This is a genomic window from Croceitalea vernalis (assembly GCF_031846405.1).
Taxonomy (GTDB): Bacteria; Bacteroidota; Bacteroidia; order Flavobacteriales; family Flavobacteriaceae; genus Croceitalea; species Croceitalea vernalis.
Genome location: NZ_JAVRHU010000002.1, coordinates 1 through 57,671, shown reverse-complemented (window position 1 = coordinate 57,671; position 57,671 = coordinate 1). Strand labels below are relative to the sequence as shown.

Here is a 57,671-nt window from a genome sequence, read left to right as displayed (position 1 = left end):
AATCTCCAGTTTTTACTGCCGATTGTAACGTAGAAATATAATAGGGTAAACTATTATTAATAAAGTTAGCATACAAAGAATCTGTTACTTGGTATTCACCACCTCTAAATTCAATCGGTGAAATCCACTTATTATTCTCATCGTTTAATAATGGAAAAATCTTAACTATTTGTCCGCTTAGTGCCAAATCAAGTAAGTTCAATCGTTCATTTACTTTTTTAAAGTCTTTTTGAAAATTGTTAGGATTATTAGTAGAAGTGGCATCCTCCATATAAGGTTTTAATTTATACATACCAGTGGCGTCAAAAAAGTCAGTAGCCTTAACCAATTTTTGACCCTTTGGTACACCAACTATTTCTCTAATACTGTCATTCTCACGTTTACCTAAAGCAATAAATTCAGTATTGTACCAAACTGCAGGCGGATTTATCATCATAGATAAAAACACCTGATCTGGATTCATGCCCTCAAATTCATTTTTTCCACTGAGCTTACGAAGTAATTCAGAAGAAAAAGTATGTATTGGTTTCATGCGGCCACCTTCATCTTGAATTACCAATTCACCAAATTTATCAGCGTGTTCTTTGGATATTGTTGTAATTTTTAAAATAGAATCTATTTGCGCTTTTGCAGGCATTCTATTTTCATGTCCATGATTTTCTTGACTTGTTAAGCCAGTTACCCCTAAAAATGCCAAACCTAATGTTAGCGCAGCTTTCTTCTTTTTTAATTTTTCTAAAGATTTGGCCAATTCTTTAAAACGCGTTTTACCAAAAAACATAATACCCATTAGACCAATATATAATAGAAAATACCCAACATAAGTTATCCAGGTTCCCCAAATATCGTGGTTCACTGAAAGTACGGTCCCCTTTTCATCAGGCATGAAACTAGCTTGAAAAAAACGATAACCTTTATGATCCAAAACATGATTCATAAAAATGTCATAGTCAAAAGGACGCTCATCTTCTACCGTTATTTTACTCATAAAAGATTTGTAACTGCTTTCTGTTCCTGGGTACTTTTCAGCTATAAAATCATTTAGTTTTACTTTAAATGGTAATTCATAAACCTTGGATCCAAAAGATAAAGCAAACTCAAGTCCACCTACATTAAACTTGTCTGAAAATTCTGCTGTTCCTTTACTACCTAATAATTTTTTCTCGACAGTTTGCCCATTAGCGGTCACTGAAACCACCAAAGCATCTTGTGTCTGCTCAGTTATTTGCTCATCAGCAACTTTCACAATACCATAACTGCCTTTTACAATAGGTTCAGGTATTACAAATTGCATATTAGCCATATTGTAAAGCGAACGAAGTTGTAATTGTTGCAAACTATCCTTTACAACCTCCCCCTGAAATTGATCTGCCATACGCATAAAACCACCAGAAAACGGAGCTTTTATTGTATATATGCTGTCCGTAGTAAATAGATTTATTGCACCCTGTGTATTTTTATTTAAAGCAAATAGCACATTATGTATGCTAGCAACTTTTCCACTCTCCAAATAGTGCTCATGACGCTGACCATCACCTGCCTCAACAATTTTCAAATACTCTTTACCCTTATCATCAGGAATTAATCCTTCTGCGGCACCGTCAATAAAATCCACATAATCAATAACAAACGGTTGCCCATTAAAATCTTCTTTCCATGGTAAATTACTGCGCTTACCCTCAGCTGTTACCAAAATTGGATGCTGGAGCGTTTTACGCATCTTTCCACCATTCATATCACCGTCTATGAAAGCTGTTAAGTAGGTTTTATCAGAATAAAATACTTTTTCAGAATTACCCTCACGAATAGGCATCATACCCTCATAACTAATATACCTAGTTACAAAAGCACCTACGATAATTAGAATCCAAGAAAGGTGCAAAACTAAAACAGGCCATTTTTTCCATTGCAACAAATTGTATCTAAAAATATTACCAAAGAAATTGATAACAAAAAAAACCATAATCACTTCAAACCATGTAGCATTATATATGTAAATACGGGCTGTTTCAGTACTATACCAACTTTCTATAAATGTGCCAAAGGCCATGGCAGTTGCAAAAGCCAAAAAAAGTACGGCCATTAATTTAGTTGAGAATAGTGTTTTCTTTAGTAAACTGAACATATATAGTACTTTGGCATGCAAAAATACGTTGTTTTTCTATTTTGAAATTAAACTGCATCATTTAATTAGTTCAACAAAACTGTTAATTGTTTCTCAAAAGGAAACAGTGCTAAATTCGTACTTTTGATTATGCTTAAGTTAATACTTATCGGAACTGGTAATGTTGCCTCTCACCTGTTCAATACTTTTTTAAATTCTAAGGAAGTTTCAATTGAACAAGTGTTTGGGCGAAATCAAGAAAAGCTTAAAAAATTTTCGAAATATGTTCCAGTTACATCACTAAGTTCTGAAATCAAAGAAGCAGATATTTACATTATCGCTGTTAGTGATGATGTTATCATTTCAGTAGCTCAATTATTAGGGAATAAGCAGGGAATTATTGCGCATACTTCGGGTAGCGTTTCTATTAAAGCTTTAAATCACAAAAAAGCCGCCGTTTTCTATCCATTACAAACCTTTACAAAAAATAAAAAAATAGATTTTTCATCTATTCCAATCTGTCTCGAAGCTAGCAATAAAGAGGATTTAATAGTTTTAAATAAACTAGCTAAAAACTTATCAAATTCCATTTTTGAAGTTTCGTCATCACAACGAAAGAAATTACACCTAGCGGCTGTATTTGCTAATAATTTCACTAATCATTTATTTCAAATTTCAAAGGACCTGTGTGACTCTGAGAAGCTACCTTTTGACATTTTAAAGCCTTTAATTTATGAAACTGCAAAAAAACTAGAAGATTTAAACCCATCAGAAGCACAAACTGGACCAGCTAAGCGCAATGATGTAGAAACCATGCAACAACATCTAGAGCAATTAAAAGATCCTATCCATAAAAAATTATACCAACTTATAAGCGAATCGATTATAGACAGTAATGAAAAAAAATTATAAAGAATATCTTAAAGACATCACCACTTTTATTTTTGACGTAGATGGCGTATTTACCGACGGATCGGTGGTAATAACTTCTTCCGGCGAAATGTTACGTACCATGAATGTTAAAGATGGTTATGCTTTAAAAACTGCGTTAATGAAAGGATATAATGTTTGTATTATTTCTGGTGGTAACAATGAAGGTGTTCGTAAAAGATTAAAAGGTTTAGGTGTAACCGATATTTTCCTGGGGGCTCACCATAAACAAGAACCCCTAGAAGAGTACTTAGATATTTACGACATCAAGTCAGAAAATACTTTGTACATGGGAGACGATTTACCAGATATTCCACCAATGCAAATGGTACAATTAGCGACTTGTCCTCAAAACGCAGTCCCAGAAGTGAAGTCAGTCAGTGATTATGTTTCTCATAAAAACGGAGGTGAAGGCTGCGTTCGTGATATTATTGAACAAGTCTTAAAAGTTCGTGGAGATTGGAACTCAAACTTTAGCTCTGCAAATGATTGAAAATCCCTTAGTTAAAAAGCTTAAAGACTATAAACTAATTCTTGCATCAGGGTCTCCAAGAAGAAAGCGTTTTTTTGAAGATTTAGGCATGACTTTTGAAATTCGGTTAAAGCCGATTGATGAAATTTATCCTGAAGAACTCAAAGGCAGTGAAATTTCGGAATACTTGTCAGAATTAAAAGCCTCAGCATTCAAAGGATTATTAAAGTCAAAGGAAATTTTGGTAACCTCTGATACCGTTGTCTGGCATAATAATGAATCATTAGCCAAAGCTTCGAATAAAGACGAAGCTGCAGAGATGCTTCATAAACTATCAAATAGCTGGCATGAAGTTATTACTTCTGTAAGTTTGACAACCCTTAGTGCACAAAAAACTATAAGTTCAAGTACCAAGGTAAAATTTAGTGAACTCAGTGATAACGAAATTGACTTTTATATTAAACAAAACCAACCCTTTGATAAGGCAGGAGGGTATGGAATTCAAGAATGGTTAGGTGCTATAGCTATTGAAAGTATTGAAGGCTCCTACAACAATGTGGTTGGGCTTCCTACTCATTTAGTTTATAAAACGTTAATGGATATGGTCGACTGATACTTCTTCATTAATTTTATTAAAATTTTTGCTATTATGAAAAACTGGATTCGTTTTGAGTTAATCGTTGTTTTATTAGCAGTTCTAATAACTATGATTGAAGGTTGTAAAGACCAGACAACTTCAACAAATAATGAAATGGCAATTAATACAGCTACTTCAATAGCAGAATCTTTACCTCCTCGACAGCCGCTAACGCAGGAATTTAAAAAATATTGGTACGAAGGGAATGCAGAAATAACCTCTTACAAGTTAGAACAAGCTCGTTATGGTGAAGTAAGAGAAGGTAGCTCCGTTTTAATATATGTAACGGAACCATTTTTACCAGAAGTTCAAGTAAAAGCAGATAGAAATAGTTCAGAAAATATTCCCGTATTAAAATTAAATACCACTAAAAATTATTTAACTGGTATCTACCCCTACTCTATTATGAGCAGTACTTTCTATCCTGTTTATGATAATCAACACGCCATAAAATCTAGTCTTTCGATTCAAGAATGGTGTGGTCATGTATATTCACAAATTAATAATCGAAATCAATTTGAATTCACTTCACATTCTTATTTTGAAGGAGAAGCCGATAAAAAATTAACATTAGATAAAGCTTTCTTAGAAAATGAAGTTTGGACTAAAATCAGAATTAACCCCAACAATCTTCCAATCGGAGAGATTCAGATGATTCCCTCTTTAGAATTTTTTAGAATTAAACATCAAGAGTTAAAGGCTTTTAAAGCCACAGCATCTTTAGAAACCAAAAATGGTATAAGTTCATATATTATTAATTATGAAGATGGATTAAGAAAACTTAGCATTAATTTTACTACGGCTTTTCCTTATAGTATTGAAAGCTGGACTGAAGAGTTTACAGGTGGCTATGGCTCAAATAAAAAGGTAATGACTTCAAAAGGAACTAAATTGAAAAGTTTAAAAACCCCATATTGGAGACAAAACTCAAACAAAGATTTATTTCTTAGAGATAGCTTAGGCCTTTAGCCATATGAACGAAATTTTACAAGATTATCAAAGTGAATTAACCTACACTGCCATTGCCTTAGCAGTTTTTATTATAGTTAGATTCGTAGCGGTTCAAACTATTCGAAAAGTTGGACGTCGAAGTGATATCAACCAAGTAAGAACCGTTTTAGTAGGTAGGTATATCACCTTTGGCCTGTTCTTTATTTTAATCATTTCATTCATTTTCATCTGGGGTGTCGATTTTAAAGAGCTTGGACTAATCGTTTCATCAATATTCGCCGTAATTGGTGTTGCACTTTTTGCTACCTGGTCTATCTTGAGCAATATAACATCTGGAATTATTCTGTTCTTTTATTTCCCATTTAAAATTGGAGATAGAATAAGAATATTAGATAAAGATTTTCCAGAAGAGGCAATTATAATTGATATTCAAACTTTTACCATCAATTTAAAAAAAGATAATGGTGAATTTCTAACCTACCCTAATAATTTATTACTTCAAAAAGGGGTAGTCTTAATTCAAAAACAAGTTGCAACCGAAGAAGATTTAGAATCACACTTTTAGCATGTTAAAGAAGTTCTAAATGTAATCTTCTAGCATGTTAATCTTTCTATATTTGATGTTAAATAAAATAGCCAATTATGCAAAAAATCAAGGCTTTAGCATTAAGCTCAATCCTCTTTTGCTCATTCATTCAAGCACAAGCACCAAAACAACTTTCATCTTCGGAAATTCATCATGAGCTTCAAAAGCTTAATTTTTTGGGTACAGCCTTGTACGTCGCGGCTCATCCTGATGATGAAAATACGCGTCTAATTGCTTATTTATCAAATGAGGTAAAGGCAAGAACAGCCTATTTGTCTTTAACAAGGGGGGATGGAGGTCAAAACCTTATAGGTCCTGAATTAAGAGAGCTTTTAGGACTATTGAGAACTCAAGAGCTATTGGCCGCCCGTAGAATTGATGGGGGTGAGCAACGATTTAGTAGGGCAAATGATTTTGGCTATTCAAAACACCCGGATGAAACACTAGAGATTTGGAATCAAGAAGAAGTTTTAGGTGATGTTATTTGGACTATAAGAAACTTAAAACCTGATGTCATAATAAATCGGTTTGATCATAGAAGAGCTGGTCAAACACACGGACATCACACATCTTCTGCTATGTTAAGCTTGAAGGCTTTTGATTTAGCTGCGAGTGAAGATTCATATCCTGAACATTTGGAAACTACAGAAGTTTGGCAACCTAAACGCTTATTTTACAACACTTCATGGTGGCGGTATGGTAGTCAAGAAGCTTTTGCTAAAATTGACAAAACCAATATGCTAAAAATGGATGTTGGCGTTTTTTTTAAAGAATTGGGTAAATCAAATAATGAAATTGCATCATTAGCGAGTAGTCAACATCTTTGTCAAGGTTTTGGTCGCTTGTCAACAAGAGGCTCCCAAGATGAATATATAGAACTGTTAAGAGGTGATATACCAGCAGATAAAAACAACATTTTTGATGGTATTAATACAACATGGTCGAGAATAGAAGGTGGAAATGCCATTGGAAACATTTTAAACGAGGTTGAAAATGATTTTAATTTTACAAACCCTTCAGAACATGTTCCTCAGCTAGTTGAAGCATTAAAATTACTACAAGAAAGTACTGATGAGCACTGGAAAAACCTAAAATCAAATCATTTAAAAGAGATTATTCTAGCCTGTTCAGGCATGTATTTGGAGGCTAATGCATCATCAGCTTCTGCAGTACAAAATGAAACTTTAAAAGTGAATTTTGAAATATTAAATAGAAGTAATATTCAGGTAAAGTTAAATTCTGTGGTTATTAATAGAACAAATCATAGAATAGAACCTAATCTTACCCTAACAGAAAATAAAAAAGAGAACCTCGAGCTAGAATTTACCATTCCAGAAGACAATGCGTTTACATCTCCATATTGGCTTAGTGAAAAAGGAACTTTAGGCATGTATGAGGTAGCAGACAAAAAATTAATTGGTAAACCTGAAACTCCTGTAGCTTTCGAAGCCACTTTTCAATTCGATTTTTCAGGTTCTCCTATGACATTCACAAAACCTGTTTACAGACGCTACTCTAAACCAGCCAAAGGTGAAATATTTGAGCCTTTTGTAATTTTACCTGAGGTGACCGCAAGTTTTACTAACGATGTCATGATTTTTGCTGATGCTCAACCAAAACAAGTTGCTTTGGCTATCAGAGCGGGGAAAAATACAATTTCTGGTATTGCTTCAATTAATCATCCTGTAGGATGGAAAGTTTCGCCTTCAACTATAGATTTTTCAATTGCTCAAAAGGACGAGGTTCGAACAATTTATTTTGAAGTTACCCCTCCAATTAATGAAAGTGAAGGGTATATTGCGCCTAAAATCACCATAGGTAATAGCGACTACAACAAAGCTTTAGTAGAAATAGCATATGACCACATTCCAAAACAATCTGTATTACTTCCTTCGGAGGCTAAAGTCGTTCGTTTGAACATTCAAAAGAGTGGCGAGAACATTGGCTATATAGTTGGGGCTGGTGATAAAGTACCCGAAAGTCTTGAGCAAATAGGATATAATGTTCAAATAATAAATGTATCAGAAATTGAAAAAGGTACTTTAAAAAAATATGATGGTATCGTAGTCGGAATTAGAGCATACAACGTAATTGAAGAACTTAAGTTTAAGCAAAACTATATATTAGATTATGTAAAAGAAGGAGGTAATCTAATTATACAATATAACACAGCAAACCGTTGGCGTAATCAATTTGAAAATTTAGCTCCTTACCCATTGACAATTTCTCGAGATAGAGTAACTAATGAAAATGCACCTGTACAAATTATAGCTAAAGACCACGAATTAGTTAATTTCCCAAACGCCATAACTCAAAAAGATTTTGATGGTTGGGTACAAGAGCGTGGTTTATATTTTCCAAGTGAGTGGGGTGAAGAATTTACACCGATACTTTCAATGAGTGATAAAGGTGAATCACCGAAACAAGGAAGTTTATTGGTAGCACCTTTTGGCGAAGGTCATTATATTTATACAGGTCTAAGTTTTTTTAGAGAATTACCAGCAGGTGTCTCTGGTGCCTATAAGCTTTTCGCAAACATGTTATCTTTAGGAAAAGAAAATCTTAAAAAAGGAGATGAAATCAAAGGATAATCTTGAGGACAAGTTTACATGGAAAAGAGAATACACCATGGTTCTTGTTTTGAATACGCTCTATATTTTGATATTCTTATATATCATGAAATCTAACATTTAATTTATGGCGCTTTTAGATTGGATTGTTTTAGGTGGAACCCTATTTTTTATTGTAGGTTTTGGGGTTTGGAAAACTAAAGGCAGTAATAGTGTTGATGATTATGTTAGAGGAGGTAGTGATGCTAAATGGTGGACAATTGGTCTATCAGTAATGGCAACTCAAGCCAGTGCAATTACTTTCTTATCTACTCCCGGACAAGCATTTCATGACGGAATGGGATTTGTGCAATTCTATTTTGGTTTGCCACTAGCCATGATTGTTATCTGTGCTGTATTTATTCCTATTTATCATAGGTTAAAAGTTTTTACAGCCTACGAGCTTTTAGAAAAACGATTTGATTTAAAAACTAGAACACTAACAGCTATTCTTTTTTTAATACAAAGAGGGCTAGCTGCAGGTATAACAATCTTTGCCCCATCAATTATTCTTTCTGCGGTTTTAGGGTGGGATTTACGCACGCTCAACATTATCATTGGTACGCTAGTAATTGCGTATACTGTATCGGGCGGTACAAAGGCCGTTAGCGTAACTCAAAAACAACAGATGTTTATCATTATGGTAGGCATGTTTTTTGCTTTTTTCTTCATTTTAGGCAGTTTACCAGCAGACATTTCTTTTGGGGAAGCTCTAAAAATTGCAGGAGCTAATGAAAAACTTGATATTTTAAATTTTGATTTTGATACTAAAAATCGATATACTTTTTGGAGTGGTATTACCGGTGGATTTTTTCTCGCCTTAGCTTATTTTGGTACAGACCAAAGTCAAGTACAACGCTACCTCTCAGGTAAATCTGTTCGTGAAAGTCAATTAGGATTAATATTTAATGGAATCTTAAAAATACCAATGCAGTTTTTTATCCTTTTAGTTGGTGTGATGGTTTTTGTTTTTTACCAGTATAATTCTTCTCCATTAAACTTTAACCCAGCTGCAACCGAGGCAGTTCTAACCTCTGAGTATGCTGATAATTACAAAATACTTGAGGAAGAACATTTAGAACTGGAACAGCAAAAGCGAATGGCGCAAAACGATTACTCTGCAGCTTTAAAATTGAAAGACTATAATGCAATCGAACAGGCTAAGTTAAATGTTGTTCAAGTCAATAAAGAAGAACGTATTAATCGCGATGCAGCAAAAACACTCATAAGTGAAGCTAGTCCTAACGCAGAAACGAATGATAAAGATTATGTGTTTATCCATTTCATTTTAAATAATCTACCTCGCGGTCTTATCGGGTTATTATTAGCAGTTATTTTATCAGCGGCAATGTCATCCACCGCATCTGAACTAAATGCTTTAGGAACAATCACTGCATTAGACTTATATAAGCGAAACAAGAGCATGGAATTTTCTCAAAAACACTATGTTACGGCTACCAAATGGTTTACCCTGATATGGGGAATTATTGCAATTTTAATTGCATGCGTTGCTAATCTTTTCGATAATTTAATTCAGTTAGTCAATATTATTGGTTCTATTTTCTATGGTAATGTTTTAGGTATCTTTTTACTTGCTTTCTTTTTAAAGTTTGTTAAAGGTAATGCAGTATTTATTGCTGCCTTAGTAACACAAGCCATTGTAATACTAGGTTGGAGTCAAGATTGGATGTCTTATTTATGGTTAAACGCTTTTGGTTGTGGCTTAGTAATTATTTTAGCAATTTTACTTGAAGGCCTTGATAGAACTTTAAGAAACCCTCCCATTAAAGCATAAAAAAACCCGACGTAAACGTCAGGTTTAAATTTTATATTTTTTATTGAATTACATTGCTCCCCATTCTTTCAAGGAGTCTTGGTTCATTTTAACATAGTCCATGTTACCAGCCTCCTTAGCACCTGCTAAAGATTTTTTAGCAGTTGCAATTGCTCCTGCCTTATCACCTGACTTAGCTAAAATTAAAGACTGTTGTCTCAATTGCCAAAAAGCTGGTTTCTCAGTCATTGACATAGCTTTATTCATCCAGTCTTTAGCTTTATTTATGTCTTTGTCTTCACTAGCATAATAAACGGCAGCTGCATAATAATCACCAGCGCTCGGCCCTGCCATAACATTTTCAATACTCTTTACAACCTCAGCATCAGTTGAAACACCAAAAGGAATACCCACATATGTATTTTCCCATAGGATTCCAATATGTGCACCTGAACTTGTTACATCATCAATAGTGATTGTAAAAGTCTCTACAGGCATTTCTATTGGCATAACTGGAACAGTAGTTTTAGCAACAACTTTAGCATCATCCCATTCAGCCGGAGTTCCACCCCCCTGTGTATCTGTATAAAAGAAAACTTCCCATGTAGTTTTACCTGGCTTCGTAAATATAGAATATGTACCAGCTTCAACTGCTTGATTAGCAATGGTAACATCTTTATTAAAACTCACTTTTGTGTAGGCATTAGCACCTGTTCTCCATAAAGCATTAAAAGGTACTAAATCTCCGAAAATTGTTCTACCTCTCATTGAAGGTCTAGAATAATCAACTGTAACTTCTGTTAAACCTACTGTTTGCCACATTTTTGCAGCTGGACTAGGTTGTGGTGTTTGTATTTGAGCGCCTAAGGTGCAGCTTAATAAAACTACCATTGTAAATAAAGCTAATTTTTTCATTGTAAGTGTTTTTATAAAATTTATAAGTCACGCAAAACTACTTATAAAGGAAAGTTTCAAATGTTAATAAATACCTAAAGAAATGACTTAATCACGAAAAAAAGGAACCGAAATAGCATCATCAATGAGAAAGAAAGTTAAATAATAAATCGATTGATTAAAACTTGATATATCAATAGGGTCGGTGCTTATTCTTTCTAAAGGTATATATGTCACCATTCTCCCAGTAACATCAAAAACTCCCATTCCTGTAACAGCACGATTCGTAATCAAACTATAATTGAGACTTTGAGAACCGAAGGTTTTATAAACTACAAGTTCTTCATCTGGTGTATTTTCTCCTTCAGGGTTCTCTTCTCCTGGCGGATTTTCTTCCTCTTCGCTATCAAGTGAAAAAGTAAAAAGCCTAGAGAGGGAATTCACTAGAGGTGGATTAGAAAAATCTTCGGAACTAATATAGAATTGCTCTGCCCCTACTAATGTAATTGCTTCCACTTGTGCTTGACCAATATTTAAATTAGTTTTCGTTTTTTCACCTTCAAAAATTGCATTTTCTTGAACATCGTCAACTAAAACATAAAAAGGAAATAGAAATTGCGAGTAACCCACAATTGATAGCTGATTTGTATTTTGGTTATAAGTCGCCCCAGTAACCAATCCATTGACTTGATAAGAATCTAATCGTTCAGCCAAGAAAGCACCCGAAAGTTTAGGTACTTTATAAGCAACTGTTCCGTTTTGTTGCCACTGCTTTGTTAAAATAATTAGATTATCTCCTAAGCTAAAAAAGCCTTCAGCATCAAAGTCGCTATCTTCAGATGAAGTAAAATCTGTTTGGTCTTCATAAAGAAAATTAATAATCTCTGCAGTGACACTATCCGAATTATCATAATCAGATTTTAAAATTTTAAGGATATTCAAATCTTGCCTATCACCAGTATTATTGCCAAAATCCCCTATATAAATGTAATTCTCATCTTGAGCTAAGTCTTCCCAATCAATATTTACTACATTGGCAATGCTTACCGTTCTTGTTATTTGTAAGGTAGTTATATCAAGCTCATATAACTCAGGAGCATTACCAGAATCATTGTGCGTAATTAATTTACCATTGTAAGACAATAAACCAGAGGTTTCAAAAATTTGTTGAGGTAAATTACCAACTTCAACAATATCGGCTTGTGACCAAATTTGAACGGAACAAAAAAGTAATATTACGTAAACAAGTTTCTTCAAAAAGTAAGATTATGGTGTAAAAGTAAGAATGAATCTTAAAGTCTCTCTAAATTCTAGATAAGTTCAGCATTTAAACGATGTAATTAAATTTATAAAATTTGAAGAGTACAATATTTTTAATTTGTTTAACCTTTATAATTTTACATTAAACAAAATAGGTTTTATATTTGTGTAAATTTTTTTATGAAGTTATATCAACTTAGAGCTAAACAGGGTTTTCCCACAAGTAAAAAAGAAGCTTGGAATTTTCTTTCTGACCCTAAAAACTTGAAAGTTATTACCCCTGAGCATATGGGATTCCATATTTTATCAGGGACCGATAGACCTATGTTTGAAGGCCAAATAATACAATATTTGGTTAAGCCTTTCCCAGGTTATACAACCAAATGGGTTACCGAAATCACCCATGTTAAAAAAGAAGAGTATTTTGTTGATGAGCAGCGTTTTGGACCTTATGCTTTATGGCATCACAAGCACTTTATAAAGGAAGTTGAAGGTGGTATTGAAATGGAAGATGTAATTGACTATAAAATTCCGTTTGGCTTGTTTGGTCAAATTGCGCAGCCTCTAATAGTAAAGAAACAACTGAAACAAATTTTTGAATTTCGTGAGGCTAAATTAAATGAGCTTTTTGGAGTATTAAAAGGATATAAAAACAACTTAGAAATAATAGCAATTTAAATGTCAAAAAATATTTTACTTATAGGTGGTTCACATGGTATTGGTTTTGAAATGGCTAAAGCACTTCATTCCAACTATACTGTGTACATTGCCTCTAGAACAAATGAAGAACTTTATAGTCTTGATGTAAACTATATCTCATTTGATGCTACCACTGAAACTTTAGATGAATCACAACTACCAGAGGAATTACACGGTTTTGCTTATTGCCCTGGCAGTATTAATCTCAAGCCCTTAAAGATGCTTTCTATTGATGTCTTTAAAGAAGAAATGGAGCTAAATTTTTTCTCCTTGGTCAAGGTCGTCAAGACGATAATGCCAAGAATGGCGCAAGATTCAAGCATGGTTTTTTTCAGTACCGTTGCAGTAAGCACTGGAATGCCATTTCATACCAGTGTGGCAGCTGCTAAAGGAGCTATAGAAGGTTTTGCTAAGTCATTAGCAGCTGAGTTTGCACCTAAAGTACGAGTTAATTGTATCGCACCTTCTTTAGTCGACACACCATTAGCCGGCAGATTATTAAATAATGATAAAAAACGAGAGATGATGTCTCAGCGACACCCGCTCAAGAGAGTTGGTAATGCTGAGGATATTGCCAACATTGCCGTATTTCTTTTAAGTGAAAAAAGTACCTGGATGACTGGTCAAATTGTTGGTGTTGATGGAGGAATGTCAACTTTAAACGTTTCTTAATGACTGAACAAATTACCGTTTTTTGGTTTAGAAGAGATTTACGCCTTGATGATAATGTAGGTCTTTATCATGCCTTAAAGGGTCAATATTCAGTACTTCCAATATTCATTTTTGATTCTGAAATTCTTGATAAATTACCGAAAGATGATGCGCGACTTACTTTCTTGTATGAGAACATACAACGAATCAAAAATGATTTAAAATTAAAATCTGAAGGCGATATTTCAGTCTTTCATGGAAAACCTATAGAAGTATTTAAAAGACTAATTGATAGTCATAACATAGCTCAAGTAATTACTAATCATGATTATGAACCCTATGCGATACGACGAGATAAGGAGATAAACGAATTATTATCAAAAAATAAGATTGGTTTTAAGAGTTTTAAAGATCAAGTGATTTTTGAAAAAGATGAAATTGTTAAGGGTGATGGAAAACCTTATGTTGTTTATACTCCCTTTAAGAACAAATGGAAAGAGAATTTTAATCCGTCTTTACATTTAGTGGATTATAAAATCGATTTTTCAAAGTTTGGTACAAATTCAAATGCTCCAAATTTATCAATTAATGATTTAGGTTTTGTAGAATCTTCAGTAAAAGCAGCACCCTATGTGGTTACTAAAGAATTAATTCAGAACTACGAAGCAACACGAAATTTTCCTTCCAAAGAAAATGGAACTTCGAAACTAGGACCTCATTTACGTTTTGGCACCGTCTCTCCACGAAAAATGCTTAGAAAGGCAATCGAAGAAGAAAATGAGGTTTTTTGGAATGAACTAATTTGGAGGGAATTCTTTATGCAAATTCTATGGCATTTTCCACATACCAAAGAAAAGTCTTTCAAACCAAAATATGATAGGATTGAATGGAGAAATAACGAAGCTGAATTTGAAAAATGGAAAAATGGAAAAACCGGTTACGCCCTCGTTGATGCAGGTATGCGAGAATTAAATGCTACCGGTTACATGCATAATCGTGTGAGAATGTTAGTAGCTAGTTTCTTATGCAAGCATCTTCTCATAGATTGGCGCTGGGGTGAAGCTTATTTTGCCGAAAAACTACTTGATTTTGAATTATCTAGTAATGTCGGCAATTGGCAGTGGGCTGCCGGCAGCGGAGTTGATGCGGCACCATATTTTCGAATTTTTAATCCGATGACGCAGGTTGAAAAATTTGATAAACAAAAAGAATACATTAACAAGTGGGTTCCTGAATTACAAGAACTCACCTACCCAACAAAAATAGTTGACCATAAAATGGCTCGAGAACGTTGTCTAAGAGTTTATAAAGAAGCTGTCAGCTAATTCTTTTTCGTTATTTTAGAGACTCTAATTAAAGAACGAATTCAATCTTTTTGAAAATGAAAAATCAAATTCTAACAGTCCTTTGCATTTTTACGGCATTTGGGGTTACCGCACAAAAAATAAGTTCAAACAAAAAAGCTGTAATCGCTTCAGTAGAAAAGCATAAAACCGAACTTATTAAGATTAGTGATTCTATTTGGGCATTAGCCGAAACAGCTTTTAACGAGAGTGAATCTTCTCGTATTTTGGCTGATTATGCTGAAAAAAACGGAATGAATGTAACTAGAGGGGTTGCAGAAATCCCAACGGCATTTACCGCTACTTATGGTTCTGGTAGTCCTGTAATTAGTATTCTGGGGGAATTTGATGCCCTACCTGGTCTTTCACAAAAAACAAGCCCCATAAAAGAACCCCTCACACCAGATGCTCCTGGGCATGGTTGTGGTCATAATATGTTTGGTACTTCAAGCTTGGGCTCAGCAATTGCAATTAAAGAACTAATGGATGCTGGTAAAATAAAAGGAACTGTAAAGTTTTTAGGTACACCGGCTGAAGAAAAATATTTTGCTAAGGTTTGGATGGTTAAGGCAGGCCTTTGGGATGATGTAGATGTAAATATAAGTTGGCACCCTGGTGCTAACATTGAGGCCGATGTTCAAAGTGGTCTCTCTTTGATTGATTTTATAGTAGAATTTTATGGTCAGGCAGCGCATGCTTCTGCTGACCCTTGGAATGGACGAAGCGCTTCTGATGCCTTGGAATTATATACTACAGGTATCAATTACTATCGTGAGCATGTTCTCCCTAGTTCAAGAATACATTACCATATTCAAGACGGCGGCCAAGTCGTGAACGTTGTGCCAGATTATGCAAAACTTTGGGTACGAGTTCGTGATCCAAAACGTAAGGTAATGTTACCAACGTATGAACGTGTAAAAGCCATGGCTGAAGGAGCCGCTATTATGGCCAACGTAGATTATAAAATTTCATTAGTTTCTGGCATCTATGAAACTCTAGTTAATCGTTCTGGTGGTGAGATTATGCAAAGCAACTTAGAGTTATTAGGCCCAATAACCTACACGGATGAAGAAACTACTTTTGGTAAAGCCATTCAAAAAGCAACTGGTAAAGAAGAGGTTGGAATGGATAGTAGTATTAGACCCCTTAGAGCAACTTTAGAGAACCCTGGAGGTGGCTCGACAGATGTCGGGGATGTAAGTTGGAATGTTCCGAATATTAATCTAAGTGCTACCGTTGCTCCAAAAGATACGCCCTGGCATTCATGGGCGGTTGTTGCTTGTGGCGGTATGAGCATTGGCCATAAGGGAATGGTCTATGCTTCAAAAGCCATGGCGATGACTATGGTTGATTTATTTGAAAATCAAAAGTTAATTGATAAGGTTACTGAAGAATTTAAAACTCGTAAAGGTGACGAGGTATATGAACCAATGATTGACGGACCTCCACCGATTGGAGAAAACTAAAATATAAGAATTGCTATGTTCGGATTATTTAAAAAGAAAACAGAAGTAGAAAAACTCCAAGAAAAGTATCAAAAGTTAATGAAAGAAGCATTTGACCTTTCGAAAATTAATAGAAGTGAGAGTGATAACAAATATGCGGAGGCAGATGAAGTTCAAAAACAGATTGAGAAACTCAATGAAAAATAGTAATTGACAATGAGTAATCCTATTATTCAGACTTTTCCATTAGGTTTTCCTTGGAAAACGCAGGACCCATTTCTTTTTGCAGTATACCATTTGGACCATTATCCAAAAGGAAATGGGGCAATGGGGCCTGACTCAAAATTATTAAATGGTCGAAATATAGGTAATGATTTTACCATTAAAGACGGTTGGCGTATGTACCATGGTTCAACTATACCAGGTTTTCCATACCATCCACATCGTGGCTTTGAGACCATTACTATAGTTAATAAAGGGTATTGTGATCATTCTGATTCCTTAGGAGCCGCTGGTCGTTTTGGCGAAGGTGATGTACAATGGATGACAGCGGGACGAGGGGTTCAGCACTCAGAAATGTTTCCGCTCTTAAATGATGATGCTGAAAACCCGTTAGAGCTCTTTCAAATTTGGTTAAACTTGCCCAAAGCTGATAAATTTGTTGACCCTCATTTCAAAATGCTCTGGCATGAAGATATCCCAATTGTTCAAGAAAAAAATGCAACAATAAAAGTTATTGCCGGTGATTACAAAAAAGCTATAGCTAATAACCCTGCCCCAAATTCATGGGCTGCCAACAACGATAATGAAGTTGCAGTTTGGAATATTCATGTAGATGCAGAAACTGAGTTTACGATACCTAAAGCAACTACCGAAGTCACGCGTACACTTTATTTTTATGAAGGCTCAGAAATTTATTTCGGAGATAAGAAAGTGAACCCCAATTTTGGAATTAGTCTAGATGCTTCACAAGTTGCCAGTTTTAAAGTAGGCGCGAAAAAAGGACATTTTCTTCTTTTACAAGGAAAACCCATTGCAGAACCTGTAGCAAAATACGGCCCATTTGTTATGAATACGGATGAAGAAATTCAACAAGCCATGGATGAATATCGGGTTACCCAATTTGGTGGGTGGCCATGGCCCTACCCCGATAATGTGCATGAAAAAGAAAAAGGGCGTTTTGCAACATACCCAGACGGCAAAGTTGTTGAAAAAGGCTAACAATTTTAAAAGCTATTAGCTTTAATACAATTGGTGCAAAAAATTCCTCAACAAAAAAGTATGTCAATTTCCCTTTTGTTTGATACCGCCACTCTTATTCTTATTTGGATAGTACAGTTAATTATTTACCCAGGGTTTAATTACTACTCCAAAAAAGAACTTAACACCTGGCACCCGATCTATACAAGGCGCATTTCGATAGTTGTAATACCATTAATGTTTGGTCAATTAATATCTTCAATAATAGTAGCTACTCAAGAGGGTTTATTTTTTCATATTTTAAAATTATCACTAATTGTTGTTGTTTGGGTTTTGACCTTCAGCATATTTGTTCCTTTACATAATAAAATTGAAAAGACTGATAATTATAAATTAATTACAGAGCAATTAGTTCGTAAAAATTGGTTAAGAACTATAGGTTGGACTCTAATCTTTGTTTTTAGTTTACTCAGCCAATTTTATTCTTTATAATTCAACCAGTAATATAGCTAAAACCGTAATTTTAGGTTGTATTATTTTCTAACTCAAGAAAAAATACTACTTAGTTTAATTACTCATTGTTGCTTTCTCCCTAACTTTAAATCATCGCATTATAATAGCGTAAAAAAATAAATAAATCTCGAATTCAAATAAAATAGGGCTCTTATCATCGACAGCATTAGTTGTGGGCAATATGATTGGATCAGGAATTTTTTTACTTCCAGCATCACTTGCTTTATATGGAGGTATTGGCATGATTGGATGGGTTTTCGCTGCTTTGGGAGCATTGCTTATTGCTTATGTCTATGGAGCCCTAGGTAAAATAGCTCCTAATACCATTGGTGGTCCATATATTTATACACGAATAAGTTTTGGTAATTTTTCTGCATTTTTGGTTGCTTGGGGGTATTGGGTAGCAATTTGGGCTACCAACGCCGCTATAGCCGTTGCACTAGTAGGATATTTAGAAGTCTTCTTTCCTATACTCGGGAGCTCTCCTCTTATCTCAATACTAACGGGGTTGTTATTTATATGGCTATTTACTTATATCAACTCAAAGCCCCTTAAGACTATTGCTAGTATTCAAATAATTACAACCATACTAAAAGTTCTACCAATTTTGGCAATAGGTTTTTTTGGAGTTTTTTTTATTAACTGGGATAATTTCATACCCTTCAATAGAAGTGAATTGTCATCTTTTGGGGCTATTACCACCACCACTACACTTACGTTATTTGCTTTTTTAGGAATGGAAAGTGCTGGGATTATTAGTGGTGAAACTAAAAACGCTTCCAAAACCGTCAATAAAGCAACACTTATAGGTACGGTAATAACAATTCTAGTTTATCTCAGTAGTTCTCTGGCAATTATGGGAGTTATTCCTCCGGAGACTCTCCAAAGTTCCACTGCCCCTTTTGCAGATGCTGCAAATATTTTTTGGGGAGATTCAGCAAAGTTTATTATTGCAGGTTGCGCTATTATTGCGACCATTGGTGCCTTAAATGGTTGGATATTATTACAAGGTCGAATTCCAATGGCTGCAGCATTAGACGGGCTTTTTCCAAAAGTTTTTAAAAAACAAAATGACAATAAATCACCTGTTATAGGTATAGTGATATCAAGTATTCTTGCTTCACTTCTAATGATGTTCAATTTTTCGAAAAGTTTAGTTGAAGCATTTACATTTATGATGACACTTTCTACACTCTCTTGTGTAATACCCTATCTATTTTCTGCTGCCAGCTTAGCCTTAATTCTTTTCAATAAACATAAAAGACTAAATCACCCTTCAATAAGGGTTTCATTTTTAGCTTTTTGTTTTTGTATTTGGATTATTATTGGATGTGGTTATGAAATTGTATTTTATGGTACCATATTATTGTTAGTTGGTATTCCATTTTACCTCTACTTAAAAAAGAAAAATAATGAGTAAACTCTATATCAACCCTGATATCACCCAGGCTGAAACCTTACCGGCTTCTTTCTATCGTAGCCAAGAAATTTTTGAGCAAATGAAGGAAGCTATTTTTGTTAAATCGTGGCAATTTATTGGTGATAGTTCGTCACTTGTTCCGTTAGATAATTTTGCATATCCATTTTCTTTCATGGAGAACTACTTACATGAACCAATGGTTTTGGTGCGAAATAAGCAAAGTAGTATTCGTTGCATGAGTAATGTTTGCACCCATCGTGGAAATCTTATTGCACAAAATCCCGGTAATTTAAATCGTGAACTTAGTTGTATGTATCATGGTCGACGTTGGAATTTGAATGGCAAGTTCAAACATATGCCAGAGTTTAATGAAGCAAAAGATTTTCCAAGGCCTTGTGATCATCTACACCAATTTAAACTTGAAGAATGGGGACCGTTTTTGTTCACAGGTTTAAACCCTGAAGTTGATTTTTTAGTGATTAGAAATTTCTTGGATAAATACGTTGGGTTTCTTCCATTAAATGAATTCAAAATTGACCCAATCAGTAGTAAAGATTATTTGGTAAACTGCCATTGGTCTTTATATTGTGACAACTATTTGGAAGGATTTCATATTCCTTTTGTTCATCCAGATTTAAATGCTGTTTTAGATTATGACTCATACGCAACAGAATTGTTTGATTATGGCACTTTACAAATTGGGTATGCAGACGGTGCAGAAGAAACTTATAAATTACCTGAAGCCCACCCATTGTATGGAAAAGAAGTTGCCGCTTTTTATTTCTGGATTTTTCCAAATATCATGCTCAACTTTTATCCTTGGGGACTTTCTGTAAATGTGGTTAAACCAATCTCATCTACAAAAACCAAAGTATCATTTATCACCTATTTACATGGTGAAAACAGGTTTGAAGGAGCAGCCAGCAAGCTAATGGACAAGGTAGAACGTGAAGATGAATTTGTTGTAGAAGGAGTACACCAAGGTTTACAATCACGTTTTTATAAGGCCGGCAGGTTTTCACCAACAAGAGAACAGGGTGTACACCATTTTCATAGAATGTTAGCGGAAAGGCTCTAGAATGAACTAAACTCTATCTATTTTAGCTCCAATTGCTCGTAATCGTTCATCAATATTTTCATAACCACGATCAATCTGCTCAATATTATGGATTGTTGAGGTTCCTTTTGCTGAAAGCGCAGCAATTAATAAAGACACTCCTGCTCTAATATCTGGTGAAGTCATAGTAGTAGCCTTCAAAGTTGATTGAAAATTATGGCCAATTACGGTTGCTCTATGGGGGTCACAAAGAATAATCTTGGCCCCCATATCTAAGAGTTTATCAACGAAAAACAATCTACTTTCAAACATTTTTTGATGTATGACAACTTCTCCTTTAGCTTGTATCGCAACCACTAATAAAATACTCAATAAATCAGGTGTTAAACCAGGCCATGGAGCATCAGCAATGGTTAAAATAGAACCATCAATATAGTTTTGAACTTGATATCCATCTTTATGGCTAGGAATGTGAATATCATCACCTTGTTTTTCAACAGTAATTCCTAGTTTTTGAAATGCATTTGGTATTTGACCTAAATCATCCCAGCTTACGTTTTTTATGGTGAGCTCACTTTTAGTCATTGCCGCCAAACCAATCCAGCTACCTATTTCAATCATATCTGGTAGCATAGTATGTTCCGTGCCACCTAAGCTATCAACCCCATCGATATGCAATAGATTTGACCCAATACCAGTTATCTTCGCGCCCATCCGAACCAACATTTTACACAACTGTTGCAAATATGGCTCACAAGCGGCATTATAAATGGTTGTTCTGCCTTCAGCAAGAACTGCAGCCATTAAGATGTTAGCGGTACCTGTGACGGAAGCTTCATCTAAAAGCATGTATGTACCTTGAAGCTTATCAGCTTCAACACCATAAAAATATTCTTCGCGATTATATCTAAACTTTGCTCCTAAATTTATAAAACCTTCAAAATGGGTGTCAAGTCTTCTTCTTCCAATCTTATCACCACCTGGTTTTGGTATATAACCTTTACCAAATCTAGCAAGTAAAGGACCAACCAACATAATAGAACCTCTTAAACCCCGACCATCTTGTTTGAATTGATCAGATTGTAAGTAATCAAGGTTGACGTCATCAGCTTTAAAGGTATAAGAGCCTTTACCTTTTTTCTGAATCTTAACACCTAAATCTTCCAATAAAGCTATCAACTTATTGACATCAACGATATCAGGAATATTATGAATTGTGACCTTCTCTGGTGTTAATAAAACAGCACAAAGAATCTGTAATGCTTCATTCTTTGCACCTTGCGGGGTGATTTCACCTTGTAATTGATGTCCACCTTCAATTCTAAATGTTCCCATGAAACTATTTAACTAAGAAGTTAATATCTTTTTTTCCCGCGATTATGATTACGCTGGTTCTTCTTATTATTGGAATTTGACCTGTTTGACTTTTGAATTCTATTCTTTAAGAACTGGCTACTTTCGGTTAGTGCTTCACCATTAGGTGCTAAGTCAATTTCTCCATCACTCAATTCCTTCAAATGAGAAAAGATAGCCGAATCTTCAACAGTGTCTTTGTTCCAATTAAGATAACATTTCTTCATATGATTGGCTATCGCATACTCCAACCCAGATCTTAAATCTCCTTTTTCCCATTTTACGGCAACATCAATCATTCTTTTGATATTATTTCCGTAAAATCGATACTTAGGAAAATTCTGGGGGTATTCTAAAGCGTCTGGCCTTTGTTGTAAAATTTCTTTAGATGTGATTGGAAAAGGAGAATCAACATCTAATTTAAAATCAGACATTATAAATAGTTGATCCCACAATTTATGCTGAAAATCAGGTACATCACGTAAATGTGGTTGTAAATTACCCATCACACTAATAATTGATTGGGCCACCTTATTACGTTCTTCTTTATCTTCAATAGATACCGCATGGTCTACCATTTTTTGAAAATGACGACCGTATTCCGGGATTATTAAATGAGGTCTTTCGGTATTATATTCTAAGTTTTCTACTAAATTCAATCTGGAAAGTTTATGATTACAATAAACAGGAAGTATCTGTTTAACATCTGCAAATTAAGAAAATTATGGCATTATAGCTACTTAAAGCGAAATTACCCCTTCAATTTTGGTCACTTCTTTATATTTTTCAATCACGGCATCGGGGTTTTTAAGATTAACCGTTATCGAAACACTTGTGTAAGTACCCTTTTTTGATTGTTTAGAAGTTATAACGGCACCGGTATTATCAAAAATTTTAGTGATGGTATCAATTTTTCCTTTATCCGTTGGCACAATAAACTTATAAAGGTAGTCTGAAGGCCAAGTACCACTTTCCAGTAACTGTTCTTTTAAACGATTATAAAATTCTTCTGATTTTTTCTCTTCCATACTGTATTTTCTACAAAGATAATGGGTTGTACAACAATTTTTATCCCTTGTTTCAATTTCATTTCTTTGTACCATCAAACACAATCATTTGAATTCAAAAAAAATTGTAATAACTGGTGCGCCCGGCACAGGAAAAACCGTAGTTATTAATCAGTTAGAGGAAAAAGGATTTCATTGTTTTCATGAGATCATTCGAAGTATGACCGCAGATGCTAAAAATGACGAAAGTTCAAAAGACTTAGTTTCTAACCCTTTAGCATTTGTAAACGACCCTTACCAATTTAATATTAGTCTATTAAATGGAAGAATAGAACATTTCAAATCGTCAAAAAATCTTGATAAAGAGGTTATATTTTTTGATAGGGGTGTACCTGACGTTTTAGCCTATATGGACTACTTCAACCAAAAGTATAATGATAAATTCATCATGGCTTGTCAGCAATACAAATATGATTTTTTATTTATAATGCCGCCTTGGAAAGAAATTTATGTTTCGGACAATGAAAGACTTGAGACTTTTGATGAGGCTTTAGCATTACATGAATGCTTGATGAGTACCTATCTTCAATTTGGATATAAACCCATTATTGTTCCAAAAAGTACTATCGAAGAACGTAGTACCTTTATCCTAAATGAATTAAATCTTGCTTAGTGCAATTGAGTCCAAAAGAAATTTTAAATAAATATTGGGGTCATTCATCTTTCAAAGGTTCACAAGAAAAGATAATATCGTCAATTCTTAAGCAGAAAGATGTCCTTGCCTTAATGCCTACGGGCGGTGGAAAATCGGTTTGTTTTCAAGTACCGGCTATAGCCATGGACGGACTTTGTATTGTTGTATCGCCTTTACTCGCCTTAATTCATGACCAAGTTCAAGGTTTAAAAGAAATGGGAATAAAAGCCATTTCAATAACTGGCGGGGTTTCTTTTGAAGAATTAAATAACATCCTTGATAATTGTCAATTTGGAAACTATAAATTCTTATACCTATCTCCTGAAAGGCTCCAACAAAGCCTCGTACAAGAACGTATTCAACAAATGAATATCAATCTAATCGCGATAGATGAAGCCCATTGTATTTCTCAATGGGGTCATGATTTTAGGCCGTCCTATTTAGATTGTAATGTTTTAAGAGAAGTTCATCCTAACATTCCAATAATTGCCCTTACTGCAACAGCCACAAAAGTTGTTGCTAATGAGATTATCACTAATCTTCAACTCAAAGAACCTCTTTTTGTTAAAGATAGTTTTTTAAGAAAAAATATAAGCTTTAGTGTTATTAAAAAAGAAGATAAACAACACTATTTAAAAGATTTAATAAAAGCAAATGGTAAGAGCGCAATTGTTTACGTGAGAACTAGGAGAAAGACTTTTGAAGTGGCCAATTTTTTAAAAGACAATGGAATTAGTGCTACTTATTATCATGGAGGTCTTAGTATGGCGGAAAAACAATCTAAGCTTAAAGACTGGCTTACAAATAAGACCGATGTAATGGTTGCCACAAATGCTTTTGGAATGGGGGTAGATAAACCTGACGTCAGACAGGTAATTCACTATCAAATTCCTGACAGTATTGAAAATTATTATCAAGAAGCTGGAAGAGCCGGAAGAGATGGATTGTTTTCTAGAGCAACAATCATAACAAATACTAATGATCAAGAGCAAGTCAAAAGTCAATTTTTATCTACGTTGCCAACTATAGCTTTTGTAAAGGCATGCTATCAAAAACTCAATACTTATTTTCAAATAGCATATGGAGAAGGAAGCGGAGAAACCTTTAGCCTTAATTTCAATGCATTTTGTCATCGTTACGAATTAAATAGTTTTCTAGTTTATAACACCCTAAGACTACTAGACCAAAATGGTGTTATTTCACTTTCTGATTCATTTAATAGAAAAACTATAGTACAATTCACGATTTCAAAAGATAGCACATTTAATTATCTCGAAAATCATAAAACAATTTCTTCCTTGGTATTGGTAATACTAAGAACTTATGGTGGCATTTTTGATTTTGAAACTAAAATTAACACCTATTTATTGGCAAAAAAATGTAATTTAAATGAAAATGAAATTCATGCTGGTTTACTTCAATTACATGAAGATGATGTCATTAGTTATAACCCTAGCAAGGATGATTTAGAAATCACTTTTTTAATACCACGGGAAGATGACAAAAGCATAAACCCATTTACAAAAAAAATAAGCCATTTAAATAAAGTAAAAACAGATAATTTAAAACAGATCTTACTTTATGTTAATCAATCTGAATTATGCAAAAGCAAATTCTTGTTAAACTATTTTGGGGAAATTCAAAAAGAAGATTGTGGAATATGTGATTTTTGTAATGATAAAAAACCAATTGAAGTGTCCTTAAAGCAAATTATATCTGAAATTAAGCTTGAATTGAAGCATGGGCCAAAGACTTCAAGGGTGCTCCATACGTTATTGAATTATAGTGAAGAAACAATTTTAAAAGCTTTAAGGGTAATGATAGAAGACGAACTCATATCTGTAAATCATAAAAATCAATATGACCTTAGATAAAACGAAAAGAGAATTAAGAATTGTTTTTATGGGCACCCCAGATTTTGCTGTGGCAGGATTGGCTAAACTCATTGATCATAACTATATTGTTGTTGGTGTAATTACTGCGCCGGACAGACCTGCTGGTAGAGGTCGTAAAATTCAAGAATCCGCAGTAAAAAAATATGCCGTTGAACAGGGGATTAAAGTTTTGCAACCTACTAATTTGAAAAACGAAGATTTTCTAAACACTTTAAAGGGGTTTAATGCCAATTTACAAATTGTTGTGGCATTCAGAATGTTGCCAATAGTAGTTTGGCAAATGCCCGAATACGGAACTTTTAATTTACATGCATCTTTGCTTCCACAATATCGCGGGGCAGCACCAATCAATTGGGCAATTATTAATGGTGAAACAAAAACCGGAGTGACTACCTTCTTCATAGACGAAAAAATAGACACTGGCGAGATTATACTTCAAGCATCTATTGATATATCAGAGAACGAAACAGCCGGTCAACTTCATGATAAATTAATGAATTTAGGAGCAAACCTTATTTTGAATACAGTAAATCTTATTGAAAATGATAAGGTGCTACTGTCAAAACAAAAAGAAAGTAAAGAATTAAAACCTGCTCATAAGATTTTTAAAGAAACTTGTGAGATTGATTGGAACAAATCTTTAAAAACCATTCATAATCACATTAGAGGTTTAAGCCCCTACCCCACTGCTTGGACAACACTTTACAACAATGGGGATGAATTAACCTTAAAAATTTATGATGTTAGTTTTAGTCAAGAGGAACATTCCTTTGATGTTGGAAAGGTGTTTGCGAATAAAAAAATAATAAGAGTTGCAGTCAAAACTGGGTTTATTCATTTGTTGGAAATTCAATTACCCGGGAAGAGAAAAATGAAATCTCATGAGGTATTAAATGGATTTTCAATCGCTTCAGATGCATATCTACGCTAAAGCCTTACTATCACTAGCATGGTTGAATTTTAAAAAAATGGGCAGGTTTATCAACAAACCCCCCAAGTTATCAACAAAAACGCTGATTTCCCTTGGTTTTACTTGCCTCGACGCTAAATCCGTATATTTTTGTTCAGCATTAAAATTATATTAACAACAATTAATTTAATTCAATTATGAACAAAACAGAATTAATCGATGCAATGGCAGCTGATGCTGGCATCACAAAGGCAGCAGCCAAAAAGTCATTGGAATCTTTCTTAGGAAACGTTGAAGGTTCTCTTAAAAAAGGAAACAGAGTTTCTTTAGTAGGTTTTGGATCTTGGTCTGTTTCTAGAAGAAATGCAAGAGAAGGTAGAAACCCACAAACTGGAGCAACTATCAAAATTGCAGCTAAAAATGTTGTAAAGTTTAAAGCAGGTACTGAGCTAGGTAACGCTGTAAACTAGAAACTATATTTTTTATACCTTAAAAGCACTTCCTAAAAGAAGTGCTTTTATTGTTTATAGACTTTTTGATTTTATAAAAAAAATCTTACATTTAAGTACGCTATATGGAGCATAATTAAAAGTGTAATGCCAAAAAAAGGAAAATTATTAGTTGCTGAACCCGCACTGACTGGGGATGTGTCTTTCAATAGATCTGTAGTTTTATTGGCAGAACATAACGAAGAGGGTTCCGTTGGTTTTATACTTAACAAACCTCTAGAGTATGATATTAGTGATTTAGTTACTGAAATTAATATTCCTTTTAAAGTTTTCAATGGTGGCCCCGTTGAACAAGACAACCTTTACTTTATACATAAAGTTCCACATTTAATTGAAGGTAGTATCGAAATATCTGATGGCATTTATTGGGGTGGCGATTTTGAAAAGACTATCGAATTAATCAATAATAAAACAATTACAGAATCAGATATTAGGTTCTTTCTTGGTTATTCAGGTTGGGATTCTTTGCAATTAGACCAAGAACTATCTTCTAAATCTTGGGTAGTCATAAACAATGAATATCAAAGTTCAATTATTGAAAAATCTTCTTTGGCATTTTGGAAGGAAAAAATGGTTGAGCTTGGAGGTGATTACCTCATATGGTCTAATGCTCCTGAAAATCCAACTTTAAATTAAGCCAACCTAGCTCTGGCATTCAATTTACCTATCAAATCTTTTGATACTTTAACTTGAAACTCTTTCTTACGATATTTTGTGATAGGTATTATTCCTGAAATTGCATTGGTTGAAAATAATTCATCAGCCTTTTGGAGTTCAAAAGGTGAAATTGATTCTTGAATAAGTTCAAACTCTTCAAGACCATTGATTAATTCGATGAGTTTTTTTCGTACAATGCCATCTAAACATCCATCGTGTAAAGGAGGAGTCTTAATTGTGGTTCCTTTAACTAAAAAAAGATTTCCATTAATCGTTTCAATAACTTGTTTTTTATTATTTAGTAAAAGACAGTTATGATATCCATTCTCTTGGGCATACACTCCTGCAACAACATTTAAAATCTTATTAGTAGTTTTTAAATTAGATAACATATCTGGGTTTGCGTAAAAATCTTTGAATAATTCAACCTCGCAAGACTTATCAGATAATACATAAAACATATCTGGTAAAGATTCAACCTTAATGATAAAATCAATTTCATTAACGGTTGGTATGTAAAACCCACTAGGTTGTCTAGTTATTAAAAGCTTTACCCTAGCCCCAGAATCTTTTAAATTATTAGCATCAACGGTCTTCTTTATTTCAGCTTCCAAAAATTCCATAGTAAATTCCATAGGTATTTCCATGCGGAGAATACGCATGCTAGACATTAATCTAAAATAATGTTCTTCCCAAAAGAAAACTTTACCATTAACAACCCTCAAAGTTTCAAAAAGAGCATCTCCATATTGTAAACCTCGATTATCTTGGTTTAAAAATGTACTGTCTTTTGAATGTAATTGTCCGTTAAAATTGACCATAAAAAAAGCCTTGAAAAAATCAAGGCCAAATATACGTTTTCAAATACTGATTAACTACTTAGATCCCAGTACTTGTTTTAAGTCTCCTATTTGATTTTCCCATAGCATTTTAGCTTCGTCCATTTCATCATCTTCAGCAAAATCACTAATAAACAATGACACATCTTTCGTTATTTCGTCAACTATTATTCTCATTTCAAAATAAGAATCATCCTCATTATCTTCCCAAGCAAAACGAACAAACTCATCACTTTTACGTTTTAGTAATTTCGCATTCTCTTCAACCCCGTCCCAAATAAAGATAAATATTTCGCCTCTTGAATTAACATTATCAGCAAACCATTCCGAAAGACCAGAGGGTGTAGATATATAATTATATAGTAATTGTGGTGAAGATTGAATTACAAACTCAATTTCAAACTTTGTTTTATCACTCATTATTTGTTCGTTAACTATGGACGTGTTTATATAAGGTGGTAATATAAAAAAATAAACTGCAATTAATAAATTAATTATGAATTTTGATTCCGCGAAAAAATAGAATTATATTTGCAGCCGCTTAGGCAAAGCACGGCGAGGTAGCTCAGCTGGTTAGAGCGTCGGATTCATAACCCGGAGGCCGGGGGTTCAAGTCCCCCTCTCGCTACAAAAAGACCATCTATACTGATGGTCTTTTTTATTTATAGCGCTTCATCCACAATTTTTTTGACTACCTCTGGATTTAGAAGTGTTGATGTATCTCCCAGATTACCAGTCTCTTTAGATGCAATCTTTCTTAAAATTCGTCGCATTATTTTACCACTTCTGGTTTTAGGAAGCCCTGGAACAAACTGAATTTTATTTAATTTGGCTATTGGGCCAATGTGTTCGGTAATCATTTGATTGATTTCCTTTTTTAAATTTTCACGATTTCGAGATTCCCCTGTTTCTTTTAAAATAACATATCCGTATAATGCATTACCTTTTATGTCATGTGGAAAACCAACAATTGCTGATTCGGCCACGGCAGGATGTTCATTGATTGCATCTTCAATTGGTGCAGTACCTAGATTATGACCTGATACTATGATTACATCATCAACACGCCCAGTTATTCGATAATAACCAACCTCATCACGGAGGGCACCATCACCGGTAAAATACATATTCTCAAAAGCAGAAAAATAAGTATCCTTATAACGCTTATGGTCATTCCAAATGGTCCTTGCAATTGATGGCCATGGAAACTTTACACATAATCTACCATCAACCTGATTTCCTTTTATTTCTTTCCCTTTATCATCCATCAAAACAGGTTGTATACCAGGCATTGGCAAGGTTGCATATGTCGGTTTTGTAGGCGTTGAGAATGGGATTGGGGAAATTAAAATTCCTCCAGTTTCTGTTTGCCACCATGTATCCACAATTGGGCAATTTTTCTCACCAACATGGTCATTATACCAGTGCCAGGCTTCTTCATTAATGGGTTCACCAACAGTACCAAGTACTTTTAAACTAGATAAGTCATAAGATGTAACGAAATCTAGATTTTCTTTTGCTAAAGCTCTAATTGCGGTTGGAGCAGTGTAAAACTGAGTGACTTTATGTTTTTGAACAACATCCCAAAAACGTCCGAAATCTGGATAAGACGGAACACCTTCAAACATTACCGTTGTTGCACCATTTGCCAAAGGGCCATAAATGATATAAGAGTGTCCAGTAATCCAACCAATATCCGCGGTGCACCAATACACATCATCTTCTTGATATTGAAAAACATTTTTAAAGGTATATGCAGTGTAAACCATATACCCTCCTGTTGTATGCATCATACCTTTTGGCTTACCTGTTGATCCTGAAGTATATAGTATAAATAGAGGGTCTTCTGCATTCATAACTTCTGGCGGATAATCTCCGTAGGCCTTCTCTAATAATGGAGCTAACAATTCATCGCGGCCTTCAACCATATTTATAACAGAGTTGATGCGTTTAGCTACCAATACGGATTCCACATTAGGGCAATCTTCTAATGCGTCATCTACAATGCCTTTTAAATCAATCGTTTTTGCCCCACGATAAGACCCATCTGAGGTCAATACCATTTTTGCTCCACAATCATTAATTCTAGTTGCTAAAGCCGTTGCAGAAAAACCAGCAAAAACTACGGAATGAATAGCTCCAATACGTGCACAAGCCAAAAGCGATATAGCCAATTCTGGTATCATGGGAAGGTAAATAACTACCCTATCTCCTTTTTTTATACCCTTTTCACTTAGAACATTGGCCATTTTACAAACCTTTTCATGTAGCTGTTTGTAAGTTATGTGTTGTACCTCTTCTTCGGGATTATTTGGCTCGAATAATATGGCTGTTTTGTTTCCTCGAATATGAAGATGCCTATCGATACAATTTTCAGTAATATTCAGTTTTGCCCCTTCATACCACTTAATCTCTGGTTTAGAAAAATCCCAATCCAAAACGGAATTCCATTTTTTCCGCCAAACAAAATGCTCTTCTGCAATTTCTTCCCAAAAGGCTTCAGGATTACGAACGGATTTACGGTATACCTGAAAATATTCTTCTAAATGCTTAATATGATAGTTGCTCATGTAAATTTTATATGAATTTAAAAATAGCAAAAAAGAAGCTTTAAGACTTGTATCTTATTTTCAACTTTGCGTACAAAAACATTATTTTTTAATTGAATGTATTAAAGCATGTCATTGTAAATGGATTTAATGCTCAAGGGCGTCTCCAACCCCACTAGGTATTCTAATATTTTCAACAATTTCTTGAACCTCTTTAGGTGGAGGTGGTGTAAATCGAGAAATAAGCATTGCTAAAAAGAAATTTACTATCATTCCAACGGTACCAAAGCCTTCAGGTGATATACCAAACCACCAATCATTTGAAGTACTTGTCTCTGGGTGGCCTATCCAACCCAACTTAAAACGAGCAATATAGTATGTTGTAATAGCCAATCCAGCAATCATACCTGTAATAGCGCCTTCTCTATTCATCCTCTTGCTAAAAATACCCATAACAATAGCTGGAAAAAATGAAGAAGCCGCCAAACCAAAAGCCAAGGCCACTACTGAAGCAACAAATCCTGGAGGATTAATACCAAAGTACCCGGCAACTAGAACAGCTAAAACAGCGGACAAACGAGCAATTAATAATTCTTTTTTATCCGAAATTTCAGGTGCAAATTGTTTTTTAATTAAATCATGAGATATTGAAGTTGAAATTACCAACAAAAGTCCGGCGGCAGTTGACAATGCTGCGGCTAATCCACCTGCAGCAACCAAAGCTATAATCCAGTTGGGTAAACCAGCAATTTCCGGATTTGCCAAAACTGTGATATCTCGATCCACATAGAGTTCATTTCTTGTTAGGCTAGAATTTGAAATCAAGCGTTGCCCTACTGGACCTCTTAATTCTGAAAACATAGGCTTTTTACCATTTATTGCTGAACCTGGTAGGTATTGAATTTTCCCATCTCCATTTTTATCCGTCCAAGCAATAAGTCCGGTTTCCTCCCATTTTGTAAACCAATCAGGTATTTCGTTATATGGAGTATCTTGAACGGTTTCCATGAGATTTGTACGAGCAAAAACCGCTATTGCTGGTGCAGTAGTGTACAAAATGGCAATGAAGAAGAGTGCATAGCCTGCTGATTTTCGTGCATCACTTACTTTTGGCACTGTAAAGAATCGTATAATAACATGGGGAAGGCCTGCAGTGCCTAACATCAAAGCAGCTGTAATAAAAAATACATCAGTAGTAGATTTTGAGCCGTCTGTATAAGCCGTAAAACCCAATTCTTTCATTAAACCATCTAACTTGTCTAAAAGATAGACCCCATCTTCACCAGCAGAGCCCATACCAATTTGAGGAACAGGATTACCCGTAGCCATCAACGAGATAAAGATAGCTGGAACCATAAAAGCAAAAATGAGAACACAATATTGCGCTACTTGGGTATATGTTATCCCTTTCATTCCTCCTAAAAAAGCATAGAATAATACTACTGCCATTCCAATGAAAACACCTGTATTGACCTCAACGTCTAAAAACCTTGAAAAAACAACACCAACTCCTCGCATTTGACCAGCTACATAAGTAAAAGAAACAAATAAGGCAGCAATAACGGCAACTGTCCTTGCAACATTGGAGTAATATCTATCGCCTATAAAATCGGGTACTGTAAATTTTCCAAATTTTCTTAAATACGGAGCAAGTAATAATGCCAGTAAAACGTAGCCACCGGTCCAACCCATTAAATATACCGAGCCATCGTAACCTGAAAAAGCAATAATACCAGCCATACCTAAAAAAGAAGCAGCAGACATCCAATCCGCAGCAGTTGCCAATCCATTAGCTAAGGGAGAAACACCGCCACCGGCAACATAAAATTCCTTTGTTGAACTGGCTCTAGACCATATAGCAATACCAATGTAAAGGGCAAAAGTGAGGCCAACAATAATAAAAGTCCAAGTTTGAATTCCCATAGCTTATTCGTTTACATTGAATTTTTTATCCAACTTATTCATCAATTTTACATAAATGATAATAAGTAAAACAAAAACATATATGGAACCCTGTTGAGCAAACCAAAATCCAAGTTTAAAACCACCTAGTCGTATTGTATTTAATTCTTCTACTAAAAGAATACCAAAACCATATGATACCAAAAACCAAATCAATAATAGAATGGTTAGATATTTTAAGTTTTCTCGCCAGTATTTTTTTCGGTGTTCAGCGTTCATGAAGTATTAGTTATTTCATGAAATATATGAATTCCTTTAGACAATTGAACATAAGCCTGTTTAGGCAAGCTCACAAAAATTTTATTTTTTTTTCAAATAATCAGAAACATTTTGACCTATTCGCTCTTGAATGTTGGCAATGTTTGCTTTATTGAATTCTTCACCCATGATACTTTCATAGAGTTCAATGTAACGCTCGGAAACAGATATAATGTAATCGTCAGACATCTCTGGAACCGATTGACCTTCCAAGCCTTGAAAACCATTAGTGATTAACCACTGACGAACAAACTCTTTTGATAATTGCTTTTGTGCTTCTCCTCTAGATTGACGTTGTTCGTAACCTTCAGCATAAAAATATCGAGAAGAATCTGGAGTATGAATCTCGTCAATGAGAACAATTTGCCCGTCCGTAGTCTTACCAAATTCATACTTTGTATCAACCAATATTAAACCACGTTTAACAGCTAATTCGGTACCTCTTTGAAACAATGCCTTGGTATATTTTTCTAAAATTTCGTAGTCTTCTTTAGATACAATTCTTCTTTTGAGTATATCTTCTTTTGATATATCTTCATCATGCTCACCTTTTTCGGCTTTGGTTGCAGGGGTAATAATAGGATTAGGGAATTTATCATTCTCTTTCATCCCTTCAGGCATAGGCACCCCGCATATCATTCTTTTACCAGATTTATATTCTCTAGCAGCATGACCCGACATATAACCTCGTATCACCATTTCAACTTTAAATGGTTCGCAAGCTATACCAATCGCTACATTTGGGTCGGGGTTGGCCAGTAACCAGTTAGGAACAATATCTTCGGTTGCCTTCATCATTTTTGTAGCAATCTGATTTAATATTTGACCCTTATATGGTATTCCCTTTGGCATAACAACATCAAAAGCTGAAAGACGATCAGTAGCAATCATTACCAGAATATCTTTCTCTAGAGTATAGACTTCTCGAACTTTTCCTTTATAAATGGATTTTTGGCCTACAAATTGAAAATTTGTATCCATTATGGTATTTGACATGCTAAATTAATTTTGGTGCTCAATATTTTTATAAGCGTCAATGACTTTCTTGACGAGTTTATGACGAATTACATCTTTGTCATCTAAATAAATAATGCTAATACCTTCAGTATTTTTTAAAATAAGAAGTGCTTCTTTCAACCCTGAAATAACTCTTCGAGGCAAGTCTATTTGACCAGGGTCACCTGTCAATAGAAATTTTGCATTCTTACCCATACGTGTCAAAAACATTTTCATTTGAGCGTGAGTAGTATTCTGAGCTTCGTCTAAAATAACAAAGGCGTTATCTAAAGTTCTACCCCGCATAAATGCCATTGGAGCAATTTGTATAGTACCATCTTCAATATATTTCTCTAATTTTTCTGGAGCAATCATATCGCGTAGTGCGTCATACAAAGGCTGCATATAGGGGTCTAATTTTTCTTTTAGATCACCCGGCAAGAAACCAAGATTTTCGCCAGCCTCTACTGCTGGTCTAGTTAAAATAATACGTCGAACCTGCTTTTCTTTTAAAGCTTTTACTGCTAGGGCTACGCCCGTATAGGTTTTACCTGTTCCCGCAGGTCCAATGGCAAAAACCATATCATCTTTTTTACTTGCGTCTACCATACGACGCTGGTTAGCAGTTTGGGCCTTTATTAATCTACCACTTACACCATGTACCAGCACTTCGCCACTTGACTTTGAAGATTTTTCTTGTTCACCATTGCTAGTTAAAACACGTTCAATAGAATTTTCATCTAATTTATTATACTTAGCAAAGTGAGCTGTAAGCATATCAAATCGCTTGTCAAACTCCTCTAACAATTCTTCATCACCATAAACTTTAATTTTACTTCCTCTCGCTACAATCTTTAGTTTTGGAAAATATTTTTTAAGGAGTTCTATGTTCTCATTTTGTTGCCCAAAAAAATCTCTTGGGCTAATCTCAGTAAGTTCTAATATCAGTTCGTTCAAAGAAAATTTACGATTTATTTGTTAGTGAATTTTTTTTGGAAAAACTTCTTCTTCCTTTTGTTTAATTTTACAAACAAACTTAATTAAAAAAGGCTTTTAAGAAGCAAAAACATATCAACAGTAAACCAATGGCAATTATAACACTCACAACAGATTTTGGCTATAAGGACCATTATGTTGCTGCCATAAAAGGCGCTATCTTAAAAGAAGTGCCTAATGCTAATGTTGTTGATATTTCACATGCAATTTCTCCTCTAGACATTCAAGAGTGTGCTTATATCCTTAAAAACACGTATCATTATTACCCTGAGGGTACCATTCACATTATAGGAATGGATTCTGAAGTATCGCCAGAAAATGAACATATAGCAGTTTTTATGAACGGGCATTACTTTATAGGAGCGAATAATGGTATCATATCTTTAATTGCTAAAAACACAAAACATCAAGAACTCGTTGAAATAAGTCTACCGAATACTGGAAAAAACTCATTTCCAATTCTAGAAGTATTTATTAAAGTTGCTTGTCATATTGCAAGAGGTGGTAAACTTGGAGTGGTAAGTAAGCCATTTAATCGACTTAAAGAAATTAAGGAATTAGAACCGCGTATTACAAATAATGGTAAAACAATTATAGGGAACGTTATTTATACCGATAATTATGGTAATGTGGTTACTAATATTACAAAAACCTTATTTGAAGCTTACCGAAATGGTCGGGCATTTGAGATAATCGCTCGTCGCCAAAAAATTAATTCAATTCATCATAGTTACAATGGTATTATAAAATATGAATTGCCTGAAAATCAAAGATTAGGACCAAGTGATTTACTTGCGTTGTTTAATTCATCTGGGAATATTGAACTTGCTATTTATAAAAGTGATTTGAAATCGGTAGGTGGGGCTTCAACCCTTTTAGGTCTTAAACATCTAGACATGATAACCGTAAATTTTTTATAAATGTTGGTGAGAATCGTCAAATTAAGTTTTAAGAAGGAAAATATTTCTAGTTTTGAAAAAGTATTTGAAGAGACTAAAACTCAAATTAGAGAGTTTGATGGATGTAATTTATTAGAATTATATCAAGACAAAAATAATCCCAATATCTTTTTCACCTATAGCTATTGGAATAATGAAAATGATTTAGAAAATTATAGAAATTCTGATTTTTTTAAATCTGTTTGGTCAAAAACCAAAGTAATGTTTGATGCAAAACCTGAAGCTTGGAGTGTTTCAAAAAAAGCCATTTTGAGCTAATATTATATGATTGCAATATTCAAAAAAGAAATAAAATCATTTTTCACCTCAGCAATAGGGTATCTAATAATAGCCTTATTCCTTTTACTTACAGGTCTTTTTTTGTGGGTATTCAAAGGAAGTTTCAATATTTTTGATTACGGATTCTCCGATTTAAGTAATTTTTTTCTACTTGCTCCTTGGGTATTTCTTTTTCTTATTCCCGCGATTACAATGAAAAGTTTTTCAGAAGAGAAAAAGCTGGGCACTTTAGAATTATTAATTATAAAACCTATTAGTACTTTAGAACTGGTTTTTGGTAAATTTTTGGGAGCATTTGCATTAAGTTTAGTCGCTATTATTCCAACCACTATCTATGTCATTTCAATTCATAATTTAGGATTAACGGAAGGTAATTATGACGTTGGAGTAGTTATTGGTTCTTATTTTGGGTTACTTTTTTTAATAGCAACCTATACCAGCATTGGTGTTTTTTCATCTTCTATTACTGACAATCAAATACTTTCATTTATTCTAGCCATAGTACTTTGTTTCTTGGTTTATTTCGGATTTGAATCATTAGCCTCATTAAGTACTAACGGGAATACACAACAATTTATAAAATCATTTGGAGCAAAAACCCATTTTGATAGCATTGCACAAGGTATTATTGACACCCGTGACATAGTTTACTTTGTAGCTTTAACTTTTTTCTTCTGCTACCTGACTTGTAATAATCTTAATACAAGTAGTAAATGATAAAAAAACATACGTTAACTGTTTTAAAAGGCATTGGTGCACTTTTGATTATTAATATCTTAAGCACTTATTTGTACACAAGAATTGATTTAACTGAAGATCAGCGTTATACATTATCAGAAGCAACTATCGAAACTGTAAAAAAGCTCAATTCTCCAGTAATAATTGATATTCTTTTAGATGGAAACTTACCTTCAGAATTCACTAAACTTAAGACCGAAACAGATTTATTATTAAAGCAGTTCAAATTTTTTAACAAAGAAATTCAATTTGATTTTGTTAGTCCTTTAGATGAAATAAAAGACAAACAGCAGGCAATAAATGAATTGCAACAGCTTGGACTTACACCGGCTAATGTCTCTATTGAAGAGGATGGAAAAGTTTCTAATGAGCTCGTTTTTCCATGGGCTATGATTAATTATAATAATACGACCATTAAAGTACCTCTTTTAAAAAATAAACTCGGTGCAACCACTGATGACAGAATTAATAATTCGGTTCAGCAATTAGAATATGCCTTTGCAGATGCCTTTACCAAATTATCTTTGAAAGAAAAAAAGCGAATTGCTGTCATTAAAGGGAATGGTCAGTTAGATGATATTTACGTGGCTGATTATTTAACTTCTATTAGAGAATATTATAATATTGGTGCTATAACATTAGACTCTGTAGATAATAATCCTCAAAAAGTATTAGATCAACTTTCCAATTTTGATTTAGCTTTAATTGCCAAACCGACAGAAGCTTTTAGTGATGAAGAAAAATACGTATTAGACCAATATATTATTAAGGGTGGAAAATCTATTTGGCTGATAGACCAAGTTGTAATGGAATTGGACAGTCTTTTTAATGAAAATGGAGCCAATATGGCCTTGAGAAGAGATTTAAATCTTGATGATTTCTTTTTTAAATATGGTATTAGAATTAATCCAGTATTAATTAATGATTTATATAACACACCCATAGTTTTAGCAACAGGAGAAGCTAATGAATCTCAATACAATCCATTGCCCTGGGTCTATCACCCTATGGTATTCTCAAAGAATAATCACCCTATAAACACCAATATTGAAGCTTCTAGATTTCAATTTGCCAACGCTATTGATACCATAGCTAATAAAAATACAAAAACTGTATTGTTAAGCTCATCACCATTATCAAAGGCTGATGGCATTCCTAAACAAATCAGTTTATCAATTTTAAATGCTCAACCTAATAAAGAATCTTATTTACAAAAAGGAAACCTACCTCTGGTGGTTTTAATAGAAGGTGAATTCACTTCTGCATTTACCAATAGACTAAAACCAATTACGATTGATAAGCCAGTTGAACGTGGTGACCTAAACCAAATGCTAGTTATTGCAGATGGAGATATGATTAAAAATCAAATTAAAAATGGTCGACCGCTTACTTTGGGATATGATAAGTGGACAAACAACACCTATGGTAATAAAGAGTTCCTGATTAATAGTATTAATTATCTTCTTGACGATAATGGACTTATAAACATTCGAAATAAAAAAGTTGCTATTCCTCTTCTAGATATTGAAAAAATAAGCTCTCAAAAATCAATGTGGCAATTGATAAACATTGGTGTTCCCGTTATTATTACCTTACTATTAGGGATCGTATTCAATTATCTTAGAAGAAAGAAATATACTAGCTAGGTGTTGATAAATTAGTTTTCTAAGCAAGTAGTTTTAAAATATCTTTGTTTAACCACAATAGCCCATTTAAAAGTTCTTGTGGTTTTAAAAATGTAAATTGACAGCATGAAATTTATTGTATCAAGCACTTATTTATTAAAACAATTACAAGTTTTAGGTGGAGTAATTAATAGTAGCAACACCTTACCCATTTTAGATAATTTTCTATTTGACTTGAATAAAAACAAATTGACTGTTTCTGCTTCCGACCTTGAAACAACAATGAGTTCGGTTTTAGAGGTTGACTCAGATTCTGAAGGGGCCATCGCTGTGCCTGCAAGACTTCTTTTAGATACTTTAAAGACCTTTCCAGAGCAGCCATTAACTTTTATAATCGAAGATAATAATACTATTGAAATTAGTTCTAATCACGGGAAATATGCTTTAGCTTATGCTGATGGCGCCGAATTTCCTAAGGCAGTTGAATTATCAAACCCTAGTGCCACAACATTGATGGGGGACATTTTAGCAACTGCGATTAACAAAACAATTTTTGCTGCTGGTAATGATGATTTAAGGCCTGTTATGAGCGGTGTTTTTTTTCAGTTTTCAACTGAGAATTTAACCTTTGTGGCTACGGATGCGCATAAATTGGTAAAATATCAAAGACATGATGTTCAAGCTTCTGAGGTTGCAGAATTCATAATGCCTAAGAAACCTTTAAATCTTTTAAAAGGTATTTTGTCAGGTTCTGAATCGGAAGTTAAAATCGAATATAATGAGAGTAATGCGAAATTTAGTTTTGACGACACGGAGCTTATTTGTCGGTTAATTGATGGTAAATACCCTAACTATGAGGCTGTTATACCAAAAGAAAATCCAAATCAACTTTCGATATCTCGAAATCAATTTTTGAGTTCAGTTCGCAGAGTGAGTATATTTTCCAATAAAACAACACATCAAATTCGTCTTAAAATTGCTGGAGCGGAATTAAATATTTCTGCCGAAGACGTTGATTATAGCAATAAAGCAGAAGAACGCCTTTCATGTGCCTATCAAGGTGATGATATGCAAATAGGTTTCAATTCAAGATTTTTGGTTGAAATGCTAAATAATCTTAATTCTGATGAAGTTTCTTTAGAAATGAGTTTACCTAACAGAGCAGGAATCTTAACACCTATTGATGGATTAGATGAAGGAGAACACGTAACAATGTTAGTTATGCCCGTAATGCTAAATAGTTGAAAAACCAACTTCAAATACTTAAAAAAAGGTTGCATTAATTAATGCAACCTTTTTTATTAGATAAATTTAATAGTTAAAAAGTATGATGGATTCTCTCCATTTGCAGCTTTTACAGCATTAACTATAGGGACTACAAAACCTATAATTCCAACAGCAATTAAAGTTAATATTCCAAGTCCCAATAATAATATAGCCGGAATACTTAAAACTATATATAGTAACATACTCAATTGAAAATTGATAATAGACCTACCATGCACATCCATACCCTCAACAGTATTTTTAGAGGTAAGCCAAATTATTAAAGGCACTAAAAACCCTCCAAAACCAGTCACATAGTGCAATAATTGGCTTAAATGCGTTAACGACACGAGACTATTGTCTTTTCTTAAAACTTGTTGATTTAATACTTCCATTTTTTGATTGATTTAATGATGTACTTATTTGTAGCATTTTTATTATAAATGTTACAAAGAATGGGTAATTCGTATTTTTGCAGTATGACATATAATGATAATATTATAGCCTTAGCCAGTGCTTCTGGTACAGGCGCTATAGCGGTAATACGTATTTCTGGAATAAACGCCATTGAAATAGTCGCTAAGCAATTTAAGTCTGTAAGAAATAAGAATTTAACAAAACAAAAGACTCATACTATCCATCTAGGACACATTATTGATGAAAATAAAATTATAGATAAGGTTTTAGTTTCAATCTTTAAAGCACCTAATTCGTACACTGGCGAAAATGTGGCTGAAATATCATGTCATGGCTCACCATATATTCAACAACAAATTATTCAATTATTTTTAAGAAACGGTTGCAAAGCTGCTCAAGCTGGCGAATTTACCTTAAGGGCTTTTTTAAATGGTAAAATGGATTTAAGTCAAGCTGAAGCTGTTGCCGATTTGATCGCTAGTGATAGTGAGGCTTCACATCAAATAGCAATGCAACAAATGCGTGGTGGTTTTAGTAATGAAATTTCTAACCTTAGGCAGGAACTCTTAAATTTCGCATCATTAATTGAATTAGAACTAGATTTTTCTCAAGAAGATGTTGAGTTTGCTGACCGCACTCAATTCAATGAACTCCTAAGTAAAATAACAGAACTTTTAAAAAAGTTAATTGACTCGTTTGCTCTAGGTAATGTTATCAAAAATGGGATACCTGTTGCAATTATCGGTGAACCAAATGTCGGCAAATCTACGCTTCTTAATACCTTATTAAATGAGGAACGAGCTATTGTAAGTGATATACCAGGTACTACTCGTGATACTGTGGAAGATCAAATTACCATTGGAGGAATAAATTTTAGATTTATTGACACAGCAGGGATAAGAGACACTAATGACAAAATTGAACAAATAGGCATTACAAAAGCGTTTGAAAAAGTTGAGCAAGCTCGACTTGTTATTTATCTTTTTGAAGCAAAAAAAGATAAGCACCAAGCGATTGAAAAAATACAAAAAGATTTTCCTAACAAAAAAATACTTCTGATTGCAAATAAGATTGATGAAATTGATAAAAAGAGACAAGCTAAACTCCAAAGTAGGTTTAAATCTATTCAACTGGTTTCTGCTAAAACTGGGATTGGAATTAACAATTTAAAAGAAGAATTACTCAAGCTTTCAAATACAGGTGAGCTTGGTAAGGATGATACTATTGTGACCAATAGTCGTCATTATGACGCCTTGTTGAAAGCATTGGGAGCTATTCAAAAAGTAAAAGAAGGCATTGAAGTAGAATTATCTAGTGATTTAATGACTATTGACATTCGCGAGGCTTTATATCATTTAGGTGAGATTACAGGAAGTGTTACTACAGACGATCTTTTAGGAAATATATTTTCTAATTTCTGTATCGGGAAATAATTTATTTACAAAAAAAGCATATCGTATCTTTATGGCTCCAAAACTTATTAATGTTCAGTTTTTTTTCAAAAAAAGAATACTTAGTTGATTATCTAGAGGGATTCATTGACATCCATAACCATATTTTGCCTGGAATAGATGATGGTGCGAAAACTGCAGAAGAATCTATTGATTTGATTAAAGGCTTTGGAGAATTCGGTGTAAAAGATTTTATCTGCACCCCTCATATTATGCATAATTACTATGAAAATACCCCTAAAACCATAAAGAAATCTTACAAAAAATTAAAGAAGGTCTTAAAGGAGGAAAAATATGATGTAAAATTGAATTATGCTGCGGAACATATGATTGATGATAATTTTGAACATATTTTAGGAAAAGATAAAATTTTACCTTTAAATTCAAATCATCTGCTCATTGAAATGTCTTATCTACAACCAAGTATCAATTTTGATGTATCTATTCAAAAGATTCAAAGCAAGCAATTTTTCCCTGTTTTTGCTCATCCAGAACGCTATCAATATTTAAATAGCGATTACGAAAAATATGAGTACTATAAGTCTAAAGGACTAAAGTTTCAAATGAATCTTTTATCTCTAAGTAATTACTATGGAAAAGAAATCAATAAAACTGCGTTGAAATTACTCAATGATGGTTTGTATGATTTTATCGGCAGTGATGTACATAATTCTAGACATTTATCTAGTATCAGAAAAATAAAAATAAGTAAACAAACCGCAAGTCAGCTGCTAACAATAATTGATAATAATAAACTATTCTTATAGGTTTATTTACCCAATTGCCACCATTTTTTCTGTTTAACTCCGTAGCCGTAACCATATTTACCACCATAGCCTAAATCAGAATTTTTAACCGCATTAACTACAAAGGCTAAATTTGGAAATTTACCTTCTTTCATTAACTGAATAGGAACTTCTAATATTCTTTTTTCAGTATATCCGGCTTTTGTCACATATATTACTTGTGAAACATAATTACTGATTAAAAGAGTATCACTAACGGCAATAACTGGCGCTGAATCAACTACTATATAATCATATTTGTCAGAAACTTCATCCAACAAATCCTTAAACCTGTCTTTCATCAATAATTCTGTAGGGTTTGGCGGAATCTTTCCTGAATAAATAACATCAATTTTTTCTTCACCTACATCAATATTTTGAATTATCTGTTTGCTAGAAAATTTTTCGTCAAATAAATAGTCTGTTAAACCAACATTAGTATGCCTTGGTTTAGAATCTGTCTCTTTTGCCAATGATGAATTATAGAATTTATAAATCTTTGGGTTTCTAATATCAGCTCCAATTAAAAGAACTTTCTTTTTAGTAGTAGCAAGTATTTTTACAAGATTGGATGATACAAATGTTTTACCCTCACCCGGTATACTTGAGGTTACTAAAACTATATTAGCATGTGTTGAACTATTCTTAGTTCTTAATAAATAATCTAAATTGGTTCTCAAAATTCTAAAAGACTCCGCTAAAATTGAACGGTCATTACTTTCAACCATTTTAGCTTCCTTTCTTTCTAATTTAGGGAGCTCTGCTAAAACAGGAATGTTCTTCACTATATCTTCAACTCCAGTTTTACTGTGTACCTTATTATCCATTAAACTTGAAACGTAAACACCAGCAAAAGGCACAATAAAGCCTAAAAGGATTGAAGCTAAAAGTATAATTGGTTTATTTGGTGAAACAGGGTCAAAAGAATCGCTATATGCAAAGTCTATAACTTTTGATTTTGGTGTAGATGATGCAAAAGTTATTTGAGATTCTTCTCTTTTTTGTAAAAGATATAAATATAGAGATTCTGTTGTTTGCTGCTTTCTTGTAATATCTCTAAGGGCTCTTTCATTTTTTGGAGCGGAATAAATTTTTGAATTTAGTCTTGAGAGTTGAGAACTCAAATTATTAACCTGCAAATTTAAAGTATTGGTCATACTATTTAAACTTGATTGTAAACTTCGTTTTAAACCATTAAGCTCTTGATCCAAGTTGACAATTATTGGGTTCTTTTCATTTGAACTTTTCAATAATCTTTCTCTTTGGGAAACCAATTGATTCCATTTAGCTGTTGTTGCCGCGATTGAGGCGTCTGCTAAGCCTATATTGGATGGTAAAACCTCATAACCATCTTGAGACTCAACATAGTCTTTCATACTTGCCGCAATACTATATTGCGTTGAGACCTGCTGAAGCTCCTGCTGGTTCTCAGCACCAACTGTTAGATTTAAACTTGCCTGTGAAGCAATATCCGTTAAACCTCTATCAGTCTTAAAATCTTGTGCACTCTGGTCTACATTGGAAAGGTTTGAGTATATTTCAGCAATTCTATCTTCAATAAAACTTGAAGTTTTATCGGCAACATTTTTCTTGTCTTCGATAGCATTGTCATTATAGTTATTGATTAATGCATTTAAAATATCTCTACCTCTATCTGGTACTGGGTCTTTTAATGATAGATTCACAATGTTTGAAAATTCCTTAGACTGTTCAATTGCTGTGTTCTTTTTATAAAATTCTGCTATTTTAGAAAGCGGAATAACTTCAATTTTATACTTTTTACCACTTAACCTACTGACATCAGCCTGTTTAGGAAGAACGACAATGTCCCCCAATAGAGTTTTAATTTTATTACCAAACGAATAAGTTTTAAATTCATTTTTTTCACCATCCCTATCCTCTTTGAACTCAAATTTATTACTAGAAGTAACATTAATAAAATAATTTGCTTTTGAGTTATTGATTATAGAGTCTGCTTTAATAAAATTTAATTCAAATGGTATGTCTTCGTATAAATCAGAATCTTTAATATTGCCTAGTTCAAAGAACTTTACATTAAGCCCCAATTGATAAGCTACTTCAATAAAACTTGTTCTAGAATTTAAAATTTCTAATTCATCCTCAACCTTATTACCTCCGCCTGATAAAAAATTTAAATCTTTAAAAAGCGATAATTCCGGATTAGAACCATTCTCCTCAAGTATTTGAATTTTAGCGGCATTAGCAAACTGAGGTATGGCATACCGAAGATATACTAATCCACCAGCCACAAAAATAACAATGGATAGTAAAAACCACTTCCAATGCTTTGTATAGCTAGCGACAATCTTACTTATATCAATACTATTGCTAGTTAATCCGATGTTTGAATCCATAAAATTATTCTCGAATTTAGTTTCGTGTTAAAATCAAAACTGTAGAGGTAATTAGAATTGAGGCAATCGAAACAGCTATTGTTGCCCTATTATCTAAACTAGAAGAAGTAATAGCAGATTTATTAGGTTCAACAATTACTACATCATTTTGAGTCAAATAATACACTGGCGACTGTACCGCTTTTTTTGAAGTCAAATCAATACGATGATAAATTTTTGTTCCATTAAAATCTCTAATCACCAGAACATTCTTTCTTAGACCTTTCAAAGTAATATCATTTGCAAGACCTAAAGCTTCCATAATAGTTATTTCTTCCCCATTAATTTGATAAGTACCTGGTCTATTTACCTCACCTAAAATAGTCACTTGAAAATTCTGTAATCTTATATTGATGATTGGGTTCTTTAAATAATCAGTAAGTTTTTCTCTTAAACTAATTCGCAATTCTTCCGGTGAAAGTCCTGCAATTTTAATTTTTCCTATGACAGGAAAGTCAATTTCGCCGCTTTGATCCACTAAATAATCTACTTGTTGTATAGTACCTCCGAGTTTCGTTACTTCTGATTGCGAAGGCGCTCTAAAAAGATTGAATGGAGCACTAGCTTCAGGGTTTAACGTAGAAATGTGAATGCTAACGACATCATCAATTTTAAATTTAGGAGCAAAATTGTCTTCATTCACGATTGTTTCAAAATTACTAACATCTTGAAAATAAACAACTTCTGACTTAGAAGCGCATGAATTTAAAACAATTAAGAATGAAGAAATTAAAATAAAATTAATGCAATTGACAAGTTTTTTGATGTTCATCGTAATGGTATATTTCTTACAAAAATAGTATATAAAGTAAACTCTTTTAAAATACATTTAAAATTATCATTCCTAATTGGTCTGTAGCTTGATAATTTTTTCTTTTTTGCCTTTGTCCAAGTACCTATTATACTCCCGTTTCCATTTACCTAACCCAAAATCTTCTATTAAGTCAAAAATCGGTTCAGAATCATTATCATCGAACAACACGTTTAAACAAATGTGCTCTACTTTTTGTTGTATTTTGTCTTTTGACAACTTCTTGTACTCATTTTCTAATTTCAAAAATTCTTCAGCTTTACTATATTTTTTTAAAGACTTGTAATTTTCAAAAATATTCTCTTCAATAAAATCATTTTTAAAACTACCTTCATTTAAAATGTTACCCTCAGGGCCTTCTATAAGATTAATAATTTGAATTAAAAGCTCTGAATCTATCTTCGTTCCAATTGAAGTTGAAAAAGTGCCTTTCTTAAATTCATCCTGATTAACTGTGAGAAAAAGAATAGTACTAACAACATCTTTCAAATTAGTAAATACTTCCTCCTTATAAATAAATTTCAAGTTAATTGGTCTATTTAAACTTAATTGACCTTTAATGTAATTTACTTCTGAGTTTTTGGTATCATAAACCTTATTAAGTCTCAAAGAAATAAAATCAGTTTTTGAACTTTTTTCATTTAAACTTTCAAGATATAGTTCAGCGAGTCTCTTGCTAACCTCAAGTGTTGTTGTTGGTTTAAAAGCTTTATTTGAAGAACAGAATACAAATTTTTCGACCTTAAATTCTTTAGCTAAATCTGCAATTAGTTTTGTAGAGGTAAGGTTTTGTTGTATCGTCTTATTTTGATTTTCGTCTAAAAACTCCAGAAATGTGTTACCTGCAGTATGAATTACAATCGAAGGTTTAAAATCGTCAAATAAATTTTTCATCAATTTTTTATCCTTGATATCTAAGAGTTTTGGGATAATTTCTAACGAAGAAGAATTACTTAAAAATCCTGATATATGATTCAAACTAGATTCTGAATTGTCAATTAAAACAACTCTTGCATTAATATTGAGTCTGTATAGCCTTTTTGCAAACTCACTACCAATAGAACCTCCGGCTCCTGTTATAAATATTGTTTTGTTCTCTAGTCTTGCTAAATCACTTTGATTGAATAAATTATTTTGAATTTGATTTGGAAAAATAGTCTCATAGTTTAACTCTGCAATTTCGAATTCATCCAAATCGTTAATAGATTTTATTGGAATTCCTAAAGAATAAATTTCATTTAGTGTTTCAAAATAACTATCTGAGTTAGAGTTTCGATTAAGCATAAATAATTCAGCGATTTGTTTTTCCTCTACGTAATCCGATAGCTGTTTTAAATTTTTATCACCATTAATACTTGTAAATATTTTAAGAAGGTTTCTGTTTTGGTCCTCAAACTTTCCTGAGACATTTGCCAAAAAATTATTATCATATTCTTGGTCCGTTATTAAAACAACTTTTATTTGAGGTCTGAACTTAGAAGAAATACGTCTTTTAATGTTTTTATATAAAAACCTTGATGCCACTAATGCTGAAAAACTTAAAACACTATGGACTATGATGATTGAAAGCGGCACCATCAAATCATTCTCTAAAACCAATTTTCCATTAATAACAACCAGAACTATTGTTAAAATATTAGCTAAACATATAGCGTTAAAAATACTATAGACTTCTCTTATCCGGTCGTATTTAACTATTCCCTTATATATTCCAATAAACAAAAAAATCATTGATGTAATTGCCACTACAATAGGCAACTGTACTAGCATTGTATGGCTACTAATATCTGGAAGAATAAAAGAACATAAAGCATAGGACAAAACAAAAGACATTGCCGTAAGCAAAACGTCTATAAAAAAAACTAAACCTATGGGGAACAACCTTTCATGAAATACTTTCATTCGTTGTGATTTATTTAATTTGAAAACAAAAATAGGACAATTGCATTGCTTAAAATGTCTTTTAAAAGTCTTTTCGTTAAAGAAGTAAAAAAATCGGACGTTTGAATATTTTTTATCAAAAAGATTGCGTTTTTGTTGGTTAATTTTTAATTCTCTGGACATATATTTTTTAAATTTATACTAGCTTTTCTTTCATGACGTTTTAAAAGAGCTAAATACTAACTACCTATGTCCAATAAAACGATATTGAATGCTATCGAAAGAAAATCCATTTTATTTATTGGAGACTTTCTCATTATTGGTTTTTCTTTACGTAATTTCATTTTAAGAGCAATTGATTATCAAGATGATGAAACTTTAACAACAAAGGTTTTGATTTTTATTATCGGTTTAGTTGCTTATTTTACAATAGCTTATGTTCTGGACTTATATAATTTAGAAAAAGCACCCAAAACCCTAACGTTAACTGCAATTCGTGTTTTTTCTATTGCCTTCATTTTTACAATAGCCGAATTCATTATCACAACCATTATTTTTGATTTTGCATATTGGAGAATACATCTTGCTGTTTTTACAATATTTTGTCCTATTCAATTGGTTTTATGGAGGCTATTATTTAATTACATTTTTAAATTCGTTCCAATAACCAAAAGGGTACTATATCTCTATGATAATACTACAGAAGATTCGCTCAACAAGAATATAGGTTTGATTAATGGTGATGACGAAAAAGAAACACATCACAAAGTAGTCTCCACCTATCTAAATAATGAAATCTCTGAAGCTGAGAGTGATTTAAATGATTTAAAAAAAGATGTAGATACTTGGATTATCAATACTAGAAATTACAATCATTTTAGCCCAAAGATGGAGCGAAAAATGGTTAATTCAATTTTAGAGCGTAAAGACATCATTACTTACACATCCTTCTATGAAAGTATTTATGAGGCCTTACCAATTGATTCGCACAACGATAGTATATATGAAATACTCCAATTAAAAAATAATAAAATTAGATACGTTCAAAGTATCACCAGTTTCTGCTTCAATTTTATTTTAGCCTTTTTTACAGGAATAGCCTTTTTCAGTGTGGTACCCTTTGTCTATATAATGAATATTTTCTTTAATCGAGGGCCACTATTTTATGCACAATTAAGAGTCGGTAAATATGGTAAGGAATATAAAGTTTATAAGTTTAGATCAATGGTTGTTAATGCCGAAAGCAAAGGTGCTCAAATGGCAACTAAAAATGATGCAAGAATTACCAAGTTTGGAAAAATATTAAGAAAATTCAGGATTGATGAACTACCTCAAATATTATCGGTTATTGAGGGTAATATGGTTTTCATAGGGCCAAGACCCGAGAGAAAGGTTTTTGTTGATAAACTTAATGAAGTTACACCTTTTTACAATGTTCGTCATTTAGTTAAACCAGGCATAACGGGTTGGGCTCAAGTCAAATATAAATACGGAGAAAACATGGAAGATTCAATCCGTAAACTTGAGTATGATTTATACTACATCAAAAACAAATCTGTTGTTTTAGACTTAAGAATCATTTTTAAAACCGTTACTACCATACTTTTCTCTAGAGGTGTTTAAAATACCTTTGATTTCAAGTTTTTTTATCATTTATTACAATATGATTATTGATATTTGACAAAAAATTTTTAATGAAAATTTTAATTACTGGAGCGGCTGGTTTTATCGGGTTTAATCTCTGTAAAAGTTTAATGAATTTAAAATCCTATGAGCTTATAGGTATCGACAATATCAATGATTATTATGATAGCGAACTAAAATATGACAGATTAATTGAACTAGGTATAGCACCTAAAAAGGCTTCTTCTTTTAATACATTAAGTAGTAGTTCGCTTAACAATAAATTCAAATTTGTACGAGTTTCTCTTGAAGACAAGACTTCTTTGGTCAAAATATTTAAAGATTTTCAGTTTGATATTGTTTGTAATTTAGGAGCTCAAGCAGGGGTTCGATATAGCATTACAAATCCAGATACTTATGTGAATAGTAATATTATCGGCTTTTTAAATATCCTAGAATGTTGTAAGGATTTTAAAGTTAAACATTTAATTTATGCTAGTAGTTCAAGTATCTATGGGCTTAATAAAGAAATCCCATTTTCAACTAGCTCAACCACTGACAAACCTATAAGCCTATATGCTGCTTCAAAAAAAAGCAATGAATTAATGGCTCATACTTATAGTTATTTATTTAAATTAAAAACAACAGGGCTTAGATTTTTTACAGTCTATGGGCCATGGGGAAGACCTGACATGGCTATGTTTTTGTTTGTTGATGCCATTATAAAGGGTAAGCCAATTAAAGTATTCAATAATGGTGATATGGAAAGAGATTTTACTTACATTGATGATATTGTGGAAGGCATAAAATTAGTTATTGATAAAAAAACAAAAAACTCTTTATATAAAATATATAACATTGGAAGAGGAAAATCGATTAAACTGAATCATTTTATTGAAGTTATAGAGAAAAGACTTGGGAAAAAAGCAAATAAACAACTTCTAGAATTACAGCCTGGAGATGTTTTAAAAACATGGGCTGATACCTCAAGTTTTAGAAAAGATTATGGTTTTGAAGCGAAAACAGGTGTTGAAAGCGGGGTGACGTCATTTATTGAATGGTATAAAAAGTATTACAAGCAAGAATAATACTTATCTCGTTACAACATTTATTATTTAATTAGGTTAAGATTAAAAACATTAATATAATATATGAATATTTCAAGATTAGGACTCTCTAAAGAATTTAAAATATTAGTGACAGGTGGGGCTGGTTTTATTGGGTCTAACCTTTGTGAAGCACTATTAAATAATGGTAATACTGTCGTTTGCCTAGATAATCTAGCAACCGGCAAGGAAAATAACATCTCCCATTTAAAATCAAGTGAAAATTTTACATTTATTAATGGTGATATAAGAAACATTGAAGATTGTCACAAAGCCTGTAAAGGCATTGACTACGTGCTTCATCAAGCAGCGCTAGGTTCCGTTCCGAGGTCAATAAAAGATCCAATTACTAGTAATGATGTAAATGTTTCGGGTTTTTTAAATATGTTGATAGCATCGAGGGATGCCAAAGTAAAAAGATTTATGTATGCTGCTAGTTCTTCAACATATGGTGATTCAAAAGGTTTACCAAAAGTTGAAGAAGTAATTGGTAAACCATTATCTCCTTATGCTATAACCAAATATGTAAATGAGTTGTACGCATCAATTTTTAATGATACTTATGGACTAGAAACTATAGGATTAAGATATTTTAATGTTTTTGGTAGAAAACAAGACCCTAATGGTGCTTATGCAGCGGTCATTCCAAAATTTGTTATTCAATTAGTAAAGCATCAATCACCTAAAATCAATGGTGATGGAACCTTTTCAAGAGATTTTACTTACATAGATAATGTAATTGAAGCCAATGTTAGATCGATAATTGCTGACTCAAGCGCATCAAACACTGTATATAATGTTGCCTTTGGAGAACGTACGTCATTGAATGAATTAGTTGATATGCTAAAAAAACTCTTATCTAAATTTGATGAAACTATTAATAATGTTTCTATAATTTATGGTCCTGAACGACAAGGAGATGTCCCCCATTCTTTAGCTTCTATTGAAAAAGCAAAAAAAGGGATAGGTTATGCACCCAAGTTTAGTGTTTCAGCCGGTTTAAAAGAAGCTGTAAATTGGTATTGGACTAATCTAAATTGATAGAAAATGAAAATTGTTGTTATTGGTACCGGTTATGTTGGTTTAGTCAGTGGTACTTGTTTTGCTGAAATGGGCAATTCAGTAACATGTGTTGACATTGATTCTGAAAAAATTGAAAATTTAAAAAAGGGAATACTTCCAATTTTTGAACCAGGATTAGAAACTATGGTTAAAAGAAATTTAAAAACTCAAAACCTGTGTTTTTCAACAAGTATCAAAAATGTTTTAGATAATAGTGACTTTGCTTTTATAGCTGTTGGTACTCCAATGGGGGAAGATGGCTCTGCGGATTTAAAGTATGTTTTAGAAGTAGCTCAGACTATCGGCACTAATATGAACAGTCCATTAACAGTAGTAAATAAATCAACGGTGCCCGTAGGTACTGCTGATTTAGTCAAACAAACTATTGAAAAGCAATTAAAAAAACGGAAACTTGATATCGCATTTAGCGTTGCATCAAACCCAGAATTCTTAAAAGAAGGAGATGCCATAAATGACTTTATGAAACCAGATAGGGTCGTGGTTGGCACAGATGATGAGTTGGTGTCAAAAAAAATGAAAAATTTATACGCTCCATTTTTTAGAAGTACATCAGATAGATTCATAGCAATGGATGTGAGATCAGCAGAAATGACAAAATATGTGGCCAATGCAATGCTTGCTACCAAAATTTCATTCATTAATGAAATTTCAAATATTTGTGAGTTGGTAGGTGCAGATGTCAATAAAGTGAGAATTGGTATTGGATCTGATAAAAGAATAGGGTATAGTTTTATTTATCCCGGCAGCGGTTACGGAGGTTCATGTTTTCCGAAAGATGTCAAAGCATTAACAAAAACAGCTGAAGCTAATGGATATACTCCTAAATTAATTCATGCTGTGGAAGCAGTAAATAATGAACAAAAACTAGTCATTGTCCATAAGATAATTAATCGATTTGGTGAAAACTTAAGTGGATTGGAGTTTGCTATATGGGGTTTATCGTTTAAACCAGGAACTGACGATATGAGGGAAGCCCCTTCCATTTATATCATTAATGAATTAACTAAAAAAGGAGCCAAAGTTAGGGCTTATGATCCCAAAGCCATAAATGAAGCAAAAGAATTTTATCTAAAGGACAATAAAAACGTCACATATTACGATTCTAAATATAGCCCATTAAAAAATTGCGATGCTCTAGTTTTACTAACTGAATGGAAAGAATTTAGAGCACCTGATTTTAATGAGATAAAAAAAGAACTCAATAATGCTATTATCTTTGATGGTAGAAACCAATATAATGAAGAATACCTTGCAGAATTAGGGTTTGAATACTATCAAATTGGTAAAAAATTTACAAAAAACTAAACTTCTTACATGAAAAACATAAAGATTTCAATTATAGGATTAGGCTATGTAGGCTTACCGTTGGCAAGGTTATTCGCCACTAAATATCCTGTTATAGGTTTTGATATTAATACCAAACGTGTTGAAGAATTACAGAAAGGTCATGACGACACCTTGGAGGTGGAAGATGAAATCTTAAAAGAAGTTTTAAAAACAGATGATAGTTCAGTTAATGGACTATTTTGTACATCAGACAAAAAACATTTATCGACATGTAATTTTCATATAGTAACAGTACCAACGCCAGTTGATAAAACTAACAGGCCCATTCTTACTCCATTATATAAAGCAAGTGAAACTGTTGGAAGTATACTGAAAAAAGGTGATATAGTGATATATGAATCTACCGTATATCCTGGAGTTACCGAAGAAGAATGCGTACCAGTACTAGAAAAAATTAGCGGCCTTAAATTTAATCAGGATTTTTATGTTGGGTATTCCCCGGAAAGAATTAATCCGGGTGATAAAAAACATACTGTTGAAAAAATATTAAAAGTAACTTCAGGATCAACACCTACCATTGGAAAAGAGGTAGATGATTTATACAATTCTGTTATAGAAGCTGGTACATATTTGGCAACAAATATTAAGGTTGCAGAAGCCGCAAAGGTTATTGAAAATTCCCAAAGGGATATAAATATTGCTTTTGTCAATGAGTTGGCCAAAATATTTAATTTAATGGATATTGATACTCATGCGGTCTTAGAAGCAGCAGGCACTAAATGGAACTTTCTGCCATTTAAGCCAGGTCTGGTTGGTGGTCATTGTATTGGAGTTGACCCTTATTATCTAGCTCAAAAAGCTCAAGAATATGGATACCATCCAGAAATAATTTTAGCCGGTAGAAGATTAAATGACGGTATGGGTAAGTATGTAGCATCTGAAGTTGTAAAATTGATGGTTTTAAATGACATCAAAGTAAAGCAAAGTAATATTCTCGCACTTGGTATAACTTTCAAAGAAAACTGCCCTGATGTAAGAAATACAAAAGCAGTAGATGTTATCAACAACCTAAAAAGCTATGGTACCAATGTTGATGTTTATGATCCTTGGGCTACTTCAGATGAAGTTAAGCACGAATATGGACTTGATTTAATAAAAGATATTTCTGGTAAAAAGTATGACGGAATTGTTTTACTTGTATCACATAAACAATTCTTAGATTTAAATATGAGTGATTTTCAAAAACCTAACAGTATAATTTATGATGTAAAAGGTATTCTTGAAAATGCTGACCAAAGACTATAACTTGACTATAATAAAAGATTATTATGGTAAAGTAAATCCTAAATTAGATGTGGTACTATTATAAAACTTTGCATCAAGTTCAAAATCAGGATACAAGCCGTTTTTACTTCTCGAGTTGATTAAATCTGAAATGTTTTCAAAATTACAACTCTCAAATATCGTATTCCTATTTGGCCTATTGATTTGGAATAAAACCTCCAAATTTTCAAAACTACAATTGGTAAAAGTGTTGTCAAAGGCCTCAGTGTAAATAACATCCCAAAAATAAAAGGCAACACCATATTCCATACCTTTAAAAGTGCAATTTATAAATTCATTATGGTGACCTGCATTACTTGCTCCGTCGCCATCACCATCTATCCAATCTTCAAATTTAACTCCTCCAGCAGCTTTCTCTACAGTAACATTTTTAAATGTGTTATGATGAGCTCCATTAGCAACACTTATACAACCTACATGTTCATCTCGTCCAATGACAATTGAATCTTCAACTAGGTTTTCCGTCACATCATCAAAGCTAAGTTCAATTCTTGTGTTTACGACTGTACAATTTCTTACAATATTGTTATTCGCCCCGTCTTTCAAACAAATCCCATGGGCTATATGATGCATACCCTCCGCCCTTTCAACATAAATATTATCTAAAATTGCATGACTACTATTTGAAGAAATTAAATAATAGTAGTCTGTGGCGTTAATACCATTGTCAGAATATACTTTATTATTGTAGTGTTCGGTGTATTCGCTGCCATTTTCAACAATGACTCCGCGCATTCCACAATTTATTGCCAAACAATCCCTAACTACATTATAATCACCGTCATCAATTGTCAACCCTTGTCCAGTCATATTAAACCCGGAATTACCATCTTTATCGCTATTTTCAATATAAAAGTCACCAGCATCTGTGGTGATAATATTTTTAAAAACACAATACTCTCCCCCCCTATTTACAATATTACTCTTGTAATATTGTACTTGTAAATTTTCTAAATGAATGTAATCTTTATCAAACATTCTGATGGCACTTCCAAGACCAATGTCATTAGTGCGGTTTCCGATAAATGTTGGTAAAATATTTGTATCAAAAGAATCATTATTTTGTTTATAGTCCTCATAAGACACCGTAGCGGCTCCATTACTAATCACATCTAACGGAAACTGAAAATAACCGATAAAGAAAATTCCTCCTTCACTATTACCAGAATTGGTTACTAATAAATCTACATTGCCATAATTACCGGCTTTTATAAATATGGTATCCTTGGCTTTTGCAGTTCTAAAAGCATGTTCTACACTCCAAGGTTCTTGCTCTGTTTTACCACTGTTTGAAGACTGCCCATCAACACTTACGTAAAATACGTTTTCGCTATAAATAAAATTTTCGATTGGCTCTGATTCATCGTCATTTGTTGAAGTATCATCTGCGGGCAGTTCTTCCTCTTCAGTTTCATCAGAATTATCGTCAATCTCTTCCTCAGAATTTTGTTCTTCCAATACATCTTCAATCAAGGAGTCATTTAATTCTTGTAGGGTTTGATAGAAATCACTCTCAGAGGCGCAAGAAAGACATACATTTAAAAGTATCAATAAAAGAAAAAAGGCTTTAAATCTATATTTGAAGGAAATAGGTAATATTTTCATTTTGACAAAGAAGTCTCCAAGTGTTCTAAACTTATATTCATTTCAAAAATCGTCAAAAGGCATATTTTAAACGTTAAAATCACTATTTTTTCGATGAAATACACTAAAAACAATTTTAGTAAGCTTATACCAACTTTGAAAAGACACCTTGTACTTTTTGATAGACTTCATCAAACTCAGGTAAATTTAAGAGTCTTGACCCAAGAATGAATGCAAAAATTCCAATTATAATTTGCAAGATAAATGTTATTAAATCAGACAATTTAAAATACAAAATTGAAAACATGATTAATGATGTTACTATGGAAAGGAATAATATTGGTAAAATATCCATAAACTGTTCCTTCCAAGAATATCCGATCAATTTTCTAGTATAAAAACTATTGATGAAAAATTCAATAAATGCAAAAAACACCAAACCATAAATCATAAATAATATACCCAATTTAATTGAAAGAATAATGATTGGAACTAGGATTAGTTTTTTTATTACCTCTAGGCGTAGATTTAGATTGGAATGCCCTTTAACCAATAATAAATTTAGGTGCAATATTTGTAAAGGATAAAGCAATCCAGCTATACATAATAATTGAAAATATAATATTGATGTTTCCCATTTTTCTCCAATAAGCAAAAATACCATAGGCTTAGCCATTGCAATTAAACCCAGAAGGATTGGAAAATTTATATAAACTGCAAATCTTATAAATTTTTGAAAAGCTATTTTTAATCTTTCTTCATCGTCCTTTATTGTAGAAAGAATTGGAAAACTAATTCGTTGTATTGCTGCTGTAATATTACTACTTACCGGTGTTTTGAATTGTTCAGCTCTAGTATAAAAGCCTAAACTAGCAGTTGAAAAATACTTTCCGATAACAATGTAAAATATATTATGATAAATAGTATTAATCATATTGGCTAAAAGTAATTTATAGCCAAAATCAAATAGTTCTTTGAAACTGTTACATGAAAACAACCATTTTGGGCGCCAATCATTGGTAATCCAATAGACAATACAAACTATTGCAGGCCTTACAACAGCCAATGCAACTAAACTCCAAACTCCATATCCAGCATAAGCCATTATTAATGCGCAAATTCCAGAAATAGCGGCGGCAGTTACTGATACTATTGCTTGTAACTTAAATTTTAAAAATTTGGTATATTGAGTTTTGTGAATTAACGAAAGTGCGTTGATAATTAATACAGCTCCTGCAAGTTGTAAAATTTCTTTTAGAATCGGAGTTTCAAAAAATGAAGCAATTATTTCAGCTGTAAAATATAAAAGAATATAAAGCCCAAAAGCAGTAATTAAATTTATAAAAAAAACTGTATTGTAATCCTTAACGCTAACTGTTGTTTTTCTAATTAAGGCACTTCCAAAACCGGCTTCAACGATAATATTTGCAATAGCAAGAAAAACAGTTAGATAACCTATTATGCCAATCTCTTCCGGTGAGAGTATCCTCGCCAAAACAATTCCTACAATGAAAAGAAATCCTTGACTTACAAGACCATCTAGAATAGTCCAATTAAAGCTAGAAATTGCTTTGTTTTTTAATGACATAACATTAAATGTGTTAAAAACCACAAAAAACGTGAATTCGTTTATTTTAACGATTGTTTTTTTTATTTATTTCTTAATTTTAAATCCCTTTGAGAATTTCCTACAAATAAGTTACGGTAAAGCAGTTCCCCCATTTTATAAAATAAACTGGTTAATCTGTTCGTATGACAAAGTTAATTGGCAAGACAAATACTACTTTTTCTTTCCATTCTATAGTGATGATGTTACTATGGCTATTTACTTTTCATCATTCTTTGGTC

General features: G+C 33.1%; 52 protein-coding genes and 1 tRNA gene (1 of these 53 running past the window's edge). 34 read left to right on the top strand and 19 right to left on the bottom strand.

All coding sequences use genetic code 11. The annotated features are described in order from the left end of the window. Positions 1-2,125, bottom strand: partial view of a cytochrome c biogenesis protein CcsA gene (locus tag RM520_RS06695; protein WP_311387432.1) — the 5' portion only. The gene continues 1,037 nt to the left of window position 1, outside the view; the window shows 2,125 of its 3,162 coding nt (coding positions 1-2,125); its start codon is at positions 2,123-2,125; its stop codon lies off the left edge, out of view. Positions 2,126-2,254: 129 nt separating this feature from the next. On the opposite strand from RM520_RS06695, the gene RM520_RS06690 reads away from it, so the two are divergent. The 7 genes from RM520_RS06690 (at position 2,255) to RM520_RS06660 (ending at position 10,084) form a co-directional block, all read left to right on the top strand. Further along, the gene (locus tag RM520_RS06690) at positions 2,255-3,016 is read left to right on the top strand and encodes a Rossmann-like and DUF2520 domain-containing protein (protein ID WP_311387431.1); all 762 of its coding nucleotides are present in this window, start codon (positions 2,255-2,257) and stop codon (positions 3,014-3,016) included. After that, positions 3,000-3,527, top strand: a complete 528-nt coding sequence (locus RM520_RS06685) for a KdsC family phosphatase (protein ID WP_311387430.1) — start codon at positions 3,000-3,002, stop codon at positions 3,525-3,527. The genes RM520_RS06690 and RM520_RS06685 overlap by 17 nt, the downstream gene beginning before the upstream one ends. After that, positions 3,520-4,119, top strand: coding sequence for a Maf family nucleotide pyrophosphatase (locus tag RM520_RS06680; protein WP_311387429.1), 600 nt, complete (start codon positions 3,520-3,522; stop codon positions 4,117-4,119). The genes RM520_RS06685 and RM520_RS06680 overlap by 8 nt, the downstream gene beginning before the upstream one ends. A 36-nt stretch (positions 4,120-4,155) precedes the next feature. Further along, positions 4,156-5,112 (top strand): septum formation inhibitor Maf, encoded by a 957-nt coding sequence (locus RM520_RS06675; RefSeq protein WP_311387428.1) that lies wholly within the window; start codon positions 4,156-4,158, stop codon positions 5,110-5,112. A 4-nt stretch (positions 5,113-5,116) separates the two neighbouring features. Continuing rightward, positions 5,117-5,659, top strand: a complete 543-nt coding sequence (locus RM520_RS06670; RefSeq protein WP_311387427.1) for a mechanosensitive ion channel domain-containing protein — start codon at positions 5,117-5,119, stop codon at positions 5,657-5,659. A gap of 77 nt (positions 5,660-5,736) precedes the next feature. Further along, positions 5,737-8,271: a PIG-L family deacetylase gene (locus RM520_RS06665; RefSeq protein ID WP_311387426.1), complete on the top strand. Its 2,535-nt coding sequence runs from the start codon at positions 5,737-5,739 to the stop codon at positions 8,269-8,271. A 106-nt stretch (positions 8,272-8,377) separates the two neighbouring features. Then, positions 8,378-10,084: a sodium:solute symporter family protein gene (locus RM520_RS06660; protein ID WP_311387425.1), complete on the top strand. Its 1,707-nt coding sequence runs from the start codon at positions 8,378-8,380 to the stop codon at positions 10,082-10,084. Between the two features lie 48 nt (positions 10,085-10,132). On the opposite strand, the gene RM520_RS06655 is transcribed toward RM520_RS06660, so the two are convergent. Continuing rightward, the gene (locus RM520_RS06655; protein ID WP_311387424.1) at positions 10,133-10,978 is read right to left on the bottom strand and encodes a DUF2911 domain-containing protein; all 846 of its coding nucleotides are present in this window, start codon (positions 10,976-10,978) and stop codon (positions 10,133-10,135) included. 87 nt (positions 10,979-11,065) lie between these two features. Beyond that, on the bottom strand, positions 11,066-12,214 hold the full coding sequence (locus RM520_RS06650) for a hypothetical protein (RefSeq protein WP_311387423.1): 1,149 nt from the start codon (positions 12,212-12,214) through the stop codon (positions 11,066-11,068). Between the two features lie 183 nt (positions 12,215-12,397). Here RM520_RS06650 and RM520_RS06645 point away from each other — a divergent pair, with 183 nt between their 5' ends. The 9 genes from RM520_RS06645 to RM520_RS06605 all read left to right on the top strand — a co-directional run bounded on the left by RM520_RS06645 (position 12,398) and on the right by RM520_RS06605 (position 20,566). Then, positions 12,398-12,895: an SRPBCC family protein gene (locus tag RM520_RS06645; protein WP_311387422.1), complete on the top strand. Its 498-nt coding sequence runs from the start codon at positions 12,398-12,400 to the stop codon at positions 12,893-12,895. After that, on the top strand, positions 12,896-13,588 hold the full coding sequence (locus tag RM520_RS06640) for an SDR family NAD(P)-dependent oxidoreductase (protein WP_311387421.1): 693 nt from the start codon (positions 12,896-12,898) through the stop codon (positions 13,586-13,588). Continuing rightward, positions 13,588-14,892, top strand: coding sequence for a cryptochrome/photolyase family protein (locus RM520_RS06635; RefSeq protein ID WP_311387420.1), 1,305 nt, complete (start codon positions 13,588-13,590; stop codon positions 14,890-14,892). The genes RM520_RS06640 and RM520_RS06635 overlap by 1 nt, the downstream gene beginning before the upstream one ends. A gap of 56 nt (positions 14,893-14,948) precedes the next feature. Further along, a complete protein-coding gene (locus RM520_RS06630) occupies positions 14,949-16,376 on the top strand; it encodes an amidohydrolase (RefSeq protein WP_311387419.1) in 1,428 nt (475 codons plus the stop codon). A 15-nt stretch (positions 16,377-16,391) separates the two neighbouring features. Then, positions 16,392-16,562 (top strand): Lacal_2735 family protein, encoded by a 171-nt coding sequence (locus RM520_RS06625; protein WP_311384935.1) that lies wholly within the window; start codon positions 16,392-16,394, stop codon positions 16,560-16,562. A gap of 9 nt (positions 16,563-16,571) precedes the next feature. Further along, positions 16,572-17,576 (top strand): pirin family protein, encoded by a 1,005-nt coding sequence (locus RM520_RS06620; protein WP_311387418.1) that lies wholly within the window; start codon positions 16,572-16,574, stop codon positions 17,574-17,576. 33 nt (positions 17,577-17,609) lie between these two features. After that, positions 17,610-18,047, top strand: coding sequence for a hypothetical protein (locus RM520_RS06615; protein WP_311384933.1), 438 nt, complete (start codon positions 17,610-17,612; stop codon positions 18,045-18,047). Positions 18,048-18,192: 145 nt separating this feature from the next. Further along, the gene (locus RM520_RS06610) at positions 18,193-19,488 is read left to right on the top strand and encodes an amino acid permease (RefSeq protein WP_311387989.1); all 1,296 of its coding nucleotides are present in this window, start codon (positions 18,193-18,195) and stop codon (positions 19,486-19,488) included. Further along, positions 19,481-20,566: an aromatic ring-hydroxylating oxygenase subunit alpha gene (locus RM520_RS06605; protein WP_311387417.1), complete on the top strand. Its 1,086-nt coding sequence runs from the start codon at positions 19,481-19,483 to the stop codon at positions 20,564-20,566. Before RM520_RS06610 ends, RM520_RS06605 begins: the two co-directional genes overlap by 8 nt. Positions 20,567-20,572: 6 nt before the next feature. On the opposite strand, the gene murA is transcribed toward RM520_RS06605, so the two are convergent. The 3 genes from murA to RM520_RS06590 all read right to left on the bottom strand — a co-directional run bounded on the left by murA (position 20,573) and on the right by RM520_RS06590 (position 22,926). Then, on the bottom strand, positions 20,573-21,880 hold the full coding sequence (murA, locus tag RM520_RS06600) for a UDP-N-acetylglucosamine 1-carboxyvinyltransferase (RefSeq protein WP_311387416.1): 1,308 nt from the start codon (positions 21,878-21,880) through the stop codon (positions 20,573-20,575). 20 nt (positions 21,881-21,900) lie between these two features. Continuing rightward, entirely contained in the window at positions 21,901-22,557 is a 657-nt protein-coding gene (locus RM520_RS06595) for a DUF4290 domain-containing protein (protein ID WP_311384930.1), read from the bottom strand. 81 nt (positions 22,558-22,638) lie between these two features. Continuing rightward, positions 22,639-22,926: a DUF493 family protein gene (locus RM520_RS06590; protein WP_311384929.1), complete on the bottom strand. Its 288-nt coding sequence runs from the start codon at positions 22,924-22,926 to the stop codon at positions 22,639-22,641. Positions 22,927-23,014: 88 nt separating this feature from the next. Here RM520_RS06590 and RM520_RS06585 point away from each other — a divergent pair, with 88 nt between their 5' ends. The 5 genes from RM520_RS06585 to RM520_RS06565 all read left to right on the top strand — a co-directional run bounded on the left by RM520_RS06585 (position 23,015) and on the right by RM520_RS06565 (position 27,549). Continuing rightward, positions 23,015-23,578: an AAA family ATPase gene (locus RM520_RS06585; protein ID WP_311384928.1), complete on the top strand. Its 564-nt coding sequence runs from the start codon at positions 23,015-23,017 to the stop codon at positions 23,576-23,578. Next, complete coding sequence (locus RM520_RS06580; RefSeq protein WP_311387415.1) at positions 23,578-25,473, top strand: RecQ family ATP-dependent DNA helicase; 1,896 nt, start codon at positions 23,578-23,580, stop codon at positions 25,471-25,473. Before RM520_RS06585 ends, RM520_RS06580 begins: the two co-directional genes overlap by 1 nt. Beyond that, entirely contained in the window at positions 25,460-26,425 is a 966-nt protein-coding gene (gene fmt / locus RM520_RS06575) for a methionyl-tRNA formyltransferase (protein WP_311387414.1), read from the top strand. The genes RM520_RS06580 and fmt overlap by 14 nt, the downstream gene beginning before the upstream one ends. 176 nt (positions 26,426-26,601) lie before the next feature. Then, entirely contained in the window at positions 26,602-26,874 is a 273-nt protein-coding gene (locus RM520_RS06570; RefSeq protein WP_311384925.1) for an HU family DNA-binding protein, read from the top strand. A 126-nt stretch (positions 26,875-27,000) separates the two neighbouring features. Next, positions 27,001-27,549 (top strand): YqgE/AlgH family protein, encoded by a 549-nt coding sequence (locus RM520_RS06565; RefSeq protein ID WP_409220517.1) that lies wholly within the window; start codon positions 27,001-27,003, stop codon positions 27,547-27,549. Here RM520_RS06565 and RM520_RS06560 read toward each other — a convergent pair. Together RM520_RS06560 and RM520_RS06555 are read right to left on the bottom strand one after the other, a co-directional pair. Then, the gene (locus RM520_RS06560; RefSeq protein ID WP_311387413.1) at positions 27,546-28,391 is read right to left on the bottom strand and encodes an aminotransferase class IV; all 846 of its coding nucleotides are present in this window, start codon (positions 28,389-28,391) and stop codon (positions 27,546-27,548) included. The genes RM520_RS06565 and RM520_RS06560 overlap by 4 nt on opposite strands. A gap of 54 nt (positions 28,392-28,445) precedes the next feature. Further along, the gene (locus RM520_RS06555) at positions 28,446-28,829 is read right to left on the bottom strand and encodes an START-like domain-containing protein (protein WP_311384923.1); all 384 of its coding nucleotides are present in this window, start codon (positions 28,827-28,829) and stop codon (positions 28,446-28,448) included. 134 nt (positions 28,830-28,963) lie between these two features. Between RM520_RS06555 and RM520_RS06550 the strand changes: the two genes are divergently transcribed. Then, positions 28,964-29,037: transfer RNA gene (locus tag RM520_RS06550), tRNA-Met, on the top strand. 34 nt (positions 29,038-29,071) lie between these two features. Here the strand turns inward: RM520_RS06550 and acs are convergent. From acs to RM520_RS06525, 5 genes are all read right to left on the bottom strand, one after another. Further along, a complete protein-coding gene (acs, locus tag RM520_RS06545; protein ID WP_311387412.1) occupies positions 29,072-30,979 on the bottom strand; it encodes an acetate--CoA ligase in 1,908 nt (635 codons plus the stop codon). Between the two features lie 126 nt (positions 30,980-31,105). After that, a complete protein-coding gene (locus tag RM520_RS06540) occupies positions 31,106-32,881 on the bottom strand; it encodes a sodium:solute symporter family protein (protein WP_311384921.1) in 1,776 nt (591 codons plus the stop codon). Between the two features lie 3 nt (positions 32,882-32,884). Then, positions 32,885-33,139, bottom strand: coding sequence for a DUF4212 domain-containing protein (locus RM520_RS06535; RefSeq protein ID WP_311387411.1), 255 nt, complete (start codon positions 33,137-33,139; stop codon positions 32,885-32,887). 81 nt (positions 33,140-33,220) lie between these two features. Then, complete coding sequence (locus RM520_RS06530; protein ID WP_311387410.1) at positions 33,221-34,174, bottom strand: phosphoribosylaminoimidazolesuccinocarboxamide synthase; 954 nt, start codon at positions 34,172-34,174, stop codon at positions 33,221-33,223. A 6-nt stretch (positions 34,175-34,180) separates the two neighbouring features. Then, entirely contained in the window at positions 34,181-35,131 is a 951-nt protein-coding gene (locus tag RM520_RS06525; protein ID WP_311384918.1) for a PhoH family protein, read from the bottom strand. A 128-nt stretch (positions 35,132-35,259) separates the two neighbouring features. Here RM520_RS06525 and RM520_RS06520 point away from each other — a divergent pair, with 128 nt between their 5' ends. The 5 genes from RM520_RS06520 (at position 35,260) to dnaN (ending at position 40,016) form a co-directional block, all read left to right on the top strand. Continuing rightward, on the top strand, positions 35,260-36,090 hold the full coding sequence (locus tag RM520_RS06520) for an SAM hydrolase/SAM-dependent halogenase family protein (RefSeq protein WP_311387409.1): 831 nt from the start codon (positions 35,260-35,262) through the stop codon (positions 36,088-36,090). Further along, on the top strand, positions 36,091-36,387 hold the full coding sequence (locus tag RM520_RS06515; protein WP_311387408.1) for a putative quinol monooxygenase: 297 nt from the start codon (positions 36,091-36,093) through the stop codon (positions 36,385-36,387). 6 nt (positions 36,388-36,393) lie between these two features. Further along, complete coding sequence (gene gldF / locus RM520_RS06510) at positions 36,394-37,125, top strand: gliding motility-associated ABC transporter permease subunit GldF (RefSeq protein ID WP_311384915.1); 732 nt, start codon at positions 36,394-36,396, stop codon at positions 37,123-37,125. Then, positions 37,122-38,792, top strand: coding sequence for a gliding motility-associated ABC transporter substrate-binding protein GldG (gldG, locus tag RM520_RS06505; RefSeq protein ID WP_311387407.1), 1,671 nt, complete (start codon positions 37,122-37,124; stop codon positions 38,790-38,792). Before gldF ends, gldG begins: the two co-directional genes overlap by 4 nt. 105 nt (positions 38,793-38,897) lie before the next feature. Continuing rightward, complete coding sequence (gene dnaN, locus RM520_RS06500) at positions 38,898-40,016, top strand: DNA polymerase III subunit beta (RefSeq protein ID WP_311387406.1); 1,119 nt, start codon at positions 38,898-38,900, stop codon at positions 40,014-40,016. A 56-nt stretch (positions 40,017-40,072) separates the two neighbouring features. On the opposite strand, the gene RM520_RS06495 is transcribed toward dnaN, so the two are convergent. Continuing rightward, positions 40,073-40,432, bottom strand: a complete 360-nt coding sequence (locus RM520_RS06495) for a DUF4870 domain-containing protein (RefSeq protein WP_311387405.1) — start codon at positions 40,430-40,432, stop codon at positions 40,073-40,075. Between the two features lie 84 nt (positions 40,433-40,516). Between RM520_RS06495 and mnmE the strand changes: the two genes are divergently transcribed. Together mnmE and RM520_RS06485 are read left to right on the top strand one after the other, a co-directional pair. Continuing rightward, entirely contained in the window at positions 40,517-41,887 is a 1,371-nt protein-coding gene (gene mnmE / locus RM520_RS06490) for a tRNA uridine-5-carboxymethylaminomethyl(34) synthesis GTPase MnmE (RefSeq protein ID WP_311387404.1), read from the top strand. A gap of 50 nt (positions 41,888-41,937) precedes the next feature. Then, positions 41,938-42,672, top strand: a complete 735-nt coding sequence (locus tag RM520_RS06485; RefSeq protein WP_311387403.1) for a tyrosine-protein phosphatase — start codon at positions 41,938-41,940, stop codon at positions 42,670-42,672. Between the two features lie 2 nt (positions 42,673-42,674). Here the strand turns inward: RM520_RS06485 and RM520_RS06480 are convergent, their stop codons facing one another. The 3 genes from RM520_RS06480 to RM520_RS06470 form a co-directional block, all read right to left on the bottom strand. Further along, positions 42,675-45,065 carry a GumC family protein gene (locus tag RM520_RS06480; RefSeq protein WP_311384910.1) on the bottom strand — a complete coding sequence of 797 codons (2,391 nt, stop codon included), beginning with the start codon at positions 45,063-45,065 and terminating at the stop codon, positions 42,675-42,677. 16 nt (positions 45,066-45,081) lie between these two features. After that, positions 45,082-45,876, bottom strand: a complete 795-nt coding sequence (locus RM520_RS06475) for a polysaccharide biosynthesis/export family protein (protein ID WP_311384909.1) — start codon at positions 45,874-45,876, stop codon at positions 45,082-45,084. 72 nt (positions 45,877-45,948) lie between these two features. Beyond that, a complete protein-coding gene (locus RM520_RS06470; protein WP_311387402.1) occupies positions 45,949-47,817 on the bottom strand; it encodes an SDR family NAD(P)-dependent oxidoreductase in 1,869 nt (622 codons plus the stop codon). A gap of 228 nt (positions 47,818-48,045) precedes the next feature. Between RM520_RS06470 and RM520_RS06465 the strand changes: the two genes are divergently transcribed. The 5 genes from RM520_RS06465 to RM520_RS06445 all read left to right on the top strand — a co-directional run bounded on the left by RM520_RS06465 (position 48,046) and on the right by RM520_RS06445 (position 54,200). Then, positions 48,046-49,419, top strand: a complete 1,374-nt coding sequence (locus tag RM520_RS06465) for a sugar transferase (protein WP_311384907.1) — start codon at positions 48,046-48,048, stop codon at positions 49,417-49,419. Between the two features lie 71 nt (positions 49,420-49,490). After that, the gene (locus RM520_RS06460; protein WP_311384906.1) at positions 49,491-50,507 is read left to right on the top strand and encodes an NAD-dependent epimerase/dehydratase family protein; all 1,017 of its coding nucleotides are present in this window, start codon (positions 49,491-49,493) and stop codon (positions 50,505-50,507) included. A gap of 63 nt (positions 50,508-50,570) precedes the next feature. Further along, the gene (locus RM520_RS06455) at positions 50,571-51,566 is read left to right on the top strand and encodes an SDR family oxidoreductase (protein WP_311387401.1); all 996 of its coding nucleotides are present in this window, start codon (positions 50,571-50,573) and stop codon (positions 51,564-51,566) included. Positions 51,567-51,572: 6 nt separating this feature from the next. Then, positions 51,573-52,913: a UDP-glucose dehydrogenase family protein gene (locus RM520_RS06450; RefSeq protein WP_311387400.1), complete on the top strand. Its 1,341-nt coding sequence runs from the start codon at positions 51,573-51,575 to the stop codon at positions 52,911-52,913. A 9-nt stretch (positions 52,914-52,922) separates the two neighbouring features. Next, on the top strand, positions 52,923-54,200 hold the full coding sequence (locus RM520_RS06445) for a nucleotide sugar dehydrogenase (protein WP_311387399.1): 1,278 nt from the start codon (positions 52,923-52,925) through the stop codon (positions 54,198-54,200). Positions 54,201-54,221: 21 nt separating this feature from the next. Here the strand turns inward: RM520_RS06445 and RM520_RS06440 are convergent, their stop codons facing one another. Beyond that, positions 54,222-55,844, bottom strand: coding sequence for a hypothetical protein (locus tag RM520_RS06440; protein ID WP_311387398.1), 1,623 nt, complete (start codon positions 55,842-55,844; stop codon positions 54,222-54,224). 124 nt (positions 55,845-55,968) lie between these two features. After that, a complete protein-coding gene (locus RM520_RS06435; RefSeq protein ID WP_311387397.1) occupies positions 55,969-57,411 on the bottom strand; it encodes a lipopolysaccharide biosynthesis protein in 1,443 nt (480 codons plus the stop codon). Positions 57,412-57,671 lie beyond the last annotated feature (260 nt).

Excerpts from the sequence above, each read along its gene's own strand:
- RM520_RS06690 (WP_311387431.1), top strand. The coding sequence starts at position 2,255 with ATGCTTAAGTTAATACTTATCGGAACTGGTAATGTTGCCTCTCACCTG.
- RM520_RS06685 (WP_311387430.1), top strand. The coding sequence starts at position 3,000 with ATGAAAAAAAATTATAAAGAATATCTTAAAGACATCACCACTTTTATT.
- RM520_RS06680 (WP_311387429.1), top strand. The coding sequence starts at position 3,520 with ATGATTGAAAATCCCTTAGTTAAAAAGCTTAAAGACTATAAACTAATT.
- RM520_RS06675 (WP_311387428.1), top strand. The coding sequence starts at position 4,156 with ATGAAAAACTGGATTCGTTTTGAGTTAATCGTTGTTTTATTAGCAGTT.
- RM520_RS06670 (WP_311387427.1), top strand. The coding sequence starts at position 5,117 with ATGAACGAAATTTTACAAGATTATCAAAGTGAATTAACCTACACTGCC.
- RM520_RS06665 (WP_311387426.1), top strand. The coding sequence starts at position 5,737 with ATGCAAAAAATCAAGGCTTTAGCATTAAGCTCAATCCTCTTTTGCTCA.
- RM520_RS06660 (WP_311387425.1), top strand. The coding sequence starts at position 8,378 with ATGGCGCTTTTAGATTGGATTGTTTTAGGTGGAACCCTATTTTTTATT.
- RM520_RS06655 (WP_311387424.1), bottom strand. The coding sequence starts at position 10,978 with ATGAAAAAATTAGCTTTATTTACAATGGTAGTTTTATTAAGCTGCACC.
- RM520_RS06645 (WP_311387422.1), top strand. The coding sequence starts at position 12,398 with ATGAAGTTATATCAACTTAGAGCTAAACAGGGTTTTCCCACAAGTAAA.
- RM520_RS06640 (WP_311387421.1), top strand. The coding sequence starts at position 12,896 with ATGTCAAAAAATATTTTACTTATAGGTGGTTCACATGGTATTGGTTTT.
- RM520_RS06635 (WP_311387420.1), top strand. The coding sequence starts at position 13,588 with ATGACTGAACAAATTACCGTTTTTTGGTTTAGAAGAGATTTACGCCTT.
- RM520_RS06630 (WP_311387419.1), top strand. The coding sequence starts at position 14,949 with ATGAAAAATCAAATTCTAACAGTCCTTTGCATTTTTACGGCATTTGGG.
- RM520_RS06625 (WP_311384935.1), top strand. The coding sequence starts at position 16,392 with ATGTTCGGATTATTTAAAAAGAAAACAGAAGTAGAAAAACTCCAAGAA.
- RM520_RS06620 (WP_311387418.1), top strand. The coding sequence starts at position 16,572 with ATGAGTAATCCTATTATTCAGACTTTTCCATTAGGTTTTCCTTGGAAA.
- RM520_RS06605 (WP_311387417.1), top strand. The coding sequence starts at position 19,481 with ATGAGTAAACTCTATATCAACCCTGATATCACCCAGGCTGAAACCTTA.
- murA (WP_311387416.1), bottom strand. The coding sequence starts at position 21,880 with ATGGGAACATTTAGAATTGAAGGTGGACATCAATTACAAGGTGAAATC.
- RM520_RS06590 (WP_311384929.1), bottom strand. The coding sequence starts at position 22,926 with ATGGAAGAGAAAAAATCAGAAGAATTTTATAATCGTTTAAAAGAACAG.
- fmt (WP_311387414.1), top strand. The coding sequence starts at position 25,460 with ATGACCTTAGATAAAACGAAAAGAGAATTAAGAATTGTTTTTATGGGC.
- RM520_RS06570 (WP_311384925.1), top strand. The coding sequence starts at position 26,602 with ATGAACAAAACAGAATTAATCGATGCAATGGCAGCTGATGCTGGCATC.
- RM520_RS06565 (WP_409220517.1), top strand. The coding sequence starts at position 27,001 with ATGCCAAAAAAAGGAAAATTATTAGTTGCTGAACCCGCACTGACTGGG.
- RM520_RS06560 (WP_311387413.1), bottom strand. The coding sequence starts at position 28,391 with ATGGTCAATTTTAACGGACAATTACATTCAAAAGACAGTACATTTTTA.
- RM520_RS06555 (WP_311384923.1), bottom strand. The coding sequence starts at position 28,829 with ATGAGTGATAAAACAAAGTTTGAAATTGAGTTTGTAATTCAATCTTCA.
- acs (WP_311387412.1), bottom strand. The coding sequence starts at position 30,979 with ATGAGCAACTATCATATTAAGCATTTAGAAGAATATTTTCAGGTATAC.
- RM520_RS06540 (WP_311384921.1), bottom strand. The coding sequence starts at position 32,881 with ATGGGAATTCAAACTTGGACTTTTATTATTGTTGGCCTCACTTTTGCC.
- RM520_RS06535 (WP_311387411.1), bottom strand. The coding sequence starts at position 33,139 with ATGAACGCTGAACACCGAAAAAAATACTGGCGAGAAAACTTAAAATAT.
- RM520_RS06530 (WP_311387410.1), bottom strand. The coding sequence starts at position 34,174 with ATGTCAAATACCATAATGGATACAAATTTTCAATTTGTAGGCCAAAAA.
- RM520_RS06520 (WP_311387409.1), top strand. The coding sequence starts at position 35,260 with ATGGCAATTATAACACTCACAACAGATTTTGGCTATAAGGACCATTAT.
- RM520_RS06515 (WP_311387408.1), top strand. The coding sequence starts at position 36,091 with ATGTTGGTGAGAATCGTCAAATTAAGTTTTAAGAAGGAAAATATTTCT.
- gldF (WP_311384915.1), top strand. The coding sequence starts at position 36,394 with ATGATTGCAATATTCAAAAAAGAAATAAAATCATTTTTCACCTCAGCA.
- gldG (WP_311387407.1), top strand. The coding sequence starts at position 37,122 with ATGATAAAAAAACATACGTTAACTGTTTTAAAAGGCATTGGTGCACTT.
- dnaN (WP_311387406.1), top strand. The coding sequence starts at position 38,898 with ATGAAATTTATTGTATCAAGCACTTATTTATTAAAACAATTACAAGTT.
- RM520_RS06495 (WP_311387405.1), bottom strand. The coding sequence starts at position 40,432 with ATGGAAGTATTAAATCAACAAGTTTTAAGAAAAGACAATAGTCTCGTG.
- mnmE (WP_311387404.1), top strand. The coding sequence starts at position 40,517 with ATGACATATAATGATAATATTATAGCCTTAGCCAGTGCTTCTGGTACA.
- RM520_RS06485 (WP_311387403.1), top strand. The coding sequence starts at position 41,938 with ATGTTCAGTTTTTTTTCAAAAAAAGAATACTTAGTTGATTATCTAGAG.
- RM520_RS06480 (WP_311384910.1), bottom strand. The coding sequence starts at position 45,065 with ATGGATTCAAACATCGGATTAACTAGCAATAGTATTGATATAAGTAAG.
- RM520_RS06475 (WP_311384909.1), bottom strand. The coding sequence starts at position 45,876 with ATGAACATCAAAAAACTTGTCAATTGCATTAATTTTATTTTAATTTCT.
- RM520_RS06470 (WP_311387402.1), bottom strand. The coding sequence starts at position 47,817 with ATGAAAGTATTTCATGAAAGGTTGTTCCCCATAGGTTTAGTTTTTTTT.
- RM520_RS06465 (WP_311384907.1), top strand. The coding sequence starts at position 48,046 with ATGTCCAATAAAACGATATTGAATGCTATCGAAAGAAAATCCATTTTA.
- RM520_RS06460 (WP_311384906.1), top strand. The coding sequence starts at position 49,491 with ATGAAAATTTTAATTACTGGAGCGGCTGGTTTTATCGGGTTTAATCTC.
- RM520_RS06455 (WP_311387401.1), top strand. The coding sequence starts at position 50,571 with ATGAATATTTCAAGATTAGGACTCTCTAAAGAATTTAAAATATTAGTG.
- RM520_RS06450 (WP_311387400.1), top strand. The coding sequence starts at position 51,573 with ATGAAAATTGTTGTTATTGGTACCGGTTATGTTGGTTTAGTCAGTGGT.
- RM520_RS06445 (WP_311387399.1), top strand. The coding sequence starts at position 52,923 with ATGAAAAACATAAAGATTTCAATTATAGGATTAGGCTATGTAGGCTTA.
- RM520_RS06440 (WP_311387398.1), bottom strand. The coding sequence starts at position 55,844 with ATGAAAATATTACCTATTTCCTTCAAATATAGATTTAAAGCCTTTTTT.
- RM520_RS06435 (WP_311387397.1), bottom strand. The coding sequence starts at position 57,411 with ATGTCATTAAAAAACAAAGCAATTTCTAGCTTTAATTGGACTATTCTA.